We start from the raw sequence: 56,035 nt of genomic DNA, 5'->3' as shown, positions 1-56,035 counted from the left end.
ACGCACCAACTTCAATTGGGGGACGGTGGCCGAGGGGAACCCTAACGTGACCTGTTCGTGATGCGTGCATCGAACGGCGAAAATCGGTGGATATCCGTGTGCAGCAGCGTTGCTACGGCGCGGTATCCGCTGTGAACAAGGACCGTGGCCGGTGATCCTCCACGAGGGTTCGAGCAGGGTTATCGCGCTCCGAGCCGCGTGCGTTACGGACGGCGGCCCGGTGTGAGCGGCGTCTCACGCCCGGATACGCTGCCTGCCATGAGTGCCGCTCCGCTGCGCATCGTCGTCGCCAAGCCCGGTCTGGACGGGCACGACCGCGGCGCCAAGGTCGTCGCCCGTGCCCTGCGCGATGCGGGCATGGAGGTCATCTACACCGGCCTGCACCAGACGCCCGAGCAGATCGTCGAGGCGGCGATCCAGGAGGACGCCGACGCCGTGGGTCTGTCGGTGCTGTCCGGTGCGCACATGACGCAGTTCGCCAAGGTGACCGAGCTGCTGCGCGAGCGTGACGCGGCCGACATCGTGGTCTTCGGCGGCGGCATCATCCCCGAGGAGGACCTCCCCGAGCTCTCGCGCATGGGCGTCGCCACCGTGTTCACCCCGGGCGCGACGACGACCGAGATCGTCGACTGGGTCCGCAGCAACGTGGGTGCCGACACCGCGGACGCCTGACCGGCGTACGACGGAGGCGTTCCGGGCGGATCAGTCCGACTGCCGAAATCCCGTCCTGGTGACGTCGATTCGGGCATGCTCCCTGCACCGGTCGTTGCCGCGCCCCGCGGGCGACCGCGTCCGAGAGGAGCATCTCCCCGTGAAGCGAGTGACACTGGCAGCCAGCACCACCTGCCTGGCCCTGGCCGTAGTCGCACCCTTGTCCGCCCACGCCGCCTCCCACAACGAGCGCGCCGCGGCACCCGCCGCCCGCGCCTCCGTGGCTGCGGAGAAGGCACGCATCTCCGACATGTCCGCCGCGCTGCACCTGGGCGCCGGCGAAACCCTGTCGGTGAAGTCCATCGTGCAGGACCGCGACGGCACGAGCCACGTCCGCTACGAGCGCACGTTCAACGGGCTCCGCGTCGTCGGTGGCGACTTCATCGCTCACCGCAACGCGCGCGGCGCCGTCGCCGGCACGTCCGGTCGTGCGGCCGTCGCCGTCGCATCGGTCTCGCCGTCCCTGACGAAGTCCGCTGCGTCGGCGAAGGCCTCCGCCCGCGAGCTGCGTTCGGCCGCAACGACGTCCGAGCTCGTCGTCCTCGTCACCGACCACGGTCCGCGACTGGCGTACGACGTCCTCACCACCGGCGTCCGCGCCGACCAGACGCCCTCGCGCCTGCACACGTTCGTCGACGCTCGCAACGGCAAGGTCCTCGACAGCTGGGACGAGATCGCCGACGGCACCGGTCATGGTGTCCACGTCGGTGACGTCGAGCTGGCCACGAGCGGTGCGGCACCGTCGTACTCCCTCACCAACCCGACGACCGGTGCGCACACGACCGACCTCAACGGCGCGACCAAGGGCACGGGCACGCTGTTCACCGACGCCGACGACGTGTGGGGCAACGGCTCGACGACCGATCGTCAGTCCGCCGCCGTCGACGCGCAGTACGGCGCCGACAAGACGTACGACTACTACAACGAGGTGCTCGGCCGAGCCGGCATCTGGGACACCGGCAAGGGCGCGCCCTCGCGGGTCCACTACGGCAACGCCTACGTCAACGCGTTCTGGGACGGCACCCAGATGACCTACGGCGACGGCATCAACAACGCCAACCCGCTGACGGCCATCGACGTCGCGGGCCACGAGATGAGCCACGGCGTCACCGAGAACACCGCGGGCCTGGTCTACCGCGGCGACGCGGGCGGTCTCAACGAGGCCACGTCCGACATCTTCGGTACGGCCGTCGAGTGGCACGCCGGCAACGTCTCCGACCCGGGTGACTACCTCATCGGCGAGGAGATCAACATCCGCGGTGACGGCAAGCCGCTGCGCTACATGGACCAGCCGTCCAAGGACGGGCGCTCGCGCGACTGCTGGGACACCACGGTCAAGCGGCTCGACCCGCACTACTCCTCGGGCCCGCTGAACCACTGGTTCTACCTCGCCTCCGAGGGCTCGGGCGCCAAGACGGTCAACGGTGTCGCCTACAACAGCCCGACCTGTGACGGTTCGACCGTCGCGGGCGTGGGTCGCGACGTCGCCGAGAAGGTCTGGTACCGCGCGCTGTCGGTCTACCTCACCAAGCGCAGCGACTACCCCGCTGCCCGTGACGCGGCGGTCAAGGCCGCCAAGGACCTGTACGGCGCGGGCTCGGCCCAGAGCGTCGGCGTCGCCAACGCGTTCTCGGCCATCGGCGTACCCCAGCAGTCCGAGACCCCGTGACCTGCTGAACGCCCTCCACGTGACCCCCGCGGCCGACCGGCCGCGGGGGTCACGTGCGTCTGGGCCACGTCGGCGGGCGTTCATGTTCCGGGCCGGAACGGGTCGGGGCGTGACAGACCGGGTTCACACGGAACGCCGGCGCCGTCAGCGTGGGCACGCGCCGGCGAACCGTCGGCCGCCCGCCACTCGGAGGAGAAACCATCCATGGGTCGGTCGCCTACGTGAAGGGCAAGCTCGACGCAGCGGGGTTCACCACCAGCGTCCAGACGTTCCAGACGCCCCACGGCAGCTCGTCCGACGTCATCGCCGAGCTGCCGGGCACCGCGCCCGAGCACGTCGTGATGTTCGGCTCGCACCTGGACAGCGTCGAGGCCGGCCCGGGCATCAACGACAACGGGAGCGGCAGCGCCGGCGTACTCCAGACCGCCCTGTCGTACGCCGCGTCCGGTGAGAAGCCCACCAACACGGTGCGGTTCGCGTTCTGGGGTGCCGAGGAGCAGGGACTCTACGGCTCCAGCCACTACGTCGACTCGCTCAGCAGCAGCGACAAGGCGGCGATCGGGGCGTACCTCAACGTCGACATGATCGCCTCGCCCAACCCCGGCTACTTCGTGTACGACGACAACCCCGCCGGCACCGGCGTGCGGGACTCGCTCACCGCTCACTACGACGAGGTCGGCATCCCGTGGGAGTACACCGACCCGCAGGGCCGCAGCGACCACGCGGCCTTCATCGACGCGGGCATCCCGACGGGCGGCATCTACAGCGGCGGCGAGGAGACCAAGAGCCAGGAGCAGGCCGACAGGTGGGGCGGCCAGGCGGGCGCCGAGTTCGACGCGTGCTACCACCGCTCGTGCGACGGGATCGACAACATCGACACCGACGCCCTGGACAAGAACACCGACGCGATCGGCGCGATGGTGTGGTCGTACGCCGGCAAGGACCTGGGGACGGTGAACGCTCCGGCCGCCTGAGCGCGTGTGAGCCGCCTCACGCAGAGGTCGCCCGGTTACAGGTCACCCGGCGTTCGGGTGTACAACGTTTCGCGTGGGTGTGAGCCCTGGCAGCGCGGCCGACGGTCGCCCGGTCGGCCGCTACGCTCGCCAAGGACGATCCCTTCAATGTCGAGGACGGATTCCCCGTGGATCTTTTCGAGTACCAAGCGCGCGACGTGTTCGAGGCGCACGGCGTGCCGGTGCTGGCTGGCAAGACCGCCACCACTCCGGAGCAGGCCAAGGCTGCGGCCGAGGAGATCGGCGCCAAGTCAGGCGGGGTCACCGTCGTCAAGGCGCAGGTCAAGACCGGCGGCCGCGGCAAGGCCGGCGGCGTCAAGGTCGCGAAGTCGGCCGATGAGGCCGAGCAGTACGCCGAGCAGATCCTCGGCATGGACATCAAGGGCCACACCGTCGGCACCGTGATGATCGCGCAGGGCGCCAAGATCGCCGAGGAGTACTACTTCTCGATCCTGCTCGACCGGGCCGAGCGCCGCTACCTCGCGATGTGCTCCAAGGAGGGCGGTGTCGACATCGAGACGCTCGCCGTCGAGCGCCCCGAGGCACTGGCCCGCATCGCGGTCGACCCCAACGTCGGCGTCGACGAGGCCAAGGCGAAGGAGATCGTCGAGGCCGCGGGCTTCGACGCCGAGACCGGCGCCAAGATCGTCCCGGTCCTGCAGAAGCTCTGGGACGTCTACCGCGAGGAGGACGCGACCCTCGTCGAGGTCAACCCGCTCGTCAAGAGCGAGGACGGCGAGATCATCGCCCTCGACGGCAAGGTGACGCTCGACGGCAACGCCGACTTCCGCCACCCCGACCACGAGGCGCTCGAGGACAAGGCCGCGGCCGACCCGCTCGAGGCCAAGGCCAAGGCCAAGGGCCTCAACTACGTCAAGCTCGACGGCCAGGTCGGCATCATCGGCAACGGCGCGGGCCTGGTCATGTCGACGCTCGACGTCGTCGCGTACGCCGGTGAGGAGCACGGCGGCGTCAAGCCGGCGAACTTCCTCGACATCGGCGGCGGCGCCAACGCCCAGGTGATGGCCGACGGCCTCGACGTCATCCTCAACGACGAGCAGGTCAAGGCCGTGTTCGTCAACGTCTTCGGCGGCATCACCGCGTGCGACGAGGTCGCTAACGGCATCAAGGGTGCCCTGGAGATCCTCGGTGACAACGCGACCAAGCCGCTCGTCGTCCGTCTCGACGGCAACAACGTCGAGGAGGGCCGGGCGATCCTCAACGAGCTCGCGCACCCGCTCGTCACCCAGGTCGACACGATGGACGGCGCCGCGGCCAAGGCCGCCGAGCTCGCCGCCAAGTGACCCGCTGCCAGCAGACGAACTGAAGGAATCGCAAAAATGTCAATCTTCCTGAACGCTGACAGCAAGATCATCGTGCAGGGCATGACCGGTGGCATGGGCTCCAAGCACACCGCGCTCATGCTCGAGGCGGGCTCCAACATCGTGGGTGGCGTCAACGCCCGCAAGGCCGGCACCACGGCCGAGATCGGTGGCCAGGAGCTGCCCGTCTTCGGCACGGTCAAGGAGGCCATGGAGGCCACCGGCGCCAACGTGTCGGTCGCGTTCGTGCCGCCGAAGTTCGCCAAGGACGCCGCGATCGAGGCCATCGACGCCGAGATCCCGCTGCTGGTCGTCATCACCGAGGGCATCCCGGTCAAGGACTCCGCGGAGTTCTTCAACTACTCCATCGGCAAGAAGACCCGCATCATCGGCCCGAACTGCCCCGGCATCATCACGCCCGAGGAGTCGCTGGCCGGCATCACGCCGCACACCATCGCGGGCAAGGGTCCGATCGGTCTGGTCTCCAAGTCGGGCACCCTGACCTACCAGATGATGTACGAGCTGCGTGACTTCGGCTTCACCACCGCCATCGGCATCGGCGGTGACCCGGTCATCGGCACCACGCACATCGACGCTCTCGAGGCGTTCGAGGCCGACCCCGACACCAAGGCGATCGTCATGATCGGCGAGATCGGCGGCGACGCCGAGGAGCGGGCTGCCGACTACATCAAGGCCAACGTCACCAAGCCGGTCGTCGGCTACGTCGCCGGCTTCACCGCCCCCGAGGGCAAGACCATGGGCCACGCGGGTGCGATCGTGTCCGGCTCGTCCGGCACGGCGCAGGCCAAGAAGGAGGCCCTCGAGGCCGCCGGCGTCAAGGTCGGCAAGACGCCGTCCGAGACGGCAGACCTGATGCGCGAGATCCTCAAGGGCCTCTGAGCCCTTCGGGATCTCCCGGTACGACGGCCGGTCACCTCTGCGGAGGTGGCCGGCCGTCGGCGTACGCGCGGCGCGGCTCCCGGCGAATCGTCACCCGACCGGCGACGATGGGTCCCGTCATGAGTCTGCTTGAGCGCACCCGTCAGTTCGTCCCGACGCCGTCCTCCTCCGACCGCCCGATGAACCCACTGCTGGTGGCCGCGGGCTACGGCGCCGTGGGCGCACTGTCGCTGGTCCTGCTGCTGGTCGTCCCGGTGACGATCGCCTGGCTCGCCGACTCGCAGAGCACGGTCAGCTGGAGCGACGCGCTCACGTTCGCCGCCGACAGCTGGGTGCTCGCGCATCGCGGTTCGCTCGGGGTGCCGGCCGGTGACCTCACGGTGACGGCGCCGCCGCTGCTGCTCACGGCGCTCGCCGTCCTGCTGGCACGGATGGCCGGAGCCGCTGCCCTGCAGCAGCTCAGCTCCAGGACGCGGGGTCTGTGGCCCCGCGTCGCCCTGTCGTACGCCGGTGGGTACGCCGTCACGGGCCTGGTCCTCGCGTTCGTCGGCCGCATCGGACCGGGCAAGCCCGGGTTCGTGCTGGTCGTCCCCGGGGCGTTGGTCGTGGCGGCCATCGGCATGGGCTGGGCAATCTGGCGCGATCACGTGCGCGGTGACGGCATCGCCACCGAGCAGCTCACGGCCTGGGGCAACAGGCTCCCGGCCGTGCTCGTCCGAGCGCTGCGCCCCGCCCTGGTCGGAGTCTGGGCGCTGCTCGCGGTCGGGCTGGTGCTGGTGCTCGTCGCGGTCGCGCTGTCCTGGGGCCGGGTCAGTGAGATCAACGGCGAGCTGCGGCCCGGTGTCGTCGGCGGCACGCTGCTGACCGGTGCGCAGCTGACCGCGGCACCCAACTTCGCGGCGTACGCAATGACCTGGCTGAGCGGCGCGAGCATCCACCTGGGTTCGGTGACCGTGGGGCACGCGGCCATCACCCCCGGGATCCTCCCGATGGTTCCGGTGCTCGGCGCGGTCCCGGAGGCCGGTGCGGGCCCGTGGTGGGCACCGTTCGTCCCGCTCGTGCCCGTGGCCGTCGGTGGCTTCGTCGGCTGGCGCACGCTGCGCGGACTCACCGTGCTGGCCTCGCTCAAGGCGAAGGTCCAGACCGCGACCATCGCGGGCGCGCTGGCCGCTGCTGGCCTGCTCCTGCTCGCCTACGTCGGCAGCATGGGTGTCGACGGCACCGCGCTCGACCACGTCGGTCCGTCGCTGATGGCGGTGCCGCTGCTGATCGCCGAGGTCGTCGTCGGTGCCGTGCTCACGGCGACGGTGCTGCACTACTGGCGCACTCACCGCTGACGCGCCGCCGAGTGGTCGGCAGTGGCACCGCGGACGGTGCTCGGCAGATGTTGGCGAGCAGCACATCCATGCGTGTGCAGCTCGCCACCTTCTGCCGGCGGAGGGGACGGGCTCGACCGGCGTACCGGGATGCCGTTCAGTCCTCCAGGAAGCGCTGGAGCAGGTCTGAGCTCTCACCGAACTGCGTCTGGCACGCCTGCTCGGCCACGTGCGTGTTGGCCCCGGCCAGGCAGTCCTGGTAGTCGCGCGTCGAGCCGTAGAACGCGTACGGGATCGCGACGACCACGAGCAGCATCACCGTGAGCGCCAGGCCGATGCCGCTCCAGGCGCGCATACTGCGCGGGGCGCCGGCGTCGCCGAGTGCCTTCAGGCAACGCACCGACTCCCAGACCGAGAACGCCAGCGGCACGAGAGCGACCGCGTTGAACGGCATCGGCATCAACGAGGCGAGGAACCCGAGCAGCAGGTAGAACGCGGCACGTCGTGAGTTGAGTGCGCCAGGCGGCAGCACGCGCTTCTGCTCGGTCACATCACTCCTCGGGGTCGGTGCTCATCCTCTCCCACGCACTGTCCGCGCACGCGCGCGGGCTCGGTAGCCTCACCGCGTGACCGCAACGGCCCAGATCGTCGTCCTCGTCTCCGGCTCGGGGACCCTCCTGCAGGCGCTCATCGACGCCGCCGCCGACCCGGCGTACGGCGTGCGCATCGCAGCCGTCGGCGCCGACCGCGACGGCATCGAGGGGCTGGCCCGCGCCGAGCGTGCGGGCATCCCGACGTTCGTACGCCGGGTGCGCGACTTCGCGAGTCGCGAGGGGTGGGACGCGGCGCTCGCGGACGACGTGGCGGCGTACGACCCTGCCCTCGTCGTCACGGCCGGGTTCATGAAGATCCTGGGCGCTCGCATGCTCCAGCACGAGGTGGTCAACACCCACCCGGCGCTCCTGCCGAGCTTCCCGGGTGCCCACGGCGTACGAGACGCGCTGGCTTACGGCGTTGCCGTCACCGGCACCACGTGTCACCTCGTCGATGCGGGCGTCGACACCGGCCCGATCCTGGAGCAGCGCGTCGTGCGGGTCGAGCCCGACGACACCGAGGAGTCGCTGCACGAGCGCATCAAGGTGCAGGAGCGCGAGATGCTCGTCGACAACGTGGGCCGGCTGGTGCGCGAGGGGTTCGTGGTCGACGGGCGGCGCGTACGCATCGGTGGATGACCGAGCACCGGCCGCGGGTCGGTAGCCTGGTGCCACACGACTGGCGCAGGTGGGCCACCACCAGGGAGTGAAGTCGAGCGCATCGAACGCCTGGGTGCTGCTCACATGACGACGTCCTTCAGGAGTTCGCTGTGACCTCAACCGACGCCCGCCGCCCGATCACGCGCGCGCTCGTCTCCGTCTACGACAAGACCGGCCTCGAAGACCTGGCCCGCGGCCTGCACGAGGCCGGCGTCGAGCTGGTCTCGACCGGTGGCTCGGCCAAGCTCATCGACGGCCTCGGCATCCCGGTCACCAAGGTCGAGGACCTCACCGGCTTCCCCGAGTGCCTCGACGGCCGGGTCAAGACGCTGCACCCCAAGGTGCACGCCGGCCTGCTCGCCGACACCCGCAACCCCGACCACGTCGCCCAGCTCGCAGACCTCGGCGTCGAGCCGTTCGACCTGGTGATCTCCAACCTCTACCCGTTCCGCGAGACCGTCGCATCGGGCGCCACGCCCGATGAGTGCATCGAGCAGATCGACATCGGCGGCCCGTCGATGGTGCGCGCGTCCGCCAAGAACCACGCGAGCGTCGCCATCGTCACCAGCCCGTCGTCGTACGACGCGGTGCTGGCGGCCGTGGCCGACGGCGGGTTCACGCTCGAGCAGCGCAAGCGGCTCGCCGCCGAGGCGTTCGTGCACACGGCCGACTACGACAACGCGGTCGCCAACTGGCTCGGCAACGTCTACGTCGACACCAGTGACGGCACCGGCTTCCCGGCCTGGACCGGCGCGACGTTCACCAAGTCGGCGACGCTGCGCTACGGCGAGAACCCGCACCAGAAGGCCGCGGTCTACACGCACTGGCGCCCGGGCCTCGCGAGCGCCGAGCAGCTCGGCGGCAAGGAGATGTCGTACAACAACTACGTCGACACCGACGCCGCCGTCCGCGCCGCCCACGACCACGGTGACCAGCCGACCGTCGCGATCATCAAGCACGCCAATCCCTGTGGTATCGCTGTAGGTTCGGACGTCGCCGAGGCTCACCGCAAGGCGCACGAGTGCGACCCGCTGTCGGCGTACGGCGGCATCATCGCCACCAACCGGCCCGTCACGAAGGCGATGGCCGAGACCGTCAAGGACATCTTCACCGAGGTCGTCGCGGCGCCCGACTTCGAGCCCGAGGCGCTCGAGCTGCTGAAGACCAAGAAGAACCTGCGGCTGCTCAAGCTGCCCGCCGACATGGCGAAGTACGCGGACCCGATCGAGACGCGGGCCATCAGCGGCGGTCTGCTCGTGCAGCAGCCCGACCGCCTCGACGCGGTCGTCGAGGGCGACATCCCGGGCGGCGACGACGCCTCGCGCTGGCGTCTGGTCGCGGGGGAGGCGGCCGACGAGTCGACGCTCGCCGACCTGCAGTTCGCCTGGAAGGCCATCCGTGCGGTGAAGTCCAACGCGATCCTGCTCGCCAAGGACGGCGCGTCGGTCGGTGTCGGCATGGGTCAGGTCAACCGGGTCGACTCGTGCGAGCTCGCGGTCAAGCGCGCCGGCGAGGAGCGTGCCCGCGGTGCGGTGGCGGCGTCCGACGCGTTCTTCCCGTTCGCCGACGGGCTGCAGGTGCTGCTCGACGCCGGCGTGAAAGCCGTTGTCGCGCCTGGTGGTTCGAAGCGCGACCCCGAGGTGGTCGAGGCGGCCGAGAAGGCCGGCGTCACGCTCTACTTCACCGGAACCCGCCATTTCGCGCACTGAGTCGTCTCGCGTCACTCCGCCTCCGGTCGACGTCGCCGGCTCCGTCGATTCGGCAGCGTCGTGACGCGGCCGGACGCGCACAGCACGACCCGCTCGGCGTCCGTCACCAGGCGGGCGCCGAGCGGGCGTGCGCTCGCGCTGATCGGCGCGGCCACCTCCGGCTCGCTGCTGTCGGTGCAGTCGCGGATGAACGGGGTCATCAGCGAGCACAGCGGCCGCCCGGTCGAGGCGGCGCTGTGGAGCTTCGGCTCCGGACTCGTCGTACTCACGTTGATGGTGCTGCTCGTGCCGCGGATTCGTCGCGCGCTCGCCGAGATCCCGAAAGCGTTGCGCGACAACAGACTTCGCTGGTGGCAGTGCATCGGCGGAGCGTCCGGCGGCCTGCTGGTGGCCGTGCAGTCGTGGTCGGTGCCGCTCGTCGGCGTCGCGATCTTCAGCATCGGCGTCGTCGGCGGGCAGACCCTCAGCGCGCTCGTGGTCGACCGTGCCGGGCTCGGGCCGGGCGGCGTACAGCACATCACCGTGGCGCGGGTCGCCGCAGCAGCACTCGCGGTCATCGGCGTGGTCGTGTCGGCCACAGCGCACAGCGGAGGGCAGGACGTGTCGTTCGCTCCGGCCGCCGCCGCGTTCGGGGTCGGGCTGCTGCTCGCGGCCCAGCAGGCGGTCAACGGCCGCGTCAACAAGGTGGTCGGTCACACCATGGCGACGACCTGGCAGAACTTCTTCGTCGGCGTGGTCGTGCTGGTGCTGGTCGCCGCAGTGCAGGCGATCGTGTCCGAGGGGCCGTGGACGCTGCCGACCGGCGCCCCCTGGTGGGCGTGGTTCGGTGGGCTGCTCGGCATCGGCGTCATCGGCATCATGGCGTGGGCCGTGGGTGAGATCGGCGTGCTCGTGTTCGGTCTCGTGTCGGTCGCCGGTCAGCTGCTCGCAGCGCTCGTGCTCGACCTCATCGACGCGTCCGCACGCGACGACGTCGGCGTACAGCTGGTCCTCGGCCTGCTCATCACGCTCGTCGCGGCGGCCGGCGCCGGGTGGGCCGCCTCGCGCGCCTGAGCCGCAAAACCGTTGGGCGACAACGGGTCCGAGGTGGTACGCCTGTGCCGTGACCTCCACGGACGTGACCTGGCCGCGGCGCACCGAGCGTCTGCTCCTTCGCCCCTACCTCGACGCCGATGCCGACCGCCTGGTGCAGATCCGCAACCAGCCCGACGTGTGGCGGTGGCTGATGAAGACCCGTGTCGACCCGACCGAGCTCGTCGCGGGGTGGGAGAAGTCCGTGACCGATCCGCACGACCACTCGGCGGTGATCGAGCTCGACGGCACGGTCATCGGCTGGGTCAACCTCGAGGTCGAGGACGGCATGGGACAGGACCGCACCGAGGCGTCCCAGCGGGTCGAGGCGCTGCTCGGCTACGTCATCGATCCTGCGTACGCCGGCCGCGGCTTCGCGGGGGAGGCCGCAGCCGAGATGGTCGCGGTGGCGTTCGAGGAGGTCGGCGTACGCCGGGTGACGGCCGGCTGCTTCGCCGACAACACCCCGTCCTGGCGGATCATGGAGTCGCTCGGGATGCGGCGCGAGCAGCACGGCGTCGAGGACTCCTGGCACAGCGAGCTCGGCTGGGTCGACGGCTACACCTACGGGATCCTGCAGCGCGAGTGGCACGAGCGCGACTGGCGTACCACCGCCTGAGCCCGAGCCCCAGGCGAGATGTGACTTCAAGGGCTGCTATGCGCACTCGTGAAGTCACATCTCGCCCTGGGAGTGGGGGCTCGGGGCGTGCCAGCATGGGGGCATGCGCTCGACCATCCGGGAGTACCGCACCGGCGACCGCGGGGTCGTCCTCGACATCACCACCGACTGCCGCGACGTCGTCGCCGACGAGGGCGACGGCCTGCTGCACGTGTTCGTGCCGCACGCCACCGCCGGCATCGCGATCATCGAGACCGGCGCGGGCAGCGACGACGACCTGCTCGCTGCGCTCGCCGACCTGCTGCCCGCCGACGACCGCTGGTCACACCGGCACGGCAGCCGCGGTCACGGCAGGTCACATGTCATGCCGGCGCTCGTGCCGCCGTACGCCACCGTGCCCGTCATCGACGGACGTCTCGCCCTCGGCACCTGGCAGAGCATCTGCCTGGTCGACCTCAACGTCGACAACCTCGACCGCAGCGTGCGCCTGTCGTTCCTGCCGGGCTGATCCGAGCAGAGCTCGGCCCCTCGCCAGGCCGAGTGCGCATGTCGCGCTAGTTGAGCGGGCCGGCAACGAGCGCGACATGCGCACTCGACCGGAAGAGGCGGCGGCTCGTCAGATCCAGCGGGCGAAGCAGCGGCAGTCGGGCTCCTCGCGGTAGTAGCCGTAGGCCGGGATCGGCACGTAGCCGGCGCTCTCGTACAGCGCGATGGCCTCGGGCTGGGCGGTGCCGGTCTCGAGGATGACGCGGCTGAACCCGCGGCCCCGGGCGTAGGTCTCGATCGCCTCGAGCAGGCGTCGCCCGTGACCCTCACGCCGGCGCGACGGCCGGACGAACATCCGCTTGAGCTCGGCGTCGGCTCCGTGGATGCGCATACCGGCGCACCCGACGAGGCCTTGTGAGTCGGAGGCGACCAGGAACGTGCCCGACGGGGGAGCGAACTGGTGAGGGGAGACCGGTGTGGCGTCGCCCTCGCCGCCGTAGCGGCGGGACAGGTCGGCCGTCAGCTCGGCGACCAGCTCCTGGGCCACCGGGTCGTCGTAGGGGACGCTCTGGAGCGTCCAGCCGGGTGCATACCTCACCGTGGCAGGATAAGCACCCGTGACGGCGACGCTGATGGACGGTAAGGCCACTCTGGCCACGATCAAGAACGAGCTGCGCGAGCGGGTGGCCGCTCTGCAGGCCCAGGGCATCACGCCCGGGCTCGGCACGGTGCTGGTGGGCGACGACCCGGGCTCGCACTGGTACGTCGGGGCCAAGCACAAGGACTGCGCCTCGATCGGGATCACCTCCATCCGCAAGGACCTCCCGGCGAGCGCGACCCAGGCCGAGGTCGAGGCCGTCATCGACGAGCTCAACGCCGACCCGGCCTGCACCGGCTTCCTCGTCCAGCAGCCGACCGGCCTCGATGAGTTCGCCCTGTTGTCGCGCGTCGCGCCCGACAAGGACGTCGACGGTCTGCACCCGGTCAACCTCGGCAAGCTCGTCCTCGGCGAGGACGGTCCGCTGCCGTGCACGCCCATCGGGGCGATCGAGCTGTTGCGCCGGTACGACGTGCCGATCGCCGGCGCCGACGTCGTGGTGGTCGGTCGCGGGCTGACGGTCGGCCGGCCGCTCGGTCTGCTGCTGACCCGGCGTTCGGAGAACGCCACGACCACGCTGTGCCACACGGGCACCCGCGACCTGGCCGCACACGTGCGGGAGGCCGACATCGTGGTGGCCGCGGCCGGCGTCCCCGGTCTCATCACCCATGACATGGTCAAGCCCGGTGCGGCCGTGCTCGACGTGGGCGTCTCGCGCGTCGACGGCAAGATCGCCGGCGACGTCGCGGACGACGTGGCCGAGGTCGCCGGGTTCGTCTCGCCCAACCCGGGCGGCGTCGGACCGATGACCCGCGCGATGCTCCTCACCAACGTCGTCGCTGCCGCCGAACGGCAGGCGGGGTGATCCCGAGCCGGCTCGGGCCGGTGTGGTGGGTCCTCGTCGCGGGGTGCCTGACCTCGGTGGTCCTGATGCTCGTCGGCCCCGTGCGCGCCGGGGGCTACCTGCTGGCCGCCGTGCTCGCCCTCGTCGGCCTCGCTCGCCTCGCGCTCCCGGCCGGTCTGTGCGACGGGGTGGCAGTGCGTTCGCGGGGGCTCGACGCGGCGACGTACGCCGCGCTCGCGGTCGCGGTCGTCGTGATCTTCGCGCAGGTCAAGCTGCCGTAGCCCGTCGAACAGGAGGGAGCCGCCATGGTCGGACGCCAGGACCGTCACGACGGCGACCCGCGTCGCCGGCTGCTGCTCGACATCGGTGCCACCCTGCTCGGGGGCGGTACGCCGGTCGGTGACGTCGAGGACGAGCTGCGGGCGCTCGGCCGTCCCATCGGTGCGCCCGAGGTGCAGGTGGCGGCGTGGTCGACGGGGCTGTTCGTCGGGCTCAGCCCCGACTCCAGCACCGCCGTGCAGTCGGCCGGCGCGGGGCTGCGGTTCGACCAGGTGTCCGATGTCTTCGACGTGATCCAGCGGCTGCGGACCGGGCGGCTCGACGTCGCGGCCGCTCAGGTCGAGCTCGCCGAGATCCGCCGCGAGCCTCCGCCGTGGCCGGTGTGGGTGGCCGAGCTCGGGGCGGTCCCGATCGGCGTCGGTCTGTGCCTGCTGCTGCAGCCCTCAGCGGTCAACGTGCTGTTCGCCGCGCTCGGCTCGCTCGTGGTCGCCGGCCTCCTCGCCATCACCAGGCGGTGGCCGTCGTTGCGCAGCCTCCTGCCGGTCGCCTCGGCGTTCTTGGTCTCGCTCGTCGTGCTCGGTGCGTTCAACGCCGGGTGGCTCGACGGGCCGCTGCGCACCATCGTCGCGACGCTCGCGCTGCTGCTGCCGGGCAGTGAGATCGTGACCGGTCTGACCGAGACGGCCTCCCGCGCCGTCTCGGCAGGAGCGTCCCGGCTCGTCGCGGCCCTGGTGCAGCTCGCGCTCTTCTTCGCCGGTGTCGTCGGCGCCGCCGCTGTCACCGGCACCTCCCTGTCGCACCTGGACAACGAGCAGATCGCCCATCCCGGCTGGTGGCCCTCGGTGCTGGGCGTGGCGCTGGCGACGGTCGGGCTGGTCATCAACTTCTACCCGCCGCTGGAGCACATCGGCTCGACGGTCGCGGTCATCGCGGTGGCCGCGCTCGCCCAGGTCGGGCTGGGCGCGGTCCACGGTGCGGCCCTCGGCGGTCTGGCCGGAGCGCTCGCTGCCGCCGTGACCGCCGTCGTCATCTCACGCCTGCCGCACGGCCCGATGTGGCGCATCACCTACCTGCCGGCGTTCCTCGTCGTCGCGCCCGGGTCGTTCGGGCTGCTCAACGCCTCGCAGGTCGAGCTCGGCAGCGGTGACACGGCGGCCGACGGCGTGTTCGCAGCGCTCGCGGCGTTCTTCAGCATCGCGATCGGTGCCCTCATCGGCGCGGTGATCGCCCGTGCGTCCGACCGCGGCGTCCGCCATGCGCCGCCGCCGACGAGCGGACCGGCACACCCCTGAGGGTGCTGTACGACGAAGGGCCCGGTCCACCTCGGACCGGGCCCTTCGTCGTACAGCGGGGTGGCTCAGATGAGGCCGAGCTTCTTGACGGTGTCGCGCTCGCCCTCGAGCTCCTTGACGGAGGCGTCGATCTTGCCGCGCGAGAACTCGTCGATCTCCAGGCCCTGGACGATGGTCCACTCGCCGTCCTTGACCGTCACCGGGAAGGAGGAGATGAGGCCCTCGGGCACGTCGTACGAGCCGTCGGAGACGACCGACATGGAGGTCCAGTCGCCCTCGGCGGTGCCGAGCTGCCAGTCGCGGGCGTGGTCGATCGTGGCGGACGCGGCCGAGGCGGCCGAGGAGGCGCCGCGGGCGTCGATGATCGCCGCGCCGCGCTTGGCGACGGTCGGGATGTAGGTGCCCTCCAGCCACTCCTGGTCGTTGACCAGCTCGGCGGCGTTCTGACCCTTGACCTCGGCGTGGAACAGGTCGGGGTACTGGGTCGCGGAGTGGTTGCCCCAGATCGTCATCTTCTTGATGTCGGCCACGGTGGCGCCGGTCTTGGCCGCGAGCTGGGCGATGGCGCGGTTGTGGTCCAGACGCGTCAGCGCGGAGAAGCGCGAGGACGGGATGTCGGGCGCGTTGCTCTGCGCGATCAGCGCGTTGGTGTTGGCCGGGTTGCCGGTGACGGTGACCTTGATGTCGTCGGCCGCGACCTCGTTGAGGGCCTTGCCCTGCGGGGCGAAGATGCCGCCGTTGGCCTCGAGCAGGTCGCCGCGCTCCATGCCCGGACCGCGCGGACGCGCACCGACGAGGAGGGCGTGGTTGACGCCGTCGAAGACCTTGGTGGGGTCGTCGCCGATCTCGACACCGGCGAGCGTCGGGAACGCGCTGTCGTCGAGCTCCATGACGACGCCCTCGAGGGCCTTCAGCGCGGGCGTGATCTCGAGCAGGCGGAGCTCGACGGGCTGGTCCTGCCCGAACAGCGCACCGCTGGCGATGCGGAACAGAAGGCTGTAGCCGATGTTGCCGGCTGCGCCGGTGACGGCGACCTTGATGGGCGTGGTGCTCACGGATTCCCCTTCGAGCAGGCGTGGGTCAATAACGTCTCGGACCGTAGCAGCGCAAGGGCGCCGCTCCGGCATCGGTCTCAACGTCTCACCTCACGGACGGCCGCTACAACCAATCGTGAGGATATGAATAACGTGCGATTATGAGTGATCTTTCCTTCGCGTACTGGGTGCCCAACGTGTCCGGCGGGCTGGTGGTCAGCACGCTGCCGCAGCGCACCGACCACAGCCCTGCGTACAACATCGACACCGCGCAGACCGCCGAGCGTCGTACGAGCGTCGGTCACCGCCGCCTTTAGGGTGGTGCGCTGTGACGCGCGTACCCGACACCCAGCCCTTCGTCCCGGTCCTGCTCGGGGCCGACGCCTCGACGTACAGCCTGGCCCGCAGCTTTCACGAGGAGTACGACGTCGTCTCGGTCGCGGTGTCGCGGCTGGGTGCGGGGGCGGTGGCCAGCTCGCGCATCATCGAGACCTCGCGGGTGTCCGACCTGGACGACCCCGAGGCACTGGTCGCGCACCTCACCGAGCTGGGCGAGCGATTCGGTGACACGCCGCTGATCCTGCTCAGCAGCACCGACTTCCTCGTCCGCCGGATCGTCGAGCTGCGTGACCGGCTGGAGCCGCGCTACACGATCCCCTACACCTCGCTCGCGCTCATCGAGAAGATGACCGACAAGGCGGAGTTCAGCCGGCTGTGCACCGAGCTCGGCATCGCCCACCCCGAGACCGTCGTCTACGACGTGCGACGGCACGACGAGCTCAAGGACGACCCGCAGCTGCTGGCCGGGCTGGAGTTCCCGATCATCGCCAAGACCGGCAACAGCGCGCTCTACCACCAGTACGACTTCGTCGGGAAGCAGAAGGTCCACACGGCCGCCTCACGCGAGGACCTGCTCGACCTGATGCAGCGGGTGCACGACAGCGGCTACCCGGGCACGTTCATCCTGCAGGACATGATCCCCGGCTACGACGAGGGCATGCGCATCCTCACGACCTACAGCGACCAGCGCGGCAAGGTGCGGTTCGCGTCGTTCGGGCAGGTGCTCATGGAGGAGCACCTGCCGGCCACGCTCGGCGTCCCCGCAGCGATCATCACCGGTCACAACCACGACGTCGTGCAGGAGGCCACGCGGCTGCTCGAGCACGTCGGATGGACCGGCTTCGCCAACTTCGACCTCAAGTACGACCCGCGCGACGGGCGCACCAAGTTCTTCGAGCTCAACCCGCGCCTGGGCCGCTCCAACTTCTACGTCACCGCGTCCGGTCACAACCCGGTCCGCTACTACGTCGAGGAGCACGTCGAGGGGTCCGACCTGTCCGACGAGCCGGCGCTGCTGGAGTCGTCCAAGGAGGAGCTCTACACCTCGCTGCCGGTGCCGCTGCTGCTGCGTTATCTGCCGGGCGATCTGCGCAAGAAGGTCGTCTCGATGGTCGCCCGCGGCCGGGTCACCAACCCCCTGATGTACGCCCGCGACCCGCACCCCAAGCGCTGGGCCTACGTCATGGCGTACGGCGCCAACCAGGTGCGCAAGTACGCCCGCGTCTACCCGCCGCCGAAGCGTGAGAAGTGATGACCACCAAAGACATTCCCGCTGGTCGAGTAGGCGAGCCCCCCAGGGCGAGCCGTATCGAGACCGAGGCTCGGGTCACCCCCGAGCAGGGCTGGTCCTCGCCGACGGTCGGCATCATGGGCGGTCTCGGTCCGCTCGCCGGTGCGACCTTCCTGCGCGTGCTCACGCTGCTGACGCCTGCCACGAACGACCAGGAGCACCTGGACGCCGTGCTGCTCAGCCACGCGACGACGCCTGACCGCACCGCGCGCATCAAGGACGCCTCGGCGCCCGACCCGACGCCCGTGCTGCTCGCGGATGCGTTGCGGCTGCAGGCGATCGGGGCCGCGTTCATCGCGGTGCCGTGCAACACCGCCCACGAGTTCTTGCACCAGGTGCAGGGCCAGGTCGAGGTCCCGCTGATCGACATCGTCGACGTGACTGCGGCGGCGGCAGCCGAGCGGGCTCGTACGACGTCGGGGGAGTCCGCACCGCGCGTCGGCGTCCTCGCGACCGACGGCACCCGAGCGGCCGGCATCTACGCCACCGCGCTGCGCGACCTCGGCGTCGAGCCGGTCGACACGACCGACGACGAGCAGCGCGAGGTCATGCGGATCATCTACGACCAGGTCAAGGCCGGGCAGCCGTCCGACCTCGACGCGCTGCTCCGACTCGTCGACGCGATGGTCGAGAAGGGTTGTGCCGCAGTGGTTCTCGGCTGCACCGAGCTGTCGGTCGCGTACGACGAGCACCGCCTCTCGTCCGACCCGCGCCTGGTCGACTCGGTCGACTCGCTGGCGCGGGCGACGATCACCCGCGCCGGGCGTACGCCGCTCGCCTGAGCCGCGCCGGCCCGAGCTGGGGGTCGTAGCGGGAGCCATACCTCCCATGACGACCCCCACCCCTACGCAGTACGGCGCACCTCGGCGGCGAGCGCTGCGCGCACCTGCTCCATGAACTGGCTCTCGTAAAGACGCAGGCCCAGGACGGGGATCCGCAGAACAGCGTCACCGCCGAGGACGACCGCGTTCTGCCGCAGAGCATCGTCGACGGGGGTGAGCCCGCTGAAGTGCTGAGCGCCGTCCACCTCGACGACGACCGCGCGGTCACGCCAACGCACGTCGAGGTAGACGCGGCTCTTGCCCTCGCGGCGCACGACCTGCCGCTCAGGCTCAGGGAGGCCGTACTGGCGGCAGAGTCGGGCGAAGTCGAGCTCTCCCAACGACTCGGCTCCGGCGCACACGTCTCGGATGATCTGCCCGAGGAAGGCGGCGTTGCGCACGTACGACATCTGGTCCCATGCCTCGAGCAGCGCCGGCTTGGCCACCAGCCGCTGTTGCACGGCCATCGCGATGAACGTCGCCGCCTGTCGGTCGGACACCGCCCACACAGCGGCGCGGATCGTCGCGATCTCCGTGCGCGTACGTGGTAGAGCGTGGGTTGTGAGCGCCTCGAGTGCGCGCACGGCATGGATCCTGACTCCGGGTACCCGGCGCACCTTCTTGTGGTGCGGGACCGACACGTCGATCACCTCCTGGCTCCAGCCCTTGAGCCCTGCCTGGAGCAGCGCCGTCACTCCGTCGAGCCGTGCTCCGGCGCCGACCTCGAACACGGCTGACCACCGGTCCGCGAGCTCTTGCTCCACCGGCGGGATGAACACGGTCTGATGCCCCCGAACGGACCACCGTCCGGCTGCCACCTCCTCGCGGACGTCGTAGCGAGTGACGCCACGAGCCCTCAGCTGGGCGCGCGAGAGCGCCCCACCTTGCGCCGCAGCGACGTCGGCGGTCACAGCTGCGCGCCATGCGCGGCGCGGTCGTCTCTTCGAGGGCTCGTCCACGGACACGGAGTGTGCCGGGCGTGGCAGATCGGCGCGGGCGGCCTGTGGACAACTCCGGAACGAGCAGGAACTGGGGGTCCAGGGGGGAGTCATGGCTCCCCGTGCGACCCCCAGCTCCTCAGCGGGTGGTCGGGAGCCAGTCCAGGATCGCGCCGGCCGCGGCCTGCGGGCTCAGCGAGGTGTTGTCGAGCCGCAGGTGGGGCATGCGCGCGAGCAGCGCGTCGGCCGCGGACGGGTCGTCGGGGGCGGTGTGCATCCGATAGGTCGCGTGGGTCGAACGTACGTGGTCGTCCGACCAGGCGAGGTCGCGCTTCGACGGCTTGGCCGCGATCCGGTCGGCACCGCGGTTGCGGGCCAGGCGTGTGTCGAGGTCGGCCTGCAGCTCGACGGCCGAGACGGGCAGGCCGGCGTCGGCGTACGGCGCGATCAGTCGCTCGACCTCAGCGACGTCCTCGACCAGGTCGACGGCGAAGGCGTAGGTGAAGACCAGGCGGGTTCCCGAGGCGGCTGCCTCCTCGATGACCCGGCGGCGGAACTCGGCGTTCAGGAGGTTGAACGGGGGTGTGCCGTGGTCGAACACCTCGATCAGCGGCTCGATCGTGTGGTGGTTGTGGAAGAGGCGGAAGCCCGAGCGCGCGCAGACCGCCCGGCCGACCGTCATCTTGCCGACGGCCGGCGGGCCGAAGATCAGCAGCAGCTCCCCGTCTCGCATGGCGGGGAGGCTACCGAAGGGCGCCGCACGAACCGGCCGACCGATTCACGGGCCGCGCAGGCGGAGGCGTAGCCTGCTGGGGCCGCCACCGCGCGCCGTTCCACCTCATCCCACAGGAGCCAGAAGTCAGCATGGAGAAGATCAAGGTCAAGAACCCCGTCGTCGAGCTCGACGGCGACGAGATGACGCGCATCATCTGGCAGTTCATCAAGGACCGGCTGATTCACCCTTACCTCGATGTTGACCTGAAGTACTTCGACCTGGGCATCGAGAACCGCGACGCGACCGACGACCAGGTGACCATCGACTCCGCCAACGCCATCAAGGAGTACGGCGTCGGCGTCAAGTGCGCGACGATCACCCCGGACGAGGCCCGTGTCGAGGAGTTCGGCCTCAAGGAGATGTGGAAGAGCCCCAACGGCACGATCCGCAACATCCTCGGCGGCGTGATCTTCCGCGAGCCGATCATCATCAGCAACGTGCCGCGCCTGGTGCCGGGCTGGACGAAGCCGATCATCATCGGTCGCCACGCCCACGGTGACCAGTACAAGTCGCAGAACTTCAAGGTCCCCGGCCCGGGCACCGTCACCATCACCTACACGCCCGCCGACGGCGGTGAGCCGCAGGTCCACGAGGTCGCCCAGTACGACGAGAACGGCGGCGTCGCGATGGCGATGTACAACTACAACAAGTCGATCGAGGACTTCGCTCGCGCGTCGTTCAACTACGGCCTGCAGCGCAAGGTGCCGGTCTACATGTCGACCAAGAACACCATCCTCAAGGCCTACGACGGCGCCTTCAAGGACATCTTCCAGGAGGTGTTCGACAAGGAGTTCAAGCCGCAGTTCGACGCGCTCGGCCTGACGTACGAGCACCGCCTGATCGACGACATGGTCGCCTCCGCGATGAAGTGGGAGGGCGGCTACGTCTGGGCCTGCAAGAACTACGACGGTGACGTGCAGTCCGACACCGTGGCGCAAGGCTTCGGCTCGCTCGGTCTGATGACCTCGGTTTTGATGAGCCCCGACGGCAAGACGGTCGAGGCCGAGGCGGCCCACGGCACGGTGACCCGTCACTACCGCCAGCACCAGCAGGGCAAGGCGACCTCCACCAACCCGATCGCCTCGATCTTCGCGTGGACCCGTGGCCTGGCTCACCGCGGCAAGCTCGACGGCACCCCCGAGGTCACCCAGTTCGCCGAGACCCTCGAGCGCGTCTGCATCGAGACGGTCGAGGAGGGCAAGATGACCAAGGACCTCGCCCTGCTCATCAGCAAGGACCAGCCGTTCCTCACGACCGAGGAGTTCCTCGCCGCCCTGGACGAGAACCTCCAGAAGGCGATGGCCTGACGGTCTTGCGCCTGATCAGCGCCAACGTCAACGGGATTCGCGCGACGCTGCGCCGCGGCGGGCTCGACTGGCTCGCCGCTCAGCAGCCCGACGTGGTGACGCTGCAAGAGGTGCGCGCCACCTCCGAGCAGCTGTCCGCCGCGCTCGAGCAGACCCCGTTCGACACCTGGCACATCGTCGACGCGCCCGGCCCTGCGGCCGGGCGCGCCGGCGTGGCCGTGCTCAGCCGGCTGCCCGTCGTACGCCGGTCGGCTCACCTCCCCGGGCTGCCCGACGAGGGCCGCTGGGTCGAGGCCGACATCCGTACCGAGAGCGGCGACTGCGTCACCGTGATCTCGACCTACGTCCACACCGGTGAGGCCGGCACCCCCAAGCAGGACGACAAGTACGCCCTGCTCGACGCGGCCACCACGCGTCTCGCGCAGCTGCGCGACGGGCACGTGGTGCTGACCGGTGACCTCAACGTGTGCCACACCCAGCGCGATCTGAAGAACTGGAAGGGCAACCGCGGCAAGGCGGGGTTCCTCCCGGACGAGCAGGCGCGTCTGAGCACCTGGTTCGACGACGGGTGGGTCGACGTCGGCCGGGCGTACGCCGGTGACGTCGACGGCCCCTACACGTGGTGGTCCTGGCGGGGCAAGGCGTTCGACAACGACGCCGGCTGGCGCATCGACTACCAGATCGCGAGTCCCGCACTGGGCGCTCTGGTCAAGCACGCCGAGGTCGGTCGTGCGGCGACCTACGCAGAGCGCTGGAGCGATCACGCCGCGGTCGTCGTCGACTACGTCCTGGACTGACAGACTGGGCGCGACCGCCCACGAGACGAGGAGGCCGGGATGACCAACCGCAGGCCGGTGGAGTGCTGGCTGACCGACATGGACGGCGTCCTCGTGCACGAGGAGCAGGCGATCCCGGGCGCCGCAGACTTCCTCAAGCGGCTCCAGGACGCCGGTCGCCGCTTCCTGGTGCTGACCAACAACTCGATCTACACCCCGCGTGACCTGCGAGCGCGGCTGAGCGCTTCGGGCATCGACCTGCCCGAGGAGTCGATCTGGACGTCGGCGCTCGCGACCGCGCAGTTCCTGCAGGACCAGCGCGAGGGCGGGTCCGCATACGTCATCGGTGAGGCCGGACTCACGACGGCGCTGCACGACGCCGGCTACATCATGACCGAGCGCGACCCCGACTACGTCGTGCTGGGCGAGACGCGCACGTACTCCTTCGAGGCGATCACGCGCGCGATCCGGCTCATCGAGGACGGCGCCCGGTTCATCGCGACCAACCCCGACGCGACCGGCCCGAGCCCGCAGGGGCCGCTGCCGGCCACCGGCTCCATCGCGGCGCTGATCACCAAGGCGACGGGCGTCGAGCCGTACTACGTCGGCAAGCCCAACCCGCTGATGATGCGCAGCGCCCTCAACCGCATCGACGCCCACTCCGAGACGACGGTGATGATCGGCGACCGCATGGACACCGACATCGTCAGCGGCCTCGAGGCGGGCCTGCGCACGATCCTGGTGCTGACCGGCTCGACCCGGCCGCACCAGGTCGACCGGCACCCGTTCGTGCCGACGCGGGTGGTCGAGTCGATCGCCGACGTCGTCCCGCTCATCGAGCAGTTCGCACCGGCCGCGGAATAAGCGCCCGGCGCCCGAGGCTGGGCCTCACATGAGCCTCTCCCTGCCGCTGGGTGTCGCCCGCTGGCCGCGGCCCGGCGCCGTCAACGCCGTGCACGACGTCATCGACCAGGCGCGCACGGTGCACGACCTGGGTGTTGATGCGGTCTGGTTCGGCCAGACGTACGACCTGGACTCGCTCTCGCTCGCGGCGACCGTCGGCGCGAGCGTGCCCGGCCTTCGGGTCGGCACGTCGGTCGTGCCGATCAATCCGCGCCATCCGGTGGTGGTCGCCTCGCAGGCGATGACCGCGCAGGCGGCGAGCCACGGCCGCTTCACGCTGGGCCTCGGGCTGGGCGGCAAGGCCCTGGAGCAGCGGACGTTCGGACTCACGACGGAGCGGCCGATCGCGCGGCTGCGCGAGTACCTGCGGGTGCTGCACGACCTCATCGAGGGTGACGGCGCCGACTTCGAGGGCGAGACGCTGACGGCGCGCCCGGTGCTGCCGACCACCGTGGCCGGCGGCAGCGGCGTACCCGTCCTGGTCGCCGCGATGGGTCCGCAGGCGGTGCGAGCCACGGGCGAGCTGGCCGACGGCTCGATCCCGTTCCTCGCCGGCCCGCGGTTCATCGGCAGCCGGCTGCGGCCCGATCTGGACCGGACGGCCGCTCGGGCCGGACGTCCGACGCCGACGATCGCCGCGGGCGTCGTCACAGTCGTGACCGACGACGTCGAGACGGTCCGTGCGACGGCCCTGGAGCAGATGGCGTTCTACGAGACGCTGCCCTCTTACCGCGCGGTCCTGGACGCCGAGGGCGCCGAGCGCGCAGCCGACATGGCGCTCATCGGCGACGAGGAGACCGTCGCCGCCGGCCTCCAGCGGTACGCCGACGCCGGAGTCACCGAGATCTACGCGACGCAGACCGACCTGGGCGGGCCGCAGAGTCAGCGCCGCACCTGGGAGCTGCTCGGTGCGCTCCGCGGACGAGCTCGCCGTCAGGCGTCCTGAGCGTCGAGGTCGCTGCGCGGGGCGACGATCAGGTGCACGCCGAGGTCGGCGATGGCACGGCGCGCGTCGTCACCCAGCTCGGCGTCGGTGACGAGTGTGTCGACCTGGTCGAGCATCGCGATGGTCTGCAGGCCGACGACGCCCCACTTGCTGTGGTCGGCGACGACGACGATCTTCTGCGCACACTTGATGAGCGCCCGATTGGTCTGTGCTTCTTGAAGATTCGGCGTCGTGAGCCCCGCGGCGAGGTCGATGCCGTGGACGCCGAGGATGAGCGTCTCGACGTGCATGGTGGCGAGCATCGCGTTGGCGACGGGCCCTGCGAGGGCGTCCGACGGCGTACGCACACCGCCGGTGAGCACGACGAGCTGGTCGTCGCGGACGGGGTCGTACAGCAGCTCGGCGACGCGCGGCGAGTTGGTGACGACGGTCAGTCGCTTGATCGGCCGCAGCTCGTCGGCGACGGCGTAGGCGGTCGTGCCCGCCGAGACCGCGATGGTGCTTCCGGGCGCGATCAGCGACGCGGCCGTCCGGGCGATCTCGGACTTGCGGACCGGGTTCATCTCCGACTTCACCGAGAAGCCCGGCTCGTCCGGGTGGCGCTCGCCGACCGCGGCGGCGCCGCCGTGGACCTTCAGGACGAGCTTCTTGCCGGCGAGCGTCTCGATGTCGCGGCGAACCGTCATGTCGGAGACGCCGAGCGCCGTGACGAGCTCGGAGACGCGGACGCCGCCGTTCTGCTCGACCTCCCGCAGGATCAGCTCCTGCCGCTGTCGTGCCAGCATCGAACCTCCCAGCGTGCGTGGATGCGGCGGCGGTGACGCACAAGTAACAGGAACCGACACCGTACCTGTCAGGCAGTGGGCGTTCCCGCGTGTGAACGGCCGGGGTCGGGTGGGATCGTGGCAGGTCCGCACGGCACAATCAGCGCATGCCGTCGTTGGACACCACCACGCCCACGCCGAGGATCCTCTCGGGTATGCAGCCCACGCACGACTCGCTCCACCTGGGCAACTACCTCGGAGCGCAGGTCAGCTGGGTGCGGATGCAGTCCGACTTCGACGCGTTCTTCTGCGTGGTCGACCAGCACGCGCTGACCGTGGGCCCGACGCCCGAGGAGCTGCGCCGTCGTACGCGCGTCACCGCCGCCCAGTACCTCGCCGGTGGCATCGACCCCGAGCGCTCCACCGTCTTCGTCCAGAGCCACGTGCCCGAGCACTCCCAGCTCGCGTGGGTCCTCAACTGCCTGACCGGCTACGGCGAGGCCGCCCGCATGACGCAGTTCAAGGACAAGGCCGGCAAGCGCGGCACCGAGGGCACCAACGTCGGGCTGTTCACCTACCCGATGCTGATGGCCGCCGACATCCTGCTGTACGACGCGACGGCCGTCCCGGTGGGCGAGGACCAGCGCCAGCACCTCGAGCTCACCCGTGACCTGGCGCAGCGGTTCAACGCGCGCTACGGCACGACGTTCGTGATCCCCGAGGCCCACATCCCGGCCGAGACCGCCAAGATCATGTCGCTGCAGGAGCCCACCGCCAAGATGAGCAAGTCGGCCGACAACCAGGCCGGCAACCTGATGATGCTCGACGCGCCCAAGGCCAACACCAAGAAGATCAAGTCGGCCGTCACCGACACCGACAACGCCGTGCGCTACGACCCCGAGGCCAAGCCCGGCATCGCCAACCTGCTGCGCATCCACTCGGCGCTCTCGGGCGAGAAGGTCGACGCCCTCGTCGAGCAGTACGCCGGCGAGAACAAGTACGGCGCGCTCAAGACCGACGTCGCCGCGCTCGTCGCCGAGGTGCAGGAGCCGTTCAAGGCGCGCGTCGACGAGCTCGTCGGTGACCCGGCCGAGCTCGACCGGGTGCTCGCACGCGGTGCTGAGCGCGCGCGTGAGGTCGCCTCCGCGACGCTCGCTCGCGTGTACGACGCCGTCGGCTTCCTCCCCGCGGCTCGCTGACGTCGGGCAGAGTTCGATCCCATGACCCGCACGATTGGTGTCTCGATCCCGGTGCCCTCGCCGTACGGCGAGCAGCTGCAGGACGTACGCCGCGAGGTGGGCGACCCGCTCGCCGACGCCGTGCCCTCCCACGTGACGCTCATGCCCCCCACGCCCGTCGAGGACGCCGACCGTGACGCGCTGGCCGAGCACCTGGAGCGGTCGGCGTCGTGGGCCCGGCCGTTCCGGATGACCTTGCGCGGCACCGGCACCTTCCGGCCGATCTCGCCGGTGGTGTTCGTCGCGGTCGCCGAGGGCATCGGTGCGTGTGAGCTGCTCGAGCAGCAGGTGCGATCCGGTCCGGTCGAACGCCGCCTGGAGTTCCCTTACCACCCGCACGTCACGATCGCCCACGGCATCGACGAGGAGGCGCTGGACCGCGCGTTCGCCGCGCTGTCGTCGTACGAGTGCTCCTTCGAGGTCAACGGCTTCGACCTGTACGAGCACGGCGAGGACCAGGTGTGGCGATCCGTGCGGCGGTTCGCGTTCGGCGTGTGACCGCGGTCACGCAAGGTTGCCCTCACCGGGCGCGAACGAACGACGTGCCAGTAAAGTTCGCGACGTGGCAACGAACACCCTCCCCGCGAAGAAGCGGACGGGGAAGGTCGGCAGCACGATCTTCCTGAAGACGTTGATGGCCTCGACGGGCATCATCTTCGTCCTTTACGTCATCGCTCACATGTACGGCAACCTCAAGCTCTTCGCGGGGGAGGAGTCGTTCAACGAGTACTCCGAGCACCTGCGGACCTTCGGCGAGCCGATCCTGCCCCGGCACGGGCTACTCACGATCATCGAGGTCGTCCTCGTCCTCAGCCTGATCCTGCACGTCTACTCCGCAGCGCAGCTCGCCAAGCGTGCGAGCCAGGCCCGCCCCCAGAAGTACGCCGTCAAGAAGCGCGTCGCTCAGACCTTCTCGGCGCGCTGGATGCGCTGGGGCGGCCTCGCGCTGCTGCTGTTCGTGATCTGGCACATCATCAACTTCACCCTCCCCAAGGTGAACGTCGGTGACCAGGGCAACGGTCCGGACATCAAGCACAACCCGTACGCCCTGGTGGTCGACTCCTTCCAGGTCTGGTGGCTGACGCTGATCTACCTGCTGGCGATGGTCGCGCTCGGCATGCACCTGCGGCACGGCATCTGGAGCGCCTCGCAGACGCTCGGCCTCACGGGTACGGCGAGCGCTCGTCGTACGGCCAACCTGGTCGCGATCGCCGTCGCCCTGGTGGTCGCGGTCGGCTTCGTGCTGCCCCCGCTGTTCGTGCTCTTCGGCGTGATCGACTAAGGACTCATCGACCCATGACTGACACCCAGACCCAGGACCTCCCCGGCGGTGACATGTTCACCGTCGGCGAGCCGATCGCCGACACCAAGGCGCCGGGCGGCCCCATCGAGCAGATGTGGACCACGGCCAAGTTCGACAACAAGCTGGTCAACCCGGCCAACCGCCGCAAGCTGTCGGTGATCATCGTCGGCACCGGCCTGGCCGGTGCCTCGGCAGCCGCCACGCTCGGCGAGGCCGGCTACCACGTGAAGTCGTTCTGCTACCAGGACAGCCCGCGTCGCGCCCACTCGATCGCCGCGCAGGGCGGCATCAACGCCGCCAAGAACTACAACGACGACGGCGACTCGACCTACCGCCTCTTCTACGACACGGTCAAGGGCGGCGACTACCGCTCGCGTGAGACCAACGTCTACCGCCTGGCCGAGGTGTCGACCAACATCATCGACCAGTGCGTGGCGCAGGGCGTGCCGTTCGCCCGCGACTACGGCGGCCTGCTCGACAACCGCTCGTTCGGTGGTGTGCAGGTGGCCCGTACGTTCTACGCGCGTGGCCAGACGGGTCAGCAGCTGCTGATCGGCGCCTACCAGGCGATGGAGCGTCAGGTCGCGGCCGGCACGGTCGAGCAGTTCACCCGCCACGAGATGCTCGAGCTGATCGTCGTCAAGGGCAAGGCCCGCGGCATCATCGCCCGCGACATGGTCACCGGTGAGATCGAGACGCACCTGGCCGACGCCGTCGTCCTCGCCTCCGGCGGCTACGGCAACGTGTTCTTCCTGTCGACCAACGCGATGGGCTGCAACGTCACGGCCACCTGGCGCGCGCACCGCAAGGGCGCCTACTTCGGCAACCCGTGCTACACGCAGATCCACCCGACCTGCATCCCCGTGAGCGGCGACCACCAGTCCAAGCTCACGCTGATGTCGGAGTCGCTGCGCAACGACGGTCGCATCTGGGTGCCCAAGCGCCGCGAGGACTGCGACAAGGACCCGCGCGACATCGCCGAGGAGGACCGCGACTACTACCTGGAGCGCATCTACCCGGCGTTCGGCAACCTGGTCCCGCGCGACATCGCCTCGCGGCAGGCCAAGTACATGTGCGACGAGGGCCGCGGTGTCGGCCCGATGGTCGGCGACTTCCGTCGCGGCGTCTACCTCGACTTCTCCGACGCGCTGTCGCGCATGACGCGTGAGCAGATCGACGCCAAGTACGGCAACCTCTTCGACATGTACCAGCGCATCACCGGCGAGGACCCGCGGGTCGTCCCGATGCGCATCTACCCGGCCGTGCACTACACGATGGGTGGCCTGTGGGTCGACTACGACCTGGAGACCAACATCCCGGGCCTGTACGCCGCGGGCGAGGCCAACTTCTCCGACCACGGCGCCAACCGTCTCGGCGCCTCGTCGCTGATGCAGTGCCTGGCCGACGGCTACTTCGTCCTGCCCAACACGATCCGCAACTACCTCGCGTCCGGCCCGTACGAGCCGGTCAGCGAGGACGCTCCTGAGGTCGTCGAAGCACGTCAGTCCGTCGAGAGCCGCATCTCGACGCTGCTGTCGATCAACGGCGAGCGCTCGGTCGACTCCTTCCACAAGGAGCTCGGCAACATCATGTGGGAGTACTGCGGCATGGAGCGCACCGAGGAGGGCCTGCGCAAGGCCATCGACCTCATCCGCGCGCTCAAGGACGAGTTCTGGCGCAACGTGCGGGTGCTCGGCTCGGCCGACACGCTCAACCAGTCGCTAGAGAAGGCCGGCCGGGTGGCCGACTTCCTCGAGCTCGGCGAGCTCATGTGCATCGACGCCCTGCACCGTCGCGAGTCCTGCGGTGGTCACTTCCGTGCGGAGTCCCAGACCGAGGACGGCGAGGCGCTGCGTCACGACGAGGAGTTCGCGTACGTCGCGGCCTGGGAGTTCGGCGGCGAGGGCGGTGCACCGGTGCTCCACAAGGAAGACCTGGTCTACAACTTCATCGAGCTGAAGCAGCGGAGCTACAAGTAATGAACCTCACTCTGAAGATCTGGCGCCAGGAAGGTCCGAACGACTCCGGTCGCCTGGTGACCTACAAGGTCAGCGACATCACCGACGACATGTCGTTCCTGGAGATGCTCGACGTCCTCAACGAGCAGCTCACGGCCCAGGGCGAGGAGCCCGTCGCGTTCGACAGCGACTGCCGTGAGGGCATCTGCGGCATGTGCGGTCTGATGATCAGCGGTCAGGCGCACGGCCCGGAGGTCACCACGACCTGCCAGCTGCACATGCGTTCGTTCAAGGACGGCGACACCATCACCGTCGAGCCGTGGCGTGCCGAGGCGTTCCCGGTCGTGCGCGACCTGGTCGTCGACCGGTCGGCGTTCGACCGCATCATCCAGTCGGGCGGGTTCATCTCGGTCAACACCGGTGCTGCGCCGGAGGCCAACAACCTCCCTGTCGCCAAGCCGAAGGCCGACCGGGCCTTCGACGCCGCGACCTGCATCGGCTGCGGTGCGTGCGTGGCGGCCTGCCCCAACGCCTCGGGCATGCTGTTCCTCGGCGCCAAGATCACGCACCTGTCCGAGCTGCCGCAGGGCCAGTCCCAGCGTGACGCGCGCGTGGTGTCGATGGTCAACCAGCACGACCACGAGGGCTTCGGCGGCTGCACCAACATCGGTGAGTGCTCGGCCGCGTGCCCGAAGGAGATCCCGCTCGACGTGATCTCGACGCTCAACAGCGACTTCCGCAAGGCCAAGCAGGCCTGACGCAGTCGTCGTACGACGAGGGCCCGGTCCGCCAGCACGGCGGGCCGGGCCTTCCGCATGCGGCGAATCTCGTCTGTTCGGCAGTGCATGGAGTGCCGGACAGCCGAGATTCGTCAGAGGATGCGGCAGAAGGTGGCGAGCTGCACAGGTATGGGTGTGCTGCTCGCCAGCTTTCGCCGAGAGGCTCAGGCGGCGGCGGGGGAGCGGGTCGACCAGCTCGGCGAGATCACGGTGTCGTAGTAGGCGATGAGCTCCTCGACCAGCGACATCCACGAGCGGTCGGCGACCTTGGCCCGCGCGGCCGTACCCATCCGGTCACGCATCGAACCGTCGGCGACCAGGCCACCGACCGCCTGGCGGAGTGCACCGTCGTGGTCGGGGTCGAACAGCAGACCGGTCACGCCGGGCTTGACGATGTCGAGCGGGCCACCCGCGGCGGGAGCGACGACCGGCAGGCCCGCGGCCATCGCCTCCTGCAGTGTCTGCCCGAACGTCTCCTTGGTGCCGGTGTGCGCGAACACGTCGAGGGCGGCGTACGCCTGCGCCAGGGGCAGACCCGAGCGGTAGCCGAGGAAGCTCGCCTTCGGCAGCAACCGCTCCAGCGACGCACGCGACGGGCCGTCACCGACGATGCACAGGCTCACGCCCGGCAGGTCGGCGACCTCGGCGAGCCGGCGGACCTCCTTCTCGGGAGCCAGCCGGCCGACGTACCCGACGATTGTCTCGCCGGCGGGGGCGAGCATCTCGCGCAGGTCCTGCACGGCGCTCTCCTCGCGCCGGGCCGGGTCGAACATCTCGGTGTCGACGCCGCGACGCCACAGGGCCGTGCGGGGTACGCCGTGGCCGCGCAGCTCGCTCAGCGTCTGGGTGCTGGGGACGAGCGTGAGGTCGGCGAGCGTGTGCATGTGCCGGATCCAGCGCCAGGACGCCTTCTCGACGAAGCCGCCGGCGGGGCCGCCGTGCTGCTTGAGATAGCTCGGCATGTCGGTCTGGTAGATCGCGACGGCGGGGATGCGCAGGTTGCGGGCGGCGGCGAGGCCGCGTGCTCCCAGGCCGAACGGCGAGGCGGCGTGCACGACGTCCGGGCGGAAGTCCTTGAGGATCTTCTCGATGCCGTACGACGGAAGGCCCACCCGGAACTGGCGCAGCGTCACGCCCATCACCGTGTGGACGGGGAACCCGGCGTACGACGCGGGCGCCGGGCCGGGGCAGATCACCAGGGCGTCGTGCCCGGCTGCGCGCAGGCAGTCCAGGACGCGGCAGACGCTGGTGGTCACACCGTTGAGCGTCGGCAGGAACGACTCGGTCACAATGGCGATTCGCACACCTTCACGGTCCCGACGTCGGGTGGCACCCGGTGGTCTGCGACCTGAGTGTCCGGTGAGCGTCGGGTGAACGGCGTGAGTTACCGTCGGCGCCATGTCTGACTCGGGTGGCGAGATCGAGGGCTTCTGGGCCGTGGTGCCTGCGGGCGGCTCGGGCACACGGCTGTGGCCGTTGTCCCGCGCGGGTTCGCCGAAGTTCCTCTACGACCTGACCGGCACCGGCCGCTCGCTGCTGCAGGGCACGGTCGACCGGCTCGCACCCTTGTCCGGTGAGCGACTGATGGTCGTGACGGGCGGTCTGCACGCCGAGGCCGCCCGCGAGCAGCTGCCCGACCTGGGCGAGGACGACCTCATCGTCGAGCCGTCCCCGCGCGACTCCATGCCCGCGATCGGTCTGGCCGCCGCGATCCTCGAGCGCCGAGACCCTGAGGCCGTGCTGGGCTCGTTCGCCGCCGACCACGTGATCCGCGACGACGAGGGCTTCCGCGAGTGCGTACGCCAGGCCGTCGCGGTCGCGCGCACCGGCAAGCTCGTCACGCTGGGCATCGAGCCGACCCACGCCTCGACCGGTTTCGGCTACATCCAGATCGGCAAGGAGCTCGAGGTCGAGGGCGCACCCGACGCGCGTGGAGTCCAGGCGTTCGTCGAGAAGCCCGACGGCGTCACGGCCCAGCGCTACCTCGAGAGCGGCGAATACCGGTGGAACGCCGGCATGTTCGTCGTCGGTGCCGCTGACCTGCTCGACATGCTCGCTCGCTACCAGCCCGTGATGGCCAACTACCTGCGCTCGATCGCGGCCAACCCGCTGCGTCTCAACGAGCTGTGGCCGCGCCTGACCAAGATCGCCATCGACCCGGCCATCGCCGAGCCCGCGGCGGTCGACGGACGGGTGGCCGTCGTCCCTGGCACGTTCGACTGGGACGACGTGGGCGACTACGCCTCTCTCGCGTCGCTCGTGGTCGAGGCGGAGGGCACCCCGGGCGTCAAGGTGCTCGGCGAGCCCGACCTCGTGGTCATGCAGGACGCCACGGGCTTCGTCGCGCCCCAGTCCGGGCGCACCGTCGTCGCGCTCGGACTGGACGACGTCGTGGTGGTCGACACCGAGGACGCCGTCCTGGTCACGACCCAGGAGCGCGCCCAGGACGTCAAGAAGATCGTCGAGCGGCTCAAGCTGTCCGGCCGCGAGTACCTCACCTGATGGCGGCCCGCCGTTCTAGGGTCGGGGGGTGCCGACCGTGACACCTCGAGCCCTCGACCTGGGCTACCGCTCGCTCGTGCGTCCGACCCTGTTCCGGCTCGGCCACGGTGATGCCGAGCACGCCCACCACACGACGTTGCGCCGGCTCGCTCAGCTGGGGGAGCGCCCCCGTGTGCTGGCCCAGCTGCGTCGTGCGCTGCGCGTACCCACCGACCCGGTGACGCTCGCGGGCATCCGGTTCCCCGGTCGTGTCGGCCTGGCTGCCGGCGTCGACAAGGACGGTGTCGGCGTCAAGGCCTGGGACTCACTCGGCTTCGGTCACGTCGAGCTCGGCACCGTGACCGCTCGACCGCAGCCCGGCAACGACAAGCCGCGGCTGTTCCGGCTCGTCGACAGCCAGGGCGTCATCAACCGCATGGGCTTCAACAACGCCGGGTCCGAGGCGCTGGCCGAGACCCTCCGGCGGGCAGGCGACCCCGGCATCCCGATCGGCGTGAGCATCGGCAAGACCAAGACGACCGCGGTCGGTGACGCGGTGGGCGACTACCTCGCCAGTCTGCGGGCGCTCGACGGCCTCGCGAGCTACGTCGCCGTCAACGTGTCGAGTCCCAACACTCCCGGTCTGCGTTCGTTGCAGGACCGCGAGCCGTTGCGCGAGCTGCTCGCCGCGATCACCTCCGAGGCCGCCCACCTGGGCCGTCGCCGGCTGTCGAGGCCCACGCCGATCTTCGTCAAGGTGGCGCCCGACCTCACCGACGAGGCGCTCGACGAGGTGCTCGAGGTCGTCCACGAGACCGATGTCAGCGGCATCATCGCCACCAACACGACGCTGTCGCGCGACGGTGTCGCCGCGAGCGATCTCCCTCTCGCCGAGGAGGTCGGCGGACTGTCCGGCGCGCCGCTGACGCGGCGGGCCCGCTACGTCGTACGCCGACTGGCCGGCGAGACCGACCTGCCCGTGATCGGCGTCGGCGGGGTCATGACCGCAGCCGACGGGCGCGCGCTCATCGACGCAGGAGCAGACCTCGTGCAGATCTACACCGGCTTCATCTACCGCGGCCCGGCGCTGGTCGCCGAGCTCAACCACGAGCTGCGACATGGCTGACGCCAAGAGCGGGCTCGCCTGGGTCTGGAAGAACTGGGTCCTGGTGATCGTCAGTCTCCTGCTGCTGATCCTGGTGATCGTGTGGGGTGCCCGCGGCGGCACCCCGGACGAGGTCATCCCGACGACCCGACCCGCGGCGACCGCGGACAGCAGCGCGGGCGCCTCCGGCGCGGCGAGCGACCCGACAGGGCAGCAGGACGACCTGCCGACGATCGCGTACGCCGACCTGCCGCGCGAGGCGAAGACGACGCTGGGGCTGATCGCCCGGGGCGGCCCCTACCCGTACAAGCAGGACGGCATGACGTTCCGCAACCGCGAACGCCTGCTGCCGGCCGACGGTCGCTACCAGGAGTTCACCGTCGTGACTCCGGATGAGCGTGACCGCGGCGCCCGGCGCATCATCAAAGAACGCCGCGGCACGCTCTACTACACCGACGACCACTACGAGTCCTTCAAGAGGATCCGCCGATGAGCGCGCGACCCGACGACCTGCAGGCCGTCCTGCGCGAGCGCGGCTCCGGTCTGTACGACGGCGCCGCGCCTGCCGAGCAGGTCCTCGACCTGGCCCGCCGTGAGGGCTGGACCGCGCTGCACCTGGACACCACAGCGGCTCCCGACAAGGTCGCGCTGCTCGAGGCGGTCCAGCGAGACCTGGCCCTGCCCGACTGGTTCGGTCGCAACTGGGACGCTCTGGCTGACGCGCTGTCCGACCTGCGCGCCGAACCGGGGGTTCTGGTGGCGTGGACCGGCAGCGACGACGTCGACCCGGCGGTCCGGCGTACGGCCGTGGAGATCCTGCAGGAGCGTGCTGACGAGGGCGAGGGTGGTTTCGTCGTCGTGCTGATCGCGGGCTAGCATCGCTGGACTGTGAACCCGCGACTTCCCACCCAGCACCTCGGCAACGACCTGGTGGCTGCGGTGCGCGCGCGGGTCGACGACCTGCAGGCCCTGCTGGTCCAGGTCCGGCGCGACCTGCACGTGCACCCCGAGCTGTCCTGGCAGGAGACCCGGACGACCGCGGTCATCGCCGAGCAGCTCGCCGCCGCCGGTGTCGAGCACCGGCTGCTGCCGGGCACGGGCCTGATCGCCGACATCGGCCCCGCGGACGCCGAGCAGCGGGTCGCGCTCCGCGCCGACATCGACGCCCTTCCCGTCCACGACGCGACCGGGCTGTCCTACGCCTCGGCCGACGACGGTGCGGCCCACGCGTGCGGTCACGACGTGCACACCACCGCCGTGCTCGGTGCCGCGCTCGCGCTCAAGCAGCACGAGTCGGAGCTGGCCGCGCACGGGCGGGCGGTGCGTTTCCTGTTCCAGCCGGCCGAGGAGGTCATCCCGGGCGGCTCGCACCACGTCATCGACCACGGCGGCCTCGAGGACGTCCACCAGGTGTTCGCAGTGCACTGCGACCCGAGCATCGACGTGGGTCGGGTCGGTCTGGTCACCGGCGCCCTCACCTCGGCCTGCGACGCGGTCACCGTGACGCTGACGGGCAAGGGCGGTCACACCTCGCGCCCGCACCTGACCCAGGACCTCACCTTCGCCCTCGCCAAGGTCGTCACCGACGTGCCCGCCGCGTTGTCCCGTCGGCTCGACCCGCGCGCCGGCGCTGCCCTGGTCTGGGGTCACGTTCAGGCCGGCAACGCCTCCAACGTCATCCCGGCCGAGGGCATGGTCTCGGGCACCCTGCGGCTGCTCGACGTCGACGTGTGGCGCGAGGCCGACGGTCTGGTCGAGCAGCTCGTCAACGAGGTCGTCGCGCCGTACGCCGTCGCCGCCCGCACCCATCACGTGCGCGGGGTGCCGCCGGTCGTCAACTCCGCGGCGGCCGTGCTGTCTTTGAGCCGAGCAGCCGCTGCCGCGTTCGGCGCGGACGCCGTCGTGCCGACCCGCCAGTCGCTCGGGGGTGAGGACTTCTCCTGGTACCTCACGCACGTCCCCGGGGCGATGGCCCGGCTCGGGACGCGTACGCCCGACGGGCCGACGTACGAGCTGCACCAGGGCGACCTCGTCGTCGACGAGCGGGCGATCACCGGGGGAGCGAGACTGCTCGCATCGGCGGCGCTCTATCACGCGACGCACGAGGACGACTCACCCCTCCGATAACGGTTCTGTCACCGCATCTCGCGCAAGTCGTGATCTCGCGCAACCCGCAGGTAGAGTCCCCCCGATCAGGTCTCGATCCGACCTGATCGGTCCCGGCAGCGGCCCCGCAGGTGCGTGGCACCGGGGCCCTCCAGCAAACGAGGAGTTCCCCCTTGCGTCGCGTTCTCACCATGGCGGTCGCTGCGTCGACCCTGACTCTCGGTCTGGCCGCGTGCGGCTCGGACACCGACACCGGCGGCTCCGGTTCCGGCAGCGCCTCCGGTGGCGCCGGCGGCGGCGGCATCAAGGTCGGCCTCGCCTATGACGTGGGTGGCCGTGGCGACCAGTCGTTCAACGACTCCGCCGCCAAGGGCCTGGACCAGGCCAAGCAGGAGCTCGGCGTCACCTCCAAGGAGTCCGAGGCCAACCAGGGCGAGCCCGAGTCGGCCCGTGAGCAGCGCCTGCAGACGCTGATCGACGGCGGCTACAACACGATCATCGCGGTCGGCTTCGCCTACGCCAAGGCCGTCGGCAAGGTCGCCAAGGACAACCCCGATGTGAAGTTCGCGATCATCGACGACGCCTCGGCCGACTCCGCCGGCACGAACGTCGCGCAGATCACCTTCGCCGAGAACGAGGGCTCCTACCTCATCGGTGCGGCCGCCGCGCTGAAGTCCAAGAAGAACCACATCGGCTTCGTCGGCGGTGTGCAGACCCCGCTGATCAAGAAGTTCGAGGCCGGCTACCTCGCGGGCGCCAAGAAGATCAAGCCGTCGATCAAGGTCGACACCACCTACCTCACCCAGCCGCCGGACTTCAGCGGCTTCGCCGACCCGGCCAAGGGCAAGACGGCCGCTGACGGTCAGTTCCAGGGTGGCGCCGACATCATCTACCACGCCGCGGGTGGTTCGGGTGCGGGTGTCTTCACCGCTGCCAAGAACGCCGGCGCCGGTCACCTCGCCATCGGCGTCGACTCCGACCAGGCGCTGACCGCCGACCCGAGCGTGCGGTCGCTGATCATGACCTCGATGGTCAAGAACGTCAACGTCGGCGTCTTCGACTTCATCAAGTCGGTCAAGGACGGCTCCTTCAAGGGCGGCAAGCGCGAGTTCGCCCTCAAGGACGGTGGCGTCAGCGTGGCGACCACGGGCGGTCAGATCAACGACATCAAGGCCCAGCTCGACCAGCTGCGCGAGCAGATCATCGCCGGCTCCATCAAGGTGCCGGCCACCACTCCCTGAGCCTGACTGGCTTGGGCTCGATGACCCGGGTGTCGCGGTAGCGTGCACCCGGGTCATCACCGTCCCACCCTCGTTCGTCCCCTTCTCTCTCTCGTACGCAGCCCGTCGCCACCGCGAGGGCTTCACAGGCCAGGAGTGTGTCGTCATCGCCACCACTGCCAGTGCCGCGCAGGCGGTGCCTCAGACCGAGGTCGCCGTCGAGCTCCACGGCATCACCAAACGCTTCCCCGGAGTCGTCGCCAACCACGACGTCGAGATCACGGTGCGTCGCGGCACCGTGCACGCGATCGTCGGTGAGAACGGCGCGGGCAAGTCCACGCTGATGAAGATCCTGTACGGCGTGCAGCGGCCGGACGAGGGGGCGATCGCCGTCAACGGGCAGCAGGTCGACCTGCACAGCCCGACCGACGCGATCAAGGCCGGCATCGGCATGGTGTTCCAGCACTTCATGCTCGCCGACAACCTGACCGTCCTGGAGAACGTCGTCCTCGGCGCCGAGAAGCTCCACGGCATCGGTGGTGGTGCACGCAAGGAGATCGAGCGCATCTCGCAGGCCTACGGGCTCGGCGTACGCCCCGGCGACCTGGTCGCCGACCTCGGCGTCGGCGCACGTCAGCGGGTCGAGATCCTCAAGGTCCTCTACCGCGGCGCCAAGATCCTCATCCTCGACGAGCCGACCGCAGTGCTCGTGCCGCAGGAGGTCGACGAGCTGTTCGACAACCTCGCCGAGCTCAAGGCCGAGGGCCTGACCGTGCTGTTCATCTCGCACAAGCTCGACGAGGTCCTCAAGGTCGCCGACGACATCACGGTGATCCGGCGCGGCACCACGGTCCAGACGGTCGACCCGAAGTCCGTGACCGCGCGCCAGCTCGCCGAGCTGATGGTCGGCTCCGAGCTGCCCACCCCGCAGACCGAGGAGTCCACGGTCACCGACACGGTGGCGCTGGAGATCCGCGACGTCACGCTCAGCGCAGGCGCGGGCCCCAAGGTCCTGGACGACATCGACCTGACCATCCACGCGGGTGAGGTCGTCGGCATCGCCGGTGTCGAGGGCAACGGCCAGGCCGAGCTCGTCGAGGTCGTCATGGGCATGCGCGACGCCGACGCGGGGCGCATCCGATTCGGTGACGTCGACATCACCGACTGGCACACCCGTGAGATCCGCGAGGCGGGCATCGGCTACATCCCCGAGGACCGTCACCGGCACGCGCTGCTGCTCGACGCGCCGCTGTGGGAGAACCGCATCCTCGGTCACCAGACCGAGGAGCCCAACATCAACGGCTTCCTCATCGACGCCAAGGACGCCAAGGCCGACACCCAGCGCATCGTCGACCAGTACGACGTGCGCACGCCGTCGATCCACGTCACCGCCGGCTCGCTGTCCGGTGGCAACCAGCAGAAGCTCATCATCGGTCGCGAGATGAGCCATGCGCCCAAGGTGCTGGTCGCCGCCCATCCGACCCGCGGTGTCGACGTCGGTGCCCAGTCGGCGATCTGGGACCACATCCGTGAGGCGCGACGTGAGGGCCTCGGCGTCCTGCTCATCTCGGCCGACCTCGACGAGCTCATCGGCCTGTCCGACACCATCCGGGTGATCCTGCGCGGCCGGCTGTCCGGCGAGTTCGACCCCGACTCCGTCACCGCCGAGCAGCTCGGTGCTGCCATGACCGGTGCCGACACGAAGGAGGAGCCGGCATGATGGCGCGCTTCGAACCCCGCCGCCTCGCGCTCGGCATCGCCGCCCCGGTCCTGGCGCTGCTCGTCGCGGTGCTGGTCACCTCGCTCATCCTGCTGATCACCGGCGACCCGGTCGGTGACGTCTGGAGCCAGATGCTCAAGGCGCCCAAGCCGGGCCAGGCGACCGACATGATCAACAACGCGACCGTCCTGTACTTCTCGGCCATCGCGGTCGCGATCGGGTTCCGCATGAACCTGTTCAACATCGGCGTCGACGGCCAGTACCGCGTGGCGGCGTTCGCTGCGGCGGCGGTCGGTGGTGAGGCGTTCCTGCCCGGTCCGCTCAACATCGTGCTGATCCTGCTGGTCGCCATGGCGACCGGTGCGCTGTGGGCCGGCATCGCCGCCTGGCTCAAGGTCACCCGCGGTGTCAGCGAGGTCATCTCCACGATCATGCTCAACTCGATCGCGACCGGCGTGGTGGCCTGGCTGCTGCACAAGGTCGCAGCCGACCAGGCCGAGGGCAGCAACGACATCGGCACCAAGCGGCTGCCCGACTCCTCCCACCTCGACGGGTTCGTGCTGCTCGGCGGCACCCAGAAGAAGGTCTACGCCCTCGTCATCCTGGCGGTGCTCGTCGGCTTCCTCTACTGGTTCGTCATCAACCGCACCCGCTTCGGCTTCGACCTGCGCGCGACCGGCCGTTCCGAGAGCGCTGCGGTCGCGAGCGGTGTCAACGTCAAGCGGATGGTTCTCATCTCGATGCTGCTGTCGGGTGCCGTCGCCGGCATGGTCGGCCTGCCCCTCCTGCTGGGCGAGAACTACAACTACGGCACCGACTTCCAGGCCGGCCTCGGCTTCTCGGGCATCGCGATCGCGCTGATCGGCCGCAACAACGCCGTCGGCATCGGGCTCGGCGCGCTGCTGTGGTCCTACCTGGAGAAGCAGGCCGTCACGCTGCCCATCGCCACCGACGTCGACGACTCGATCGTCAAGATCATCCAGGGCGTGATGGTGCTGGCCGTCGTCATCGCCTACGAGGTCGTACGCCGCGTCGGCCAGCGCCTCGAGCAGCAGCAGGTCACCACACAGCTCGCGGCACAGGATGCCGAGCCTGCCCCGGAAGGAGCCTCGGCATGACCGCCGGCCTCGAGATCGGCAGCAAGGTCGTCCGCGAGACGCCGCGCAGCCGCAGGATCCCGACCACGTACCTCATCGCCTCTGGTGTCATCGGCCTCGTGCTGCTGTCGCTGCTGCGCTGGATCACGGGCGCCAACGACATCGACTCCGGCGGCATCATCAGCGCCGCCCTCATCGGCGCCGTGCCCATCGGTCTGGCCGCCCTCGGTGGCCTGTGGTCCGAGCGGGCGGGCGTGGTCAACATCGGCCTCGAGGGCATGATGATCCTCGGCACCTGGGGTGCGGCCTGGGCCGGCATCAAGTGGGGCCCGTGGATGGGCCTGGTCGGCGGCGTCGTCGCCGGTCTCGTGGGCGCGGCGATCCACGCGCTCGCCACGATCGGGTTCGGCGTCGACCACATCGTCTCGGGTGTGGCCCTTAACGTCATCGCGCCGGGCGCCACCAGCTATCTGGCCTCGCGCACGTTCACCGGTATGCAGGGTGGCGGCCCGACGCAGTCGCCCCAGGTCGATCCGCTGCCGCGGATCTCGGTGCCGGGCATCGCTGACCCGCTGCAGGACCTCGAGACCAAGCACTGGTTCCTGCTGTCCGACATCGCGGGCATCTTGCGCGGCCTGCTCACCAACCTGTCGGTGCTGACGATCATCGCGATCGGCCTGGTCGTCCTGACCTGGTGGGTGCTGTGGCGTACGCCGTTCGGCCTGCGTCTGCGCTCGTGCGGTGAGTCCCCGGTCGCGGCCGAGACGCTCGGCGTCAACGTCTACCTCTACAAGGTCTACGGCGTCCTCGCCTCCGGCGCGCTCGCCGGCCTGGCGGGTGCCTTCCTCGTTCAGGTCGCGGCCAACGCCTACCGCGAGGGCCAGACCGGTGGTCGCGGTTACATCGGTCTCGCCGCGATGCTGTTCGGCAACTGGCGGCCCGGCGGTCTCGCCGGCGGTTCGCTGCTGTTCGGCTACACCGACGCTGCGCGACTGCGGGGCGGCAGCACCGTGCATGCGCTGATCCTGCTCGCAGCCGTGCTGCTGGTGGCCGTCGGCCTGTGGCAGCTGTTGCGCAAGGGCCGCATCCTGCAGGGCGTGATCGCGATCGTGGTCGGCGTGGGTGCGCTGCTGCTCTACCTGTTCACCGACGAGATCAGCAGCGAGCTCGCCGGCACCACGCCCTACGTCGTGACCCTGCTGGTCATGGCTCTGGCCTCGCAACGCCTGCGGATGCCGGCGGCCAACGGCAAGGTCTACCGTCGCGGCGAGGGTCATTGATGCCGACCAGCGAGTCGGGATCGTCGACGAGCGGTGATCTGTCGTGACGGTTGACTGGGATGCGCTGAAGGCCGAGGCGGTCGAGGCGATGCGGACGGCGTACGCGCCGTACAGCCACTTCCCGGTCGGCGTCGCCGGCCTCGTCGACGACGGCCGGGTCGTGAGCGGCTGCAACGTCGAGAACGCCGCGTACGGCGTCGCGCTGTGCGCCGAGTGCGGCATGGTCTCCGAGCTGCATCGCACGGGCGGCGGCCGGCTGGTCGCGGTCGCGTGCGTCAACGCTGAGGGCGAGCCGCTGATGCCGTGCGGCCGCTGCCGACAGCTGCTGTGGGAGCACGGTGGCCCGACGTGTGAGCTGCTCACGCCGCAGGGTGTGTTGCCGATGACGCAGGTGCTACCGCAGGCGTTCGGGCTCGCCGACATCGAGCACGTCACCGGCGAGCGGCCCACGGCCTAGGACACGACGAACGGCCCCGTCCACCGGTGAGGTGGGCGGGGCCGTTCGGCGTACGACGGAGGCTCAGCTGCCGGTCGGCAGACCCGTCGGGATGCTGCCGCCGCCCTTGAGCGACTTCGGCCCGCACTCACCGGCCGTGGTCGTGAGCTTCTGCTGGTCGGCCGAGTCGAGGTCCTGGATCTTGCCGTCCTTGAGCGCGTTGAGCGACTTCGGGGACATCGAGTCGTAGGTCTTGTCGACGATGCAGTCGGCGAGCTTCTGGGTGTCGAACAGCTTGCCGGACTCCGGCTGCTTGTCGTAGATCCCCTTGATCCCGGTGGCGACCTCGGACTTGGACGGCTTGCCGGCCGCGTCGCCGCCACCGGTCTCGGTGTTGACGCCCGGCGTGGGCTCACCCGAGGCGATGCCCTCGGGGGCCGACGACGTCGCGGCGGCGGGGGCGGAGGTCTGGTCGCCGCCCTTGCTGTCGTCGGAGCTGCCGCACGCGGTCAGCGCGAGCGGAGCGGCGAGCAGCAGCCCGCAGGTGGCGAGGCGGAGACGAGCGGTGCGGTTCATGGTTTCCTTCCGTTGCCGTCAGCCGGTCGTGGCTGACGATCGAGTGCGGTCGACGGTGCAGAACGTAGCGGTGCCGGGAGCTGGATGGTCAGAGGCCGGTCGTGTGACGTCGTACGGGCACGACGGGTTGCGGTGCGGTCAGAGGCCGGGGATGTCGGTCGGCAGGGACGGCAGGCTGGTCGGCAGGTCCGACGGCAGGGACGGGAGCCCCTTGCGCTTGGCCTGTGGGGTGCAGGTGCCGACAGCCTGCGTGACGCTCCGGGCGTCCTGGGCGTTGCGGATGTCGGCCGGCTTGCTGGCGGCGAGGGCCTGCAGCGTCTCGGGGCTGACGGCGTCGTAGACGTCGTCGGTGATGCACGTGGCGAGCTTGTCGGTGTCGAGCACGGCCTGGGCCGGACCGGTGCCGTACGCCGACTTCACGCCGGCCGCGACCGCCTCACGGGTGGGGCGCTCCTGGCCCGCCTCGGACGAAGGAGCCTCGGACGGAGTCGCCGACGGCGTGCTGGCCGAGGACGCAGGGGCAGAGCTGGTCGCCGCGGGCTCCTCACCGGAGGACTTCGGGTCACCGTCGCCACCGCAGCCGGTGAGCAGCAGCGGCAGCGCGGCAAGGGTCAGGCCGGTCAGCAAGGTGCGGGCGGTCGGCGTACGGTGCATCGGCGTCCCTTTCGGCGATCTGGGCAGAGGGGTGCCACAGTGCGCGTCTGACGTGGGGTGGACGTGATCGGTTCCGCGGGATCTCTGAAAAGATTCGGGGCATGAGCGAAGCGTTCGATGCCGTCGATGTCATCCGGGCCAAGAGAGACCGTCAGCCGCTGTCCGACGAGCAGATCGACTGGGTGATCGACGCCTACACCCGTGGTGCGGTCGCGGACGAGCAGATGTCGTCGCTGGCGATGGCGGTCCTGCTCAACGGCATGGAGCGCCGCGAGATCGCGCGCTGGACGGCTGCGATGATCGCCTCGGGCGAGCGCATGGACTTCTCCTCGTTGAGCCGCCCGACCGCGGACAAGCACTCGACCGGTGGCGTCGGCGACAAGATCACGCTTCCGCTCGCGCCCCTGGTCGCAGCCTGCGGTGCAGCCGTGCCGCAGCTGTCCGGGCGCGGTCTCGGCCACACCGGCGGCACCCTCGACAAGCTGGAGTCGATCCCCGGCTGGCAGGCGACCCTGTCCAACGACGCGATGCTCGCTCAGCTCGACGACGTCGGTGCCGTCATCTGTGCGGCCGGCGACGGCCTCGCGCCGGCCGACAAGAAGCTCTACGCGCTGCGCGACGTCACGGGCACCGTCGAGGCGATCCCGCTGATCGCCAGCTCGATCATGAGCAAGAAGATCGCCGAGGGCACCGGCTCCCTGGTGCTCGACGTCAAGGTCGGCTCAGGTGCGTTCATGAAGGACGCCGAGCAGGCCGCCGAGCTCGCCCGCACGATGGTCGCGCTCGGCACCGATGCCGGTGTGAAGACCGTCGCGCTGCTCACCGACATGTCGACGCCGCTCGGTCTCACCGCAGGCAACGCGCTCGAGGTGCGCGAGTCGGTCGAGGTCCTCGCCGGCGGCGGCCCGGCTGACGTCGTCGAGCTCACCGTCACCCTCGCCCGCGAGATGCTCGCCGCCGCCGGCGTCGACAGTGACGACCCGGCCGACGCGCTCAAGGACGGCCGCGCGATGGACGTCTGGAAGCGCATGATCCGCGCGCAGGGCGGCGACCCTGACGCCGAGCTGCCGGTGGCGAAGGAGACCCAGGTCGTCGAGGCAGATGCCGACGGCACGCTCACCCGGCTCGATGCCCTGCAGGTCGGTGTGGCGGCCTGGCGTCTCGGCGCGGGCCGCGCTCGCAAGGAGGACCCGGTGCAGGCCGGCGCCGGCGTCGAGATGCACGCCAAGCCCGGCGACGTCGTACGCAAGGGACAGCCGCTGCTGACCCTGCACACCGACACCCCCGAGAAGTTCGCGCGCGCCCAGGAGTCGCTGGCCGGCGCCTGGACGATCGGGGAGGGTGGCGCGGGTCGTACGCCGCTGGTCATCGACCGGGTCGACTGAGCCGGTCAGCGGCGCTGCAGGGCCACTGCCGCGTCGATGGCGGCGCAGATCGCGTCGAGGTCACCGCCCATGACGTCGGCCAGGACCTTCTGGTGCGCCTCCAGCTCGGGGCGCACCGAGAACGTCTCCGGGTGCTGCTCCAGCAGGTGCTCACGCTCACGAAAACCGCTGCGGATCACCAGGATCGACGCGTCGTACGGTCGCGCGACGAGCCGGTTCGACACGCACCAGCGGCGCCCGCGCCGGTCGGTGTGCAGGCGTACGCCGTCGGTGGCTTCGAGGTGTGCGGCGATCCGGTCCCAGGGGTCCATGCCTGTCAGCATCCTCCGCCGGGACCGGACCGCGCTTGATCGTCGTCGCGGTCAGCGCACGACCTCGTACGCCAGCAGGGCCCCGGCGCCCGACTGGGCGGCGCGGGTCTGCTTCAGCCGGATCTCGTGCCCGCCGGCCTCGTGGAACATCCGCACTCCGTCGCCGAGCAGGACGGGCACGACGAGCATGACGATCTCGTCGACGAGCCCGCGCTCCAGGCACTGACGCGCGATGTCGGCGCCGAGGATCTCGACGTCCTTGTCGCCGGCGGCCTCGCGTGCCCGGGCGAGCGCGCGGTCGAGGTCGTCGTAGAACTCGACTCCCTCGACCGGCTCGTCCGGCACCCGGTGCGTCAGCACGACCTGCAGCCCGTGCCAGCGCCCGCCGAACGGACCCTCGGCGTCGGTGCCGGCGTTGGGGTCGTCGCTGCCGTAGGTCGTGCGGCCGACGAGCAGGGAGCCGGCCCGGTGCATGAGGTCGTCGGCGTCGGGGTTGGGCGCGAAGTGCGGGGTCAGCCACTGCATGTCGTGCTCGGGCCCGGCGATGTAGCCGTCGAACGACATGGCGGCGGCGTAGACGATGCGGGTCATGGGTCCTCCTGGTGTGGAACGGGCGGTCACCAGGTACGGACGGGCGAGCGGCCAGAACTCATCGGTGCTCGGCGGGCAGCCCGAACGCCGCGAACAGCGACGTGTCGTGGAAGGCCGTCAGCTCGACGATCCGGTCGCCCTCGATGCGCAGCACCCCGAGCGCGAACGGGAGGTACGGACCGGTGTCGCCGACCCGGGTGTACGACGCCGCGCCGGGCGAGCCGTTGACGACGAGAGGCACGTGCCGGAACCGGCCGACGTACGACGGGCTGCTCGGCTCCCAGCTCTCGCGCAGCGCCTGCTCGACCGACGAGCGGTCGGCCATCCAGTACGGCCAGGGCGGCATCGTCGCGCGGACGTCGTCGGCCAGCAGTGCGACGACCGCCTCGATGTCGGCACGCTCGACGGCGGCGGCGTAGCGACGAGCGAGGGCGAGCTCGTCCGGGTTCGGCGCTGCGGGCGACCAGCTCGACCGGTCGGCGGGCAGCCGGGTGCGCATCGCCTCACGAGCGCGTTGCAGGGCGCTGTTGGTCGACGGCACGCTCGCGTCGAGCGTGGCCGCGACCTCGGCCGTGGGCCAGCCCAGGACGTCGCGCAGCACGAGCGCGCACCGCTGCCGCGGAGGCAGGTGCTGCAGCGCCACGATGAACGCCAGCTCGATCGTCTCGCGCGCCACTGCGGCCTCCGCCGGCTCGTCGTCGGTCGTCGGAAACGGCTGCAACCAGGGCAGATCCGCGCGCACCTCCATCTCGCCGGCGGGCGCGGGCGGGCCGAGCTCGTACGGCAGGACGCGTCTGCTGGAGTGCGCGAGCGTGTCGAGGCACAGGTTGGTGGCGATGCGGTAGAGCCACGTGCGCACCGAGGCCCGACCCTCGTACGACGACCGCGCCGACCAGGCCCGTAGGAACGTCTCCTGGACCAGCTCGCGGGCGTCGTCATGCGAACCGGTCATGCGGTAGCAGTGCACCGTCAGCTCACGCTCGTGCCGGCTCACGGCGTCGGTGAAGCCGGCGTCGTCGGTGATCTGGCTCATGCGCGTTCACGGTAGTCGCGGCCGTCTAGTCTGAACGCATGCCGAAGCTGCTGACCGAACCCGTCCGCATCCCTGTCCCCGGCGGCAAGCTCATCGAGGAGCACGTCGGGCTGGCCAGCACGGGGGAGCGGTCGGTGTCGGTCGCCCACATGGTCGCCCCGGCGGGCTGGGACGAGCCGTTCCAGACGCCGGAGTTCGACGAGATCACCGTCGTGATCAAGGGCACCGTCGTCGTCGACCACGACGGCGGCCGCCTCGAGGTCACCGCCGGCCAGTCCGTCGTGACCCAGGGCGGCGAGCGCATCCGCTACTCGTGCGGCCCCGAGGGCGCCGAGTACGTCGCAGTGTGCCTGCCGGCGTTCAGCCCCGAGACCGTCAACCGAGAGGGCGAGTGATGGACGTCCGCCCTGAGGTCATCGGCCTCCCGAAGGTCCTGCTGCACGACCACCTCGACGGCGGCCTGAGGCCGCAGACGGTCGTCGAGCTCGCCGAGCAGAGCGGGTACGACCAGCTGCCCACGACCGACGTGGCCGAGCTCGGCACGTGGTTCCGCGACGCTGCCGACTCGGGTTCGCTGGAGCGCTACCTCGAGACGTTCAGCCACACCGTCGGCGTCATGCAGACCGCTGACGCTCTGCGCCGGGTCGCCTCCGAGTGCGCGCAGGACCTCGCGGCCGACGGCGTCGTCTACGCCGAGGTGCGCTACGCCCCCGAGCAGCACCTCGAGCGCGACCTGTCGCTCGAAGAGGTCGTCGAGGCGGTCAGCGCCGGGTTCCGGGAGGGCGAGCGGCTCGCCGCAGAGGCCGGGCACCCGATCCGCGTCACCGCCCTGCTCACCGCGATGCGGCACGCGGCCAAGAGCACCGAGATCGCCGAGCTCGTGGTCCGCTACCGCGACGACGGCGTGAGCGGCTTCGACATCGCGGGCGCCGAGGCCGGGTTCCCGCCCACGCGACACCTCGACGCGTTCGAGTACCTCCGTCGCGAGAACGCCCACTTCACGATCCACGCGGGTGAGGCGTTCGGGCTGCCGAGCATCTGGGAGGCCATCCAGTGGTGCGGCGCCGAGCGGCTCGGGCACGGCGTCCGGATCGTCGACGACCTGTTCGTGGGTGACCGCTCACTGGGCGACGACGACGCTCCCGGCGCGTTCGAGTCCGGCGACGTGCGCCTGGGCCGGCTGGCGGCGTACGTGCGTGACACCCGCATCCCCCTCGAGATGGCGCCGTCGTCCAACATCCAGACCGGAGCCGCGAAATCCTTTGCGGCACACCCGATCTCGCTGCTCAAGGAGCTGCGGTTCAGGGTCACCGTCAACACCGACAACCGGCTGATGAGCGGCACGTCCATGTCGCGCGAGATGCAGCTGCTCCTCGACGAGGCCGGCTGGAGCCTCGACGACCTGCGGTGGGCGACGACCAACGCGATGAAGTCGGCGTTCATCCCGTTCGACGAGCGCCTCGCGCTGATCGACGACGTCATCAAGCCGGGGTACGACGCGGCCGGCGCTCGCGGCTAGAAGCGGTCCGGCGGCAGGAGGCGGCGGCGTACGTCGTCCTCGCGCGCGATGCGCTCGGAGTCTCGGCGTCGGCGTTCGGCGAGCACCGCGGCCAGCACAGCCTCAGCCGGAGCGCCTGACGGGGGCGGCGGTGAGACCAGGGGCAGCACCTGGACGAGCAGGCCCTGGCCGATCGTGTGACGGGCGGCCGGGCTCAGCCCCGCGACCCGCTGGAGGTACTGGCGGACGGCGAGGGCGACACCGTCGGGAAGCGCCGCGATGTCTGCGCTGCGCGCCCAGGAGTCGAGGCCGGGCGGCGGCATGGGCGGCGGACCGATGCGGATGTGGTTGGCCTCGCGCACGACGTAGGTGCCGGCTGCGAGGTCGCCGAGGCGGCGGGCTCGTGTCGAGGCCATCGCCGACAGCAGAGCGGGCACGCCCGACAACAGGTAGAGCTCGACGAAGCCGACGAGCCCGCGGGTCAGCGCGTGCCGGAAGACGATCGGCCCTCCGTCGTCACGCACCGTGCGCAGCTTGAAGACGAGCTTGCCGAGGGTGCGCCCTCGGGTGAGGGTCTCGACGGCGACCGGAACGGCGACCAGCCAGGTGACCAGGTCGAGCAGGAACAACGTCTGGATGCTCGCCTCGCTGGCGTCGAGCGCGAGCGTCACCAGCGCCCAGAGGGTGAGCAGCATGCCGATGACGTTGACGATCATGTCGATCGCACCGGACCCGAGCCGTGCCGGCAGGCTCGCCGGCGGGACGTCCAGCAGCACCGCCTCGCCGGTGATGAGCTCCTCGCGCTCACTGCCGCGCAGGGCGCGTGGCTGCTCGGTGCTCGGCGGGTGACTCACGCCCCGCAGCCTATGCGGCCCGCCGGAGGGCTGCGGTGTGACGGCCCTGGGCTGTGGATCGACGCCGTACGCCGGCCTCGCGCCACCTAGGGTGGTCGCCGTGGACCTCGATGCCTTCGTGATGGCGCACCACCACGAGTGGGAGCGACTGCGGGTGCTGTCCGAGCGGCGGCGCCTCAGCGGGGACGAGGTCGATGAGCTGCTCGACCTCTACCAGCGCACCGCCACGCACCTGTCGATCGTGCGCTCCGGCGCACCCGACCCCTCGGTCGTGCAGTACCTCTCGACACTCCTGGCACGCACCCGCCAGCGCACCTCCGGCGTACGCACCGTCGGGTGGGCAGACCTCGGCCGGTTCTTCACCGAGTCGTTCCCCGCAGCGCTCTACCGAGCCCGGCGCTGGTGGCTCAGCGTGGCTGCGCTCAACGTGCTGGTCGCGCTGGTCATCGGCGTCTGGGTCGTGCGCAACCCCGGCGTCCAGACCGGGTTCATCCCGCCCGAGCAGGTCGACCAGCTGGTCAACCACGAGTTCGAGGGCTACTACTCCGAGTACGCCGCGCACGACTTCGCAGCCCGCGTCTGGACCAACAACGCCTGGGTGACCGCTCAGTGCATCGTCCTCGGGGTCCTCGGCGTCCCGGTGATCTACGTGCTGTGGCAGAACGTCCTCAACCTCGGCGTCATGGGCGGGCTGCTCGCCGCTCACGACAAGACGTCGTTGTTCTTCGGGCTGATCCTGCCGCACGGACTGCTCGAGCTCACCGCGGTCTTCGTCGCCGGCGGGGTCGGGCTGCGGATCTTCTGGTCCTGGGTCGACCCCGGTCCTCGTACGCGCATGGCAGCGCTCGCGGCCGAGGCGCGGGCCGGGGTCGGCATCGCCCTCGGTCTGGTCGTGGTGCTGTTCGTCACCGGTGTGATCGAGGGGTTCGTGACCCCGTCCGGGCTGCCCACGTGGGTTCGGGTCGGCATCGGCGTGATCGCCGAGATCGCGTTCTTCGCCTACGTGTTCACCCTCGGCAGGTGGGCTGCGCAGCGCGGTGAGACCGGCGACCTCGGTGAGCGCGACCTCGGCGACAGCCTGCCCGTCGCGGTATAGCGTCTACCACAATCGCATCATCGGTCCGCCCAACCCAGTAATCGTTGCACCGACCAAGATGACCACGATGGGAGCAAGATAGACGACCAAGAGAGAACTCCATGGGTTGCTCGCGGTATCGAGAAAATCATGGAGCCAATGGCGCAGTACCTTGGGCAGTCTCCCTGTCGCACGCTCAATTTGAGAAATGCATCGCGATATTCCTACCTTGCGCCTAGCTGGCCCTGCGCGAAGAAGACCCCACCAAGCCAAGTATGTCGTGAGAATGAATCCGAACGTGAGAATCTGCCCCATCGGCTCGTAGATCGTGGCATGCATGACGTCGTCAATATTTCTGCGATTCTTCGCCGCGGACTCGAAGTTCGATTGAACATCGTAGCCAATTACGGCGCCGGCAATCATCGTTGCCACCGCGGCTGAGTATCGGAACAGCCAGGTAATTTTTTGTGAGAGCACTGAGAGCGAAGCGAGGCTTCGAGCTGGAGGCGTGGTTCCAGCAACCCACATGCTTGCAATCCATGGTACTAGGACGTACGCGGAGATCCCGACTCCAAGGATCACCTGCGATCTGGACACCAGGGTGAGGCCGACTATAAGCAGAAGAATCGTGACCGCGAGTCCGCGCGTTGGCCAGATCGCGGCCACAACTTTGCGCTGGGACTCGTACGTCGAGCCGGGTGCGGATAAGAATCCATCGTTCGTTTGGCGATCGTTGATGTCACTGAGGATCTGTGTGGCGTTGGCGCGTAGTGCGTTCCAGGTCGGGTCTTCGACATAGTGAGCAAAAGGGGTGGTGGGGGTGGAGGCGATGAACTGTTTGCATTGGCGCTGGAGGCTGGTCAGCCGTTTCTGGGCTTCGGTGTCGTGAAACCCATGGTTGTCGATTTCGAATCCGCTAACTATGTTGATAGCGGTTCTTGGATCTGGCCAGGTATCGATCGCGTCAAGGCGGCCCGCCGAGATCACTCGAATTGCCTGTAATAGTTGCTTCTCGATCTCGTGGATGTCCATGGTGCCGCCGACGTTAACGCCCAAGGAACGGGACTGCTGCACGAACAGGTGACATCTGATCTGGCTTGCCCGTGAGGGTGGCCTGGAAGGATGTTGCTGTGCCTAAGGCCTACCCCCGAGAGTTTCGTGATGATGTCGTGCGCGTCGCCCGCGGTCGTGAGCCGGGTGTGACGCTGGAGCAGGTCGCCAAGGACTTCGGTGTCCACCCGATGACGTTGAACAAGTGGTTGCGCCAGGCCGCGATCGATGATGGCGACAAGCCGGGCACGACCACGGCTGAGTCTGCTGACCTGCGGGAGGCCAACCGGCGGATACGGCTGCTGGAGCAGGAGAACGAGGTGCTGCGCCGGGCGGCGGCCTACCTGTCTCAGGCGCATCTGCCGGGAAAAGGCTCTACCCGCTCGTGAGTGAGCTGGCCGCTGACGGGATTCCCGTGACGGTCACGTGCCGGGTCCTGAAGCTCCACCGTCAGAAGTATTACGCCTGGCTGGCCAGTCCGGTCACCGGTCGTGAGCTGCAGGCGGCCTACCGGGCCAACGCGTTGTTCGATGCCCACCGTGATGATCCGGAGTTCGGGTACCGGTACTTGCTTGTGGAGGCCGCCGGCGCGGGTGAGGTGATGACGCCGCGCACGGCGTGGCGGTTCTGTTCGGCGAACGCGTGGTGGTCGGTCTTCGGCAAGAAGCGCGGCAGCCACGGCAAGAAGCCCGGGCCACCGGTGCACGATGACCTGCTCGCTGGTCAGGACGAGCACGGTGTGATCCGGCACTCCTTCACCGCCGCCGCGCCGAACCAGGTGTGGCTGACCGACATCACCGAGCACCGCACTGGTGAGGGGAAGCTGTATCTGTGCGCGATCAAGGACGCCTGCTCCGGGCGGATCGTGGGCTACTCCATCAGCGACCGGATGAAGTCCACCCTCGCGGTCGCAGCCCTGGACTCGGCCGTCGCGCGGCGACGCGCGCAGGGTCAGGACGTCACCGGGTGCATCGTGCACTCCGACCGCGGTAGCCAGTTCCGCTCACGCAAGTTCGTGCACGCCTTGAACCAGCACGCGCTGACCGGGTCGATGGGCCGGGTCGGCGCTGCCGGTGACAACGCCGCGATGGAGTCCTTCTTCGCGCTGCTGCAGAAGAACGTCCTGAACCGCCGCACCTGGGACACCCGCGAAGACCTGCGGATCGCGATCATCACCTGGACCGAACGCACCTACCACCGGCGTCGACGCCAAGACCGCCTCGGCCAGTTGACCCCCATCGAGTACGAGACGATCATGACCACGCCAGCCGATCAGGCGGCATGACTACCAACTGTCACCTGTTCGTGCAGCAGTCCCAACGGCTGTTCAGAGCAGCCCCTGGGACTTCAGCAGGAGGTAGTGGTCGGCCAGGCGGACGGGCAGCTGCTCGGGGTCGGCGTCGATGACGGTGACCCCCAGCCGTGAGAGCGCCTCGCTGGTGCGCTCCTTCAGCGCGATGGCACGCTCGGCTGCGGCGGCGTCGTAGGCCTGAGCGGCGTCGGCCCGACGCGCGGCCATGGCGTCGACCGAGGGGTCGGCGACCGAGGCGACGACGACCCGGTGGTGCTGCACCAGGCTCGGCAGCACAGGCAGCAGGCCCTCCTCGATCGCCGCAGGTTCGAGTGGTGTGAGCAGCACGACGAGTGCCCGCCGCCGCGACAACGCGTTGACGGCGCCTGCCAGCCGTGACCAGCTCGCCTCGACGAGGGAGGGCTCCAGGGGCGCCATCGCCGTGACGAGCTCGTGGAGCAGCTGGTTGCGGTCGGTGGCCGAGGTGATGCGTGCGGTGATGCGCCGGTCGCCTGCGAGCAGCTGCACCCGGTCGCCGGCGCGTGAGGCGAGAGCGGCGAGCAGCAGGGCGGCATCCATCGCGGCGTCCAGGCGCGGGACGTCGCCGATGCGTCCGGCGCTCGTGCGCGAGGTGTCGAGGAGGAGCACGATGCGCCGGTCGCGTTCGGGCTGCCACGTCCGGACGACGAGGTGCTGGCGGCGGGCGGTCGCACGCCAGTCGATGCTGCGGACGTCGTCGCCGTCGACGTAGTCACGCAACGAGTCGAACTCGGTGCCCTGACCGCGCGTGCGCACGGCCGAGCGCCCGTCGATCTGGCGCAGCATGGCGAGGCGGCTCGGCAGATGACGGCGTGAGTGGAACGGGGGCAGCGACCGGACGTAGCCGTCGACCGAGCGGGTCCGCTGCCGGGCTGCGACTCCGAGGGGGCCGATGCTGCGGATCGCGACCAGGGACGCGAGGCGGTCGCCGCGGCGGGTCGGCGCCAGCCTCGTGGTGAACCTGCGCTGCTCACCGCCGGGCAGGTCGAGGCGGTGGCGCTCGCCGGTCGCGCCGGCGGAGGGCTGCCACGCATCGCGCAGCACGCCGCGGAACCGCCTCGACGTCGGGTTGCGCACGGTCAGCACCGACTCGGCCGACTCGCCCAGCCGGACCTGCGGGTCCGGCGAGCGCTGGAGGACCAGCCGGTCAGGGCGGACCGCGAGCAGGACGTCGAGACCGATCACGAGCAGCACGAACGCAGCCCACAGCAGCACCGTGGCCGTGCTCGGCCACAGCACCACCGGGACCAGCCCGGACGCCGTCAGCAGGACGGCCCTGCTCGTGATCGCCATCAGCGGGGCACGGGCACCGAGCCGACGGCGGAGTCGAGGACGCTGCCGACGCCGATGCCCTCGAGCTCGGCCTCCGGTCGCAGCGAGAGCCGGTGGGCGAGCGTCGAGTGCACGAGGGCCTTGACGTCGTCAGGCGTGACGAACGCGCGGCCGTTGAGCCACGCCCAGGCCCGCGAGGTCGCCAGCAGCGCGGTCGCGCCTCGAGGCGAGACGCCCAGGGACAGGGACGGTGACTGCCGGGTCGCGCGTGCGATGTCGACGATGTAGGCGGCGACCTCGGGGGAGACCTGCACCTGGCGTACGGCCGTGGCTCCCGCAGCGAGGTCGGCCGGGCCGGCGACCGCCTGGACGCCGGCCGCCCTCAGGTCACGAGGGTCGAACCCGGCGGCGTGCCGCTGCAGGACCTCGAGCTCGTGCTCACGCTGAGGCAGCGGCACGGTGACCTTGAGCAGGAAGCGGTCGAGCTGGGCCTCGGGGAGCGGATAGGTGCCTTCGTACTCGACGGGGTTCTGGGTCGCGGCGACCAGGAACGGGTCGGGCAGCGCACGCGGCTGACCGTCGACCGACACCTGCCGCTCCTCCATCGCCTCCAGCAGCGAGGACTGCGTCTTGGGCGGGGTGCGGTTGATCTCGTCGGCGAGCAGGAGGTTGGTGAAGACCGGACCCGGCCGGAACGCGAAGTCCGACGAGCGGGCGTCGTAGACCAGCGAGCCGGTGATGTCGCCGGGCATCAGGTCGGGGGTGAACTGCACCCGCTTGGTCTCGACCGACAGGGCGGCGGCGACCGAGCGCACGAGCAGCGTCTTGGCGACACCGGGCACGCCCTCCAGCAGCACGTGACCGCGGGCGAGCAGCGCGATGATCATCCCGGTGACGGCGGCGTCCTGCCCGACCACCGCCTTGCCCACCTCGCGGCGGACGGCGAGCAACGACTCGCGGGCCTGGTCGGCCTCGGGCGCGGGGGACGGCGCACCGGCGGGGCGGGCGCCGCCGGCTGGACGGGCACCTTCCGCGGGCGGACCGGCGTACGACGCGTGGTCGGTCATCGGTGTCGGACCTCTCTCTCGAGCTGGCTGAGCTGGCCCGCGAGCGTGACGAGGGCGTCGTCACCGGCGGCGGGTGCGCCGTGGATCAGGTCGTGGATCTCGCCCGGTGCGCGCCCGGTGGAGGCGGCGACGGCGTCGGTGAGGGTCTGCGGTGAGCTGCCGGGGGCGACACCGAGGGAGCGGCTCAGGCGGCGGCGCGTCGCCGAACGGAGCACGGCCGAGGCGCGTCCGGCGTCGCCGGACCTGCGGTAGAGCTGCCCGCGGCTCTCCGTGGTCTCACGGGCGCGGACGACGACGGGCAGGGGCTCGTCGACGAGTCGGCCGAGGCGTCGCCCGCGCAGCACCATGAGCGCAAGGACCGTCACCGCGAGCATCGCGACCGTGGGGGCGAACCAGCGCGGGAAGACCGGCTTGTCGGCGTCGCCCGCCGGGATGTCGGTGGCCGACACGCTCCACCACACCAGGGTCGGTGACTGCCCGAGCGTACGCAGCCCGACGGCTGCGTTGTCGGCGTCGCGGACATCGCTGTTGCGGATCGTCTCGGGTGCGCCGAGCAGGACGACCTCGGCGTGCTCGGCGGTGCGGGGGAGCAGGGCGACGTAGCCGCCCTGGTCGCCGCCGGCGCCGAACCCGCCGCCGGGTCGGAAGCACACCTGGGCGTCGGCGCCGTCGCTCGGGTCGTAGCGCTCGGTGCCGCCCTCGAGGGTGAGACCGCGCGCGAGCGGCGCATCGCACCCTGCGGGGCTGGAGTCACTGAAGCCACCCGACCGACGTGACAACGGTGCGTCGAGTGCACGCAGCGCGGCTCCGCCGGGCGCCACGAGCACCACGCGGTCGGCGCCGCTCGTCGTACGCAGGACATCACGCCACATGGCAGTGGTGACCAGCTGCGCCTGGGTGACGACGACGGTCGTGCCCTGGCCGATCTGCTTGTCCTGCAACGCATCTCGGCTGCGCACTGCCTGGACGTCGACGCCTTGGTCGGCGAGCACGCGCGCCATCGCCTGGCCACCGCTGCGGCTCGGGTTGTCGGGGTCGAGGGGTGTGCCGGACTCGCGTGTGCCGAGCAGCAGCAGCGCCGCGAGGCCGCTGACGACCAGCGCTGCAAGGACGGCCAGGACGACGCGCGGACGGAGGAATCGCCGGGCGCCGGGTCGGGAGGCAGCGGTCACGCGGTCGGTGTCGAGCGCGGTCATGGTGCCCACCGCCCCGGGGCGACCAGCCCGTCGTCGCCCTGCGCAGCCGCGTGCTCCGGGCGGGCGCGAGCCGTCCGGTCGTCGAGCTCACGCATGGCCGTGGACGCCGCGGCGTCGGCGCGACGACCGCCGTAACGCACACCGTCGAAGCTGTCACCCGCCGTACGCAGCGCGCTCGCCTCGGCCGGGAAGAACCCACCGAGCGCGGCCGCCAGCTCGTGAGCCGTGCCACCGGGCCGGTCGTCCAGCAGCGCGCGTTCTTCGCCGCTGCGCACGATCGCGCGGAACCAGTCGAGCAACGCCGCGGAGTGCTCACCCGAGCTGTCCGCAGCAGCGGCCCGGCGACGGTAGTCGGCAGCGGAGAGCCCGGGCTCGTGCAGCACTGCGTCGGTGGCCGGTGCGCCGCGCGCGCGACGGCCGGCGCGCACCCGGGTGGCGGCGTAC

58 protein-coding genes, 1 pseudogene and 1 riboswitch (1 of these 60 only partly in view) are annotated in these 56,035 nt (G+C 70.2%); of the genes and pseudogenes, 41 read left to right on the top strand and 18 right to left on the bottom strand.

What is annotated here, in order from left to right; all coding sequences use genetic code 11:
- Nucleotides 1–258 precede the first annotated feature (258 nt).
- From VV01_RS13085 to VV01_RS13060, 6 genes are all read left to right on the top strand, one after another.
- Nucleotides 259–672 (top strand): cobalamin B12-binding domain-containing protein, encoded by a 414-nt coding sequence (locus tag VV01_RS13085; protein ID WP_050670275.1) that lies wholly within the window; start codon nt 259–261, stop codon nt 670–672.
- 139 nt (nt 673–811) lie between these two features.
- Entirely contained in the window at nt 812–2,380 is a 1,569-nt protein-coding gene (locus VV01_RS13080; RefSeq protein WP_050670274.1) for a M4 family metallopeptidase, read from the top strand.
- 221 nt (nt 2,381–2,601) lie between these two features.
- Entirely contained in the window at nt 2,602–3,354 is a 753-nt protein-coding gene (locus VV01_RS13075; RefSeq protein WP_050670273.1) for a M20/M25/M40 family metallo-hydrolase, read from the top strand.
- Between the two features lie 167 nt (nt 3,355–3,521).
- Nucleotides 3,522–4,697 carry an ADP-forming succinate--CoA ligase subunit beta gene (sucC, locus tag VV01_RS13070; protein WP_050670272.1) on the top strand — a complete coding sequence of 392 codons (1,176 nt, stop codon included), beginning with the start codon at nt 3,522–3,524 and terminating at the stop codon, nt 4,695–4,697.
- 36 nt (nt 4,698–4,733) lie between these two features.
- Nucleotides 4,734–5,615 carry a succinate--CoA ligase subunit alpha gene (gene sucD / locus VV01_RS13065; RefSeq protein WP_050670271.1) on the top strand — a complete coding sequence of 294 codons (882 nt, stop codon included), beginning with the start codon at nt 4,734–4,736 and terminating at the stop codon, nt 5,613–5,615.
- Nucleotides 5,616–5,734: 119 nt separating this feature from the next.
- Complete coding sequence (locus VV01_RS13060) at nt 5,735–6,952, top strand: cell division protein PerM (RefSeq protein ID WP_050670270.1); 1,218 nt, start codon at nt 5,735–5,737, stop codon at nt 6,950–6,952.
- 136 nt (nt 6,953–7,088) lie between these two features.
- On the opposite strand, the gene VV01_RS13055 is transcribed toward VV01_RS13060, so the two are convergent.
- Nucleotides 7,089–7,481: a hypothetical protein gene (locus tag VV01_RS13055; protein WP_050670269.1), complete on the bottom strand. Its 393-nt coding sequence runs from the start codon at nt 7,479–7,481 to the stop codon at nt 7,089–7,091.
- Between the two features lie 76 nt (nt 7,482–7,557).
- Between VV01_RS13055 and purN the strand changes: the two genes are divergently transcribed.
- The 5 genes from purN to VV01_RS13030 all read left to right on the top strand — a co-directional run bounded on the left by purN (nt 7,558) and on the right by VV01_RS13030 (nt 12,091).
- Nucleotides 7,558–8,163, top strand: a complete 606-nt coding sequence (gene purN, locus VV01_RS13050; protein WP_050670268.1) for a phosphoribosylglycinamide formyltransferase — start codon at nt 7,558–7,560, stop codon at nt 8,161–8,163.
- Nucleotides 8,164–8,189: 26 nt separating this feature from the next.
- A riboswitch (ZMP/ZTP riboswitch) is annotated at nt 8,190–8,266 on the top strand.
- A gap of 28 nt (nt 8,267–8,294) precedes the next feature.
- Entirely contained in the window at nt 8,295–9,893 is a 1,599-nt protein-coding gene (purH, locus tag VV01_RS13045) for a bifunctional phosphoribosylaminoimidazolecarboxamide formyltransferase/IMP cyclohydrolase (RefSeq protein ID WP_050670267.1), read from the top strand.
- A gap of 60 nt (nt 9,894–9,953) precedes the next feature.
- Nucleotides 9,954–10,946, top strand: a complete 993-nt coding sequence (locus tag VV01_RS13040) for a DMT family transporter (protein ID WP_050670266.1) — start codon at nt 9,954–9,956, stop codon at nt 10,944–10,946.
- Between the two features lie 49 nt (nt 10,947–10,995).
- Nucleotides 10,996–11,583 (top strand): GNAT family N-acetyltransferase, encoded by a 588-nt coding sequence (locus VV01_RS13035; RefSeq protein WP_050670265.1) that lies wholly within the window; start codon nt 10,996–10,998, stop codon nt 11,581–11,583.
- A gap of 103 nt (nt 11,584–11,686) precedes the next feature.
- Nucleotides 11,687–12,091, top strand: a complete 405-nt coding sequence (locus tag VV01_RS13030; protein WP_050670264.1) for a secondary thiamine-phosphate synthase enzyme YjbQ — start codon at nt 11,687–11,689, stop codon at nt 12,089–12,091.
- Between the two features lie 108 nt (nt 12,092–12,199).
- On the opposite strand, the gene VV01_RS13025 is transcribed toward VV01_RS13030, so the two are convergent.
- On the bottom strand, nt 12,200–12,667 hold the full coding sequence (locus VV01_RS13025; RefSeq protein ID WP_050670263.1) for a GNAT family N-acetyltransferase: 468 nt from the start codon (nt 12,665–12,667) through the stop codon (nt 12,200–12,202).
- Nucleotides 12,668–12,686: 19 nt separating this feature from the next.
- Here VV01_RS13025 and VV01_RS13020 point away from each other — a divergent pair, with 19 nt between their 5' ends.
- From VV01_RS13020 to VV01_RS13010, 3 genes are read left to right on the top strand one after another with little or no spacing between them, the layout of a single operon-like run.
- Nucleotides 12,687–13,532 carry a bifunctional methylenetetrahydrofolate dehydrogenase/methenyltetrahydrofolate cyclohydrolase gene (locus tag VV01_RS13020; protein WP_050670262.1) on the top strand — a complete coding sequence of 282 codons (846 nt, stop codon included), beginning with the start codon at nt 12,687–12,689 and terminating at the stop codon, nt 13,530–13,532.
- On the top strand, nt 13,529–13,792 hold the full coding sequence (locus tag VV01_RS13015; protein WP_050670261.1) for a DUF3017 domain-containing protein: 264 nt from the start codon (nt 13,529–13,531) through the stop codon (nt 13,790–13,792). The genes VV01_RS13020 and VV01_RS13015 overlap by 4 nt, the downstream gene beginning before the upstream one ends.
- 24 nt (nt 13,793–13,816) lie before the next feature.
- On the top strand, nt 13,817–15,082 hold the full coding sequence (locus VV01_RS13010) for a threonine/serine exporter family protein (RefSeq protein ID WP_050670260.1): 1,266 nt from the start codon (nt 13,817–13,819) through the stop codon (nt 15,080–15,082).
- Between the two features lie 65 nt (nt 15,083–15,147).
- Here VV01_RS13010 and VV01_RS13005 read toward each other — a convergent pair whose 3' ends face one another.
- Complete coding sequence (locus VV01_RS13005) at nt 15,148–16,137, bottom strand: malate dehydrogenase (RefSeq protein WP_050670259.1); 990 nt, start codon at nt 16,135–16,137, stop codon at nt 15,148–15,150.
- Between the two features lie 140 nt (nt 16,138–16,277).
- Here VV01_RS13005 and VV01_RS23355 point away from each other — a divergent pair.
- The 3 genes and pseudogenes from VV01_RS23355 to cuyB form a co-directional block, all read left to right on the top strand.
- Nucleotides 16,278–16,403, top strand: a pseudogene (locus tag VV01_RS23355) (dimethylsulfone monooxygenase SfnG); the annotation flags it as partial.
- A gap of 41 nt (nt 16,404–16,444) precedes the next feature.
- A complete protein-coding gene (locus VV01_RS13000) occupies nt 16,445–17,707 on the top strand; it encodes a carboxylate--amine ligase (RefSeq protein ID WP_050670258.1) in 1,263 nt (420 codons plus the stop codon).
- Complete coding sequence (cuyB, locus tag VV01_RS12995) at nt 17,707–18,528, top strand: cysteate racemase (RefSeq protein WP_082220962.1); 822 nt, start codon at nt 17,707–17,709, stop codon at nt 18,526–18,528. The genes VV01_RS13000 and cuyB overlap by 1 nt, the downstream gene beginning before the upstream one ends.
- Nucleotides 18,529–18,590: 62 nt before the next feature.
- Here cuyB and VV01_RS12990 read toward each other — a convergent pair whose 3' ends face one another.
- Together VV01_RS12990 and VV01_RS12985 are read right to left on the bottom strand one after the other, a co-directional pair.
- Nucleotides 18,591–19,526, bottom strand: a complete 936-nt coding sequence (locus VV01_RS12990; protein ID WP_071606376.1) for a hypothetical protein — start codon at nt 19,524–19,526, stop codon at nt 18,591–18,593.
- 118 nt (nt 19,527–19,644) lie between these two features.
- The gene (locus tag VV01_RS12985) at nt 19,645–20,238 is read right to left on the bottom strand and encodes an ATP-binding protein (protein ID WP_050670256.1); all 594 of its coding nucleotides are present in this window, start codon (nt 20,236–20,238) and stop codon (nt 19,645–19,647) included.
- A 131-nt stretch (nt 20,239–20,369) separates the two neighbouring features.
- On the opposite strand from VV01_RS12985, the gene VV01_RS12980 reads away from it, so the two are divergent.
- From VV01_RS12980 to VV01_RS12965, 4 genes are read left to right on the top strand one after another with little or no spacing between them, the layout of a single operon-like run.
- Nucleotides 20,370–21,587: an NADP-dependent isocitrate dehydrogenase gene (locus VV01_RS12980; protein ID WP_050670255.1), complete on the top strand. Its 1,218-nt coding sequence runs from the start codon at nt 20,370–20,372 to the stop codon at nt 21,585–21,587.
- A 5-nt stretch (nt 21,588–21,592) separates the two neighbouring features.
- The gene (locus tag VV01_RS12975; protein ID WP_050670254.1) at nt 21,593–22,384 is read left to right on the top strand and encodes an exodeoxyribonuclease III; all 792 of its coding nucleotides are present in this window, start codon (nt 21,593–21,595) and stop codon (nt 22,382–22,384) included.
- Between the two features lie 39 nt (nt 22,385–22,423).
- Nucleotides 22,424–23,227, top strand: a complete 804-nt coding sequence (locus VV01_RS12970) for an HAD-IIA family hydrolase (RefSeq protein WP_050670253.1) — start codon at nt 22,424–22,426, stop codon at nt 23,225–23,227.
- A 28-nt stretch (nt 23,228–23,255) separates the two neighbouring features.
- Nucleotides 23,256–24,212, top strand: coding sequence for a TIGR03564 family F420-dependent LLM class oxidoreductase (locus tag VV01_RS12965; RefSeq protein ID WP_082220961.1), 957 nt, complete (start codon nt 23,256–23,258; stop codon nt 24,210–24,212).
- On the opposite strand, the gene VV01_RS12960 is transcribed toward VV01_RS12965, so the two are convergent.
- On the bottom strand, nt 24,200–24,997 hold the full coding sequence (locus VV01_RS12960; protein ID WP_050670252.1) for a DeoR/GlpR family DNA-binding transcription regulator: 798 nt from the start codon (nt 24,995–24,997) through the stop codon (nt 24,200–24,202). The two genes, VV01_RS12965 and VV01_RS12960, sit on opposite strands and share 13 nt — an antisense overlap.
- A gap of 146 nt (nt 24,998–25,143) precedes the next feature.
- Between VV01_RS12960 and trpS the strand changes: the two genes are divergently transcribed.
- From trpS to VV01_RS12935, 5 genes are all read left to right on the top strand, one after another.
- The gene (trpS, locus tag VV01_RS12955) at nt 25,144–26,175 is read left to right on the top strand and encodes a tryptophan--tRNA ligase (protein WP_050670251.1); all 1,032 of its coding nucleotides are present in this window, start codon (nt 25,144–25,146) and stop codon (nt 26,173–26,175) included.
- 21 nt (nt 26,176–26,196) lie between these two features.
- Nucleotides 26,197–26,712 (top strand): 2'-5' RNA ligase family protein, encoded by a 516-nt coding sequence (locus VV01_RS12950; protein ID WP_050670250.1) that lies wholly within the window; start codon nt 26,197–26,199, stop codon nt 26,710–26,712.
- A 64-nt stretch (nt 26,713–26,776) separates the two neighbouring features.
- Entirely contained in the window at nt 26,777–27,496 is a 720-nt protein-coding gene (locus VV01_RS12945) for a succinate dehydrogenase cytochrome b subunit (protein WP_050670249.1), read from the top strand.
- 14 nt (nt 27,497–27,510) lie between these two features.
- The gene (locus tag VV01_RS12940; protein WP_050670248.1) at nt 27,511–29,496 is read left to right on the top strand and encodes a fumarate reductase/succinate dehydrogenase flavoprotein subunit; all 1,986 of its coding nucleotides are present in this window, start codon (nt 27,511–27,513) and stop codon (nt 29,494–29,496) included.
- The gene (locus VV01_RS12935; RefSeq protein ID WP_050670247.1) at nt 29,496–30,233 is read left to right on the top strand and encodes a succinate dehydrogenase/fumarate reductase iron-sulfur subunit; all 738 of its coding nucleotides are present in this window, start codon (nt 29,496–29,498) and stop codon (nt 30,231–30,233) included. Before VV01_RS12940 ends, VV01_RS12935 begins: the two co-directional genes overlap by 1 nt.
- Nucleotides 30,234–30,418: 185 nt before the next feature.
- On the opposite strand, the gene VV01_RS12930 is transcribed toward VV01_RS12935, so the two are convergent.
- On the bottom strand, nt 30,419–31,543 hold the full coding sequence (locus VV01_RS12930) for a glycosyltransferase family 4 protein (protein WP_231635231.1): 1,125 nt from the start codon (nt 31,541–31,543) through the stop codon (nt 30,419–30,421).
- A 109-nt stretch (nt 31,544–31,652) separates the two neighbouring features.
- Here VV01_RS12930 and VV01_RS12925 point away from each other — a divergent pair, with 109 nt between their 5' ends.
- The 10 genes from VV01_RS12925 (at nt 31,653) to VV01_RS12880 (ending at nt 41,720) form a co-directional block, all read left to right on the top strand.
- The gene (locus VV01_RS12925) at nt 31,653–32,756 is read left to right on the top strand and encodes a mannose-1-phosphate guanylyltransferase (RefSeq protein WP_050670245.1); all 1,104 of its coding nucleotides are present in this window, start codon (nt 31,653–31,655) and stop codon (nt 32,754–32,756) included.
- 37 nt (nt 32,757–32,793) lie between these two features.
- A complete protein-coding gene (locus VV01_RS12920; protein ID WP_231635230.1) occupies nt 32,794–33,861 on the top strand; it encodes a quinone-dependent dihydroorotate dehydrogenase in 1,068 nt (355 codons plus the stop codon).
- Nucleotides 33,854–34,333 carry a ribonuclease domain-containing protein gene (locus tag VV01_RS12915; RefSeq protein WP_050670244.1) on the top strand — a complete coding sequence of 160 codons (480 nt, stop codon included), beginning with the start codon at nt 33,854–33,856 and terminating at the stop codon, nt 34,331–34,333. Before VV01_RS12920 ends, VV01_RS12915 begins: the two co-directional genes overlap by 8 nt.
- Nucleotides 34,330–34,716 carry a barstar family protein gene (locus VV01_RS12910; protein ID WP_050670243.1) on the top strand — a complete coding sequence of 129 codons (387 nt, stop codon included), beginning with the start codon at nt 34,330–34,332 and terminating at the stop codon, nt 34,714–34,716. The genes VV01_RS12915 and VV01_RS12910 overlap by 4 nt, the downstream gene beginning before the upstream one ends.
- Before the next feature lie 12 nt (nt 34,717–34,728).
- Entirely contained in the window at nt 34,729–35,967 is a 1,239-nt protein-coding gene (locus tag VV01_RS12905) for an amidohydrolase (RefSeq protein WP_082220959.1), read from the top strand.
- 170 nt (nt 35,968–36,137) lie between these two features.
- A complete protein-coding gene (locus VV01_RS12900) occupies nt 36,138–37,187 on the top strand; it encodes a BMP family lipoprotein (protein WP_050670242.1) in 1,050 nt (349 codons plus the stop codon).
- Nucleotides 37,188–37,362: 175 nt separating this feature from the next.
- Entirely contained in the window at nt 37,363–38,886 is a 1,524-nt protein-coding gene (locus tag VV01_RS12895) for an ABC transporter ATP-binding protein (protein ID WP_231635229.1), read from the top strand.
- Entirely contained in the window at nt 38,883–40,004 is a 1,122-nt protein-coding gene (locus tag VV01_RS12890) for an ABC transporter permease (RefSeq protein ID WP_050670241.1), read from the top strand. Before VV01_RS12895 ends, VV01_RS12890 begins: the two co-directional genes overlap by 4 nt.
- Nucleotides 40,001–41,263: an ABC transporter permease gene (locus VV01_RS12885; RefSeq protein WP_050670240.1), complete on the top strand. Its 1,263-nt coding sequence runs from the start codon at nt 40,001–40,003 to the stop codon at nt 41,261–41,263. Before VV01_RS12890 ends, VV01_RS12885 begins: the two co-directional genes overlap by 4 nt.
- A gap of 43 nt (nt 41,264–41,306) precedes the next feature.
- Complete coding sequence (locus VV01_RS12880) at nt 41,307–41,720, top strand: cytidine deaminase (RefSeq protein WP_071606375.1); 414 nt, start codon at nt 41,307–41,309, stop codon at nt 41,718–41,720.
- 63 nt (nt 41,721–41,783) lie between these two features.
- Here VV01_RS12880 and VV01_RS12875 read toward each other — a convergent pair whose 3' ends face one another.
- Complete coding sequence (locus tag VV01_RS12875) at nt 41,784–42,275, bottom strand: hypothetical protein (RefSeq protein WP_050670239.1); 492 nt, start codon at nt 42,273–42,275, stop codon at nt 41,784–41,786.
- Between the two features lie 138 nt (nt 42,276–42,413).
- Nucleotides 42,414–42,929 (bottom strand): hypothetical protein, encoded by a 516-nt coding sequence (locus VV01_RS12870; RefSeq protein ID WP_050670238.1) that lies wholly within the window; start codon nt 42,927–42,929, stop codon nt 42,414–42,416.
- A gap of 101 nt (nt 42,930–43,030) precedes the next feature.
- On the opposite strand from VV01_RS12870, the gene VV01_RS12865 reads away from it, so the two are divergent.
- The gene (locus VV01_RS12865) at nt 43,031–44,314 is read left to right on the top strand and encodes a thymidine phosphorylase (protein ID WP_050670237.1); all 1,284 of its coding nucleotides are present in this window, start codon (nt 43,031–43,033) and stop codon (nt 44,312–44,314) included.
- Nucleotides 44,315–44,319: 5 nt separating this feature from the next.
- Here the strand turns inward: VV01_RS12865 and VV01_RS12860 are convergent, their stop codons facing one another.
- The 3 genes from VV01_RS12860 to VV01_RS12850 are packed head-to-tail and all read right to left on the bottom strand — an operon-like array spanning nt 44,320 to nt 46,249.
- Nucleotides 44,320–44,625, bottom strand: a complete 306-nt coding sequence (locus VV01_RS12860; RefSeq protein WP_050670236.1) for a hypothetical protein — start codon at nt 44,623–44,625, stop codon at nt 44,320–44,322.
- Between the two features lie 51 nt (nt 44,626–44,676).
- Nucleotides 44,677–45,216, bottom strand: coding sequence for a dihydrofolate reductase family protein (locus VV01_RS12855; protein WP_050670235.1), 540 nt, complete (start codon nt 45,214–45,216; stop codon nt 44,677–44,679).
- 58 nt (nt 45,217–45,274) lie between these two features.
- Nucleotides 45,275–46,249 (bottom strand): RNA polymerase subunit sigma-70, encoded by a 975-nt coding sequence (locus tag VV01_RS12850; protein ID WP_050670234.1) that lies wholly within the window; start codon nt 46,247–46,249, stop codon nt 45,275–45,277.
- Nucleotides 46,250–46,287: 38 nt separating this feature from the next.
- Between VV01_RS12850 and VV01_RS12845 the strand changes: the two genes are divergently transcribed.
- Together VV01_RS12845 and VV01_RS12840 are read left to right on the top strand one after the other, a co-directional pair.
- A complete protein-coding gene (locus VV01_RS12845; RefSeq protein WP_050670233.1) occupies nt 46,288–46,644 on the top strand; it encodes a cupin domain-containing protein in 357 nt (118 codons plus the stop codon).
- Nucleotides 46,644–47,768 carry an adenosine deaminase gene (locus VV01_RS12840; RefSeq protein WP_050670232.1) on the top strand — a complete coding sequence of 375 codons (1,125 nt, stop codon included), beginning with the start codon at nt 46,644–46,646 and terminating at the stop codon, nt 47,766–47,768. The genes VV01_RS12845 and VV01_RS12840 overlap by 1 nt, the downstream gene beginning before the upstream one ends.
- Here the strand turns inward: VV01_RS12840 and VV01_RS12835 are convergent.
- Nucleotides 47,765–48,601, bottom strand: a complete 837-nt coding sequence (locus VV01_RS12835) for an RDD family protein (RefSeq protein ID WP_231635228.1) — start codon at nt 48,599–48,601, stop codon at nt 47,765–47,767. The two genes, VV01_RS12840 and VV01_RS12835, sit on opposite strands and share 4 nt — an antisense overlap.
- A 100-nt stretch (nt 48,602–48,701) precedes the next feature.
- Here VV01_RS12835 and VV01_RS12830 point away from each other — a divergent pair, with 100 nt between their 5' ends.
- Nucleotides 48,702–49,697, top strand: a complete 996-nt coding sequence (locus VV01_RS12830) for a stage II sporulation protein M (RefSeq protein ID WP_050671913.1) — start codon at nt 48,702–48,704, stop codon at nt 49,695–49,697.
- Nucleotides 49,698–49,700: 3 nt separating this feature from the next.
- On the opposite strand, the gene VV01_RS23350 is transcribed toward VV01_RS12830, so the two are convergent.
- Nucleotides 49,701–50,708: a hypothetical protein gene (locus VV01_RS23350; protein ID WP_157508831.1), complete on the bottom strand. Its 1,008-nt coding sequence runs from the start codon at nt 50,706–50,708 to the stop codon at nt 49,701–49,703.
- Between the two features lie 98 nt (nt 50,709–50,806).
- Here VV01_RS23350 and VV01_RS12820 point away from each other — a divergent pair.
- Nucleotides 50,807–52,011 (top strand): IS3 family transposase gene (locus VV01_RS12820; protein ID WP_157508830.1). Its coding sequence is split into 2 segments (ribosomal slippage): nt 50,807–51,091 and nt 51,094–52,011, totalling 1,203 coding nucleotides; the frame shifts between segments, so codons are not numbered across the junction.
- 42 nt (nt 52,012–52,053) lie between these two features.
- Here the strand turns inward: VV01_RS12820 and VV01_RS12815 are convergent.
- The 4 genes in view from VV01_RS12815 to VV01_RS12800 are tightly spaced (each overlapping or abutting the next) and all read right to left on the bottom strand, a layout consistent with a single transcriptional unit that may run on beyond the window.
- Complete coding sequence (locus VV01_RS12815; RefSeq protein ID WP_050670229.1) at nt 52,054–53,349, bottom strand: DUF58 domain-containing protein; 1,296 nt, start codon at nt 53,347–53,349, stop codon at nt 52,054–52,056.
- Nucleotides 53,349–54,395, bottom strand: a complete 1,047-nt coding sequence (locus tag VV01_RS12810) for an AAA family ATPase (RefSeq protein WP_050670228.1) — start codon at nt 54,393–54,395, stop codon at nt 53,349–53,351. Before VV01_RS12810 ends, VV01_RS12815 begins: the two co-directional genes overlap by 1 nt.
- Nucleotides 54,392–55,591 (bottom strand): DUF4350 domain-containing protein, encoded by a 1,200-nt coding sequence (locus VV01_RS12805; RefSeq protein WP_157508829.1) that lies wholly within the window; start codon nt 55,589–55,591, stop codon nt 54,392–54,394. Before VV01_RS12805 ends, VV01_RS12810 begins: the two co-directional genes overlap by 4 nt.
- A protein-coding gene (locus VV01_RS12800) for a DUF4129 domain-containing protein (RefSeq protein WP_050670226.1) crosses the window boundary here: on the bottom strand, nt 55,588–56,035 show its 3' portion. Its footprint extends 251 nt past the window's final position; only the last 448 of its 699 coding nucleotides appear in the window; the start codon falls outside the window, past its right edge; the stop codon is at nt 55,588–55,590. The genes VV01_RS12805 and VV01_RS12800 overlap by 4 nt, the downstream gene beginning before the upstream one ends.

Source organism: Luteipulveratus halotolerans (assembly GCF_001247745.1).
Classification (GTDB): Bacteria; Actinomycetota; Actinomycetes; order Actinomycetales; family Dermatophilaceae; genus Luteipulveratus; species Luteipulveratus halotolerans.
The sequence above is the reverse complement of the archived record's forward strand: the minus strand, read 5'-3'. Positions and strand labels throughout refer to the sequence as shown.

Coding starts and splice junctions, on each gene's coding strand:
- VV01_RS13085 (WP_050670275.1), top strand. CDS start 259: ATGAGTGCCGCTCCGCTGCGCATCGTCGTCGCCAAGCCCGGTCTGGAC.
- sucD (WP_050670271.1), top strand. CDS start 4,734: ATGTCAATCTTCCTGAACGCTGACAGCAAGATCATCGTGCAGGGCATG.
- VV01_RS13060 (WP_050670270.1), top strand. CDS start 5,735: ATGAGTCTGCTTGAGCGCACCCGTCAGTTCGTCCCGACGCCGTCCTCC.
- VV01_RS13030 (WP_050670264.1), top strand. CDS start 11,687: ATGCGCTCGACCATCCGGGAGTACCGCACCGGCGACCGCGGGGTCGTC.
- VV01_RS13010 (WP_050670260.1), top strand. CDS start 13,817: ATGGTCGGACGCCAGGACCGTCACGACGGCGACCCGCGTCGCCGGCTG.
- cuyB (WP_082220962.1), top strand. CDS start 17,707: ATGACCACCAAAGACATTCCCGCTGGTCGAGTAGGCGAGCCCCCCAGG.
- VV01_RS12985 (WP_050670256.1), bottom strand. CDS start 20,238: ATGCGAGACGGGGAGCTGCTGCTGATCTTCGGCCCGCCGGCCGTCGGC.
- VV01_RS12980 (WP_050670255.1), top strand. CDS start 20,370: ATGGAGAAGATCAAGGTCAAGAACCCCGTCGTCGAGCTCGACGGCGAC.
- VV01_RS12970 (WP_050670253.1), top strand. CDS start 22,424: ATGACCAACCGCAGGCCGGTGGAGTGCTGGCTGACCGACATGGACGGC.
- VV01_RS12965 (WP_082220961.1), top strand. CDS start 23,256: ATGAGCCTCTCCCTGCCGCTGGGTGTCGCCCGCTGGCCGCGGCCCGGC.
- VV01_RS12960 (WP_050670252.1), bottom strand. CDS start 24,997: ATGCTGGCACGACAGCGGCAGGAGCTGATCCTGCGGGAGGTCGAGCAG.
- trpS (WP_050670251.1), top strand. CDS start 25,144: ATGCCGTCGTTGGACACCACCACGCCCACGCCGAGGATCCTCTCGGGT.
- VV01_RS12950 (WP_050670250.1), top strand. CDS start 26,197: ATGACCCGCACGATTGGTGTCTCGATCCCGGTGCCCTCGCCGTACGGC.
- VV01_RS12940 (WP_050670248.1), top strand. CDS start 27,511: ATGACTGACACCCAGACCCAGGACCTCCCCGGCGGTGACATGTTCACC.
- VV01_RS12935 (WP_050670247.1), top strand. CDS start 29,496: ATGAACCTCACTCTGAAGATCTGGCGCCAGGAAGGTCCGAACGACTCC.
- VV01_RS12925 (WP_050670245.1), top strand. CDS start 31,653: ATGTCTGACTCGGGTGGCGAGATCGAGGGCTTCTGGGCCGTGGTGCCT.
- VV01_RS12915 (WP_050670244.1), top strand. CDS start 33,854: ATGGCTGACGCCAAGAGCGGGCTCGCCTGGGTCTGGAAGAACTGGGTC.
- VV01_RS12910 (WP_050670243.1), top strand. CDS start 34,330: ATGAGCGCGCGACCCGACGACCTGCAGGCCGTCCTGCGCGAGCGCGGC.
- VV01_RS12900 (WP_050670242.1), top strand. CDS start 36,138: ATGGCGGTCGCTGCGTCGACCCTGACTCTCGGTCTGGCCGCGTGCGGC.
- VV01_RS12890 (WP_050670241.1), top strand. CDS start 38,883: ATGATGGCGCGCTTCGAACCCCGCCGCCTCGCGCTCGGCATCGCCGCC.
- VV01_RS12885 (WP_050670240.1), top strand. CDS start 40,001: ATGACCGCCGGCCTCGAGATCGGCAGCAAGGTCGTCCGCGAGACGCCG.
- VV01_RS12875 (WP_050670239.1), bottom strand. CDS start 42,275: ATGAACCGCACCGCTCGTCTCCGCCTCGCCACCTGCGGGCTGCTGCTC.
- VV01_RS12870 (WP_050670238.1), bottom strand. CDS start 42,929: ATGCACCGTACGCCGACCGCCCGCACCTTGCTGACCGGCCTGACCCTT.
- VV01_RS12865 (WP_050670237.1), top strand. CDS start 43,031: ATGAGCGAAGCGTTCGATGCCGTCGATGTCATCCGGGCCAAGAGAGAC.
- VV01_RS12860 (WP_050670236.1), bottom strand. CDS start 44,625: ATGGACCCCTGGGACCGGATCGCCGCACACCTCGAAGCCACCGACGGC.
- VV01_RS12855 (WP_050670235.1), bottom strand. CDS start 45,216: ATGACCCGCATCGTCTACGCCGCCGCCATGTCGTTCGACGGCTACATC.
- VV01_RS12850 (WP_050670234.1), bottom strand. CDS start 46,249: ATGAGCCAGATCACCGACGACGCCGGCTTCACCGACGCCGTGAGCCGG.
- VV01_RS12845 (WP_050670233.1), top strand. CDS start 46,288: ATGCCGAAGCTGCTGACCGAACCCGTCCGCATCCCTGTCCCCGGCGGC.
- VV01_RS12840 (WP_050670232.1), top strand. CDS start 46,644: ATGGACGTCCGCCCTGAGGTCATCGGCCTCCCGAAGGTCCTGCTGCAC.
- VV01_RS23350 (WP_157508831.1), bottom strand. CDS start 50,708: ATGGACATCCACGAGATCGAGAAGCAACTATTACAGGCAATTCGAGTG.
- VV01_RS12815 (WP_050670229.1), bottom strand. CDS start 53,349: ATGGCGATCACGAGCAGGGCCGTCCTGCTGACGGCGTCCGGGCTGGTC.
- VV01_RS12810 (WP_050670228.1), bottom strand. CDS start 54,395: ATGACCGACCACGCGTCGTACGCCGGTCCGCCCGCGGAAGGTGCCCGT.
- VV01_RS12805 (WP_157508829.1), bottom strand. CDS start 55,591: ATGACCGCGCTCGACACCGACCGCGTGACCGCTGCCTCCCGACCCGGC.